The 57,671-nt window shown below is 37.6% G+C and carries 50 protein-coding genes, 1 pseudogene and 1 other annotated feature (1 of these 52 running past the window's edge); of the genes and pseudogenes, 2 read left to right on the top strand and 49 right to left on the bottom strand.

Annotated features, from left to right (window positions below; genetic code table 11):
* The 37 genes and pseudogenes from HMPREF1517_RS08760 to pepV form a co-directional block, all read right to left on the bottom strand.
* On the bottom strand, window positions 1-288 hold the beginning of the coding sequence (locus HMPREF1517_RS08760; RefSeq protein WP_037601303.1) for a patatin-like phospholipase family protein. The gene continues 564 nt to the left of window position 1, outside the view; 288 of the gene's 852 nt are visible here — the first part of the coding sequence; the start codon lies at window positions 286-288; the stop codon falls past the left edge of the window.
* The gene (locus HMPREF1517_RS08755; protein WP_037601302.1) at window positions 285-905 is read right to left on the bottom strand and encodes an SGNH/GDSL hydrolase family protein; all 621 of its coding nucleotides are present in this window, start codon (window positions 903-905) and stop codon (window positions 285-287) included. Before HMPREF1517_RS08755 ends, HMPREF1517_RS08760 begins: the two co-directional genes overlap by 4 nt.
* A 3-nt stretch (window positions 906-908) precedes the next feature.
* A complete protein-coding gene (locus tag HMPREF1517_RS08750; RefSeq protein ID WP_037601300.1) occupies window positions 909-2,486 on the bottom strand; it encodes an ABC1 kinase family protein in 1,578 nt (525 codons plus the stop codon).
* A 17-nt stretch (window positions 2,487-2,503) separates the two neighbouring features.
* Window positions 2,504-2,782, bottom strand: a complete 279-nt coding sequence (locus HMPREF1517_RS08745; RefSeq protein WP_037597772.1) for a phasin family protein — start codon at window positions 2,780-2,782, stop codon at window positions 2,504-2,506.
* A gap of 245 nt (window positions 2,783-3,027) precedes the next feature.
* Entirely contained in the window at window positions 3,028-4,464 is a 1,437-nt protein-coding gene (locus HMPREF1517_RS08740) for a glycoside hydrolase family 1 protein (RefSeq protein WP_037601297.1), read from the bottom strand.
* Window positions 4,465-4,590: 126 nt separating this feature from the next.
* Complete coding sequence (locus HMPREF1517_RS08735; protein ID WP_037601295.1) at window positions 4,591-5,727, bottom strand: AI-2E family transporter; 1,137 nt, start codon at window positions 5,725-5,727, stop codon at window positions 4,591-4,593.
* 77 nt (window positions 5,728-5,804) lie between these two features.
* On the bottom strand, window positions 5,805-6,401 hold the full coding sequence (locus HMPREF1517_RS08730; RefSeq protein ID WP_037601292.1) for a histidine phosphatase family protein: 597 nt from the start codon (window positions 6,399-6,401) through the stop codon (window positions 5,805-5,807).
* Window positions 6,398-7,006, bottom strand: coding sequence for a histidine phosphatase family protein (locus HMPREF1517_RS08725; RefSeq protein ID WP_037601290.1), 609 nt, complete (start codon window positions 7,004-7,006; stop codon window positions 6,398-6,400). The genes HMPREF1517_RS08730 and HMPREF1517_RS08725 overlap by 4 nt, the downstream gene beginning before the upstream one ends.
* On the bottom strand, window positions 7,003-7,605 hold the full coding sequence (locus HMPREF1517_RS08720) for a histidine phosphatase family protein (protein ID WP_037601288.1): 603 nt from the start codon (window positions 7,603-7,605) through the stop codon (window positions 7,003-7,005). Before HMPREF1517_RS08720 ends, HMPREF1517_RS08725 begins: the two co-directional genes overlap by 4 nt.
* Window positions 7,606-7,622: 17 nt before the next feature.
* On the bottom strand, window positions 7,623-8,444 hold the full coding sequence (locus tag HMPREF1517_RS08715; RefSeq protein ID WP_037601285.1) for a Cof-type HAD-IIB family hydrolase: 822 nt from the start codon (window positions 8,442-8,444) through the stop codon (window positions 7,623-7,625).
* A gap of 176 nt (window positions 8,445-8,620) precedes the next feature.
* Window positions 8,621-9,727 carry a glycosyltransferase family 4 protein gene (locus HMPREF1517_RS08710; protein WP_037601282.1) on the bottom strand — a complete coding sequence of 369 codons (1,107 nt, stop codon included), beginning with the start codon at window positions 9,725-9,727 and terminating at the stop codon, window positions 8,621-8,623.
* Window position 9,728: 1 nt separating this feature from the next.
* The gene (locus HMPREF1517_RS08705; RefSeq protein ID WP_037601279.1) at window positions 9,729-11,183 is read right to left on the bottom strand and encodes a flippase; all 1,455 of its coding nucleotides are present in this window, start codon (window positions 11,181-11,183) and stop codon (window positions 9,729-9,731) included.
* On the bottom strand, window positions 11,176-12,417 hold the full coding sequence (locus tag HMPREF1517_RS08700; protein ID WP_037601276.1) for a hypothetical protein: 1,242 nt from the start codon (window positions 12,415-12,417) through the stop codon (window positions 11,176-11,178). The genes HMPREF1517_RS08705 and HMPREF1517_RS08700 overlap by 8 nt, the downstream gene beginning before the upstream one ends.
* Window positions 12,414-13,343 (bottom strand): glycosyl transferase family 2, encoded by a 930-nt coding sequence (locus tag HMPREF1517_RS08695; RefSeq protein WP_037601273.1) that lies wholly within the window; start codon window positions 13,341-13,343, stop codon window positions 12,414-12,416. Before HMPREF1517_RS08695 ends, HMPREF1517_RS08700 begins: the two co-directional genes overlap by 4 nt.
* Window positions 13,344-13,358: 15 nt before the next feature.
* Complete coding sequence (locus HMPREF1517_RS08690) at window positions 13,359-14,471, bottom strand: glycosyltransferase (RefSeq protein ID WP_037601270.1); 1,113 nt, start codon at window positions 14,469-14,471, stop codon at window positions 13,359-13,361.
* A gap of 29 nt (window positions 14,472-14,500) precedes the next feature.
* The gene (locus HMPREF1517_RS08685; protein ID WP_037601267.1) at window positions 14,501-15,490 is read right to left on the bottom strand and encodes a stealth family protein; all 990 of its coding nucleotides are present in this window, start codon (window positions 15,488-15,490) and stop codon (window positions 14,501-14,503) included.
* 143 nt (window positions 15,491-15,633) lie between these two features.
* A complete protein-coding gene (locus HMPREF1517_RS08680) occupies window positions 15,634-16,608 on the bottom strand; it encodes a glycosyltransferase (protein WP_037601264.1) in 975 nt (324 codons plus the stop codon).
* Window positions 16,609-16,632: 24 nt separating this feature from the next.
* Window positions 16,633-17,273 (bottom strand): annotated as a pseudogene (locus HMPREF1517_RS10795) (DUF1919 domain-containing protein).
* A gap of 54 nt (window positions 17,274-17,327) precedes the next feature.
* Window positions 17,328-18,473, bottom strand: coding sequence for a glycosyltransferase family 4 protein (locus HMPREF1517_RS08665; protein ID WP_037601259.1), 1,146 nt, complete (start codon window positions 18,471-18,473; stop codon window positions 17,328-17,330).
* A 2-nt stretch (window positions 18,474-18,475) separates the two neighbouring features.
* Window positions 18,476-19,648, bottom strand: a complete 1,173-nt coding sequence (gene cps2T, locus HMPREF1517_RS08660; protein WP_037601256.1) for a beta 1-4 rhamnosyltransferase Cps2T — start codon at window positions 19,646-19,648, stop codon at window positions 18,476-18,478.
* Window positions 19,649-19,680: 32 nt separating this feature from the next.
* Window positions 19,681-21,048 carry a sugar transferase gene (locus tag HMPREF1517_RS08655; RefSeq protein ID WP_037601253.1) on the bottom strand — a complete coding sequence of 456 codons (1,368 nt, stop codon included), beginning with the start codon at window positions 21,046-21,048 and terminating at the stop codon, window positions 19,681-19,683.
* Window positions 21,049-21,104: 56 nt separating this feature from the next.
* Window positions 21,105-21,845: a tyrosine-protein kinase gene (locus HMPREF1517_RS08650; RefSeq protein ID WP_037601250.1), complete on the bottom strand. Its 741-nt coding sequence runs from the start codon at window positions 21,843-21,845 to the stop codon at window positions 21,105-21,107.
* Window positions 21,846-21,854: 9 nt separating this feature from the next.
* A complete protein-coding gene (locus tag HMPREF1517_RS08645) occupies window positions 21,855-22,547 on the bottom strand; it encodes a capsular polysaccharide biosynthesis protein (RefSeq protein ID WP_037601247.1) in 693 nt (230 codons plus the stop codon).
* Between the two features lie 8 nt (window positions 22,548-22,555).
* Window positions 22,556-23,287 (bottom strand): capsular polysaccharide biosynthesis protein Cps4B, encoded by a 732-nt coding sequence (gene cps4B, locus HMPREF1517_RS08640; protein ID WP_037601244.1) that lies wholly within the window; start codon window positions 23,285-23,287, stop codon window positions 22,556-22,558.
* Entirely contained in the window at window positions 23,288-24,748 is a 1,461-nt protein-coding gene (gene cpsA, locus HMPREF1517_RS08635; protein ID WP_037601241.1) for an LCP family glycopolymer transferase CpsA, read from the bottom strand.
* Window positions 24,749-25,088: 340 nt separating this feature from the next.
* Window positions 25,089-25,799, bottom strand: coding sequence for a purine-nucleoside phosphorylase (gene deoD / locus HMPREF1517_RS08630; RefSeq protein WP_014634439.1), 711 nt, complete (start codon window positions 25,797-25,799; stop codon window positions 25,089-25,091).
* A 396-nt stretch (window positions 25,800-26,195) separates the two neighbouring features.
* Window positions 26,196-26,909 (bottom strand): type 1 glutamine amidotransferase, encoded by a 714-nt coding sequence (locus HMPREF1517_RS08625; protein ID WP_037601325.1) that lies wholly within the window; start codon window positions 26,907-26,909, stop codon window positions 26,196-26,198.
* Window positions 26,906-28,153 (bottom strand): chloride channel protein, encoded by a 1,248-nt coding sequence (locus tag HMPREF1517_RS08620; RefSeq protein WP_037601234.1) that lies wholly within the window; start codon window positions 28,151-28,153, stop codon window positions 26,906-26,908. Before HMPREF1517_RS08620 ends, HMPREF1517_RS08625 begins: the two co-directional genes overlap by 4 nt.
* A 182-nt stretch (window positions 28,154-28,335) precedes the next feature.
* Complete coding sequence (locus HMPREF1517_RS08615; RefSeq protein ID WP_037601231.1) at window positions 28,336-29,049, bottom strand: LemA family protein; 714 nt, start codon at window positions 29,047-29,049, stop codon at window positions 28,336-28,338.
* Window positions 29,050-29,062: 13 nt separating this feature from the next.
* Entirely contained in the window at window positions 29,063-29,872 is an 810-nt protein-coding gene (locus tag HMPREF1517_RS08610; protein WP_037601228.1) for a purine-nucleoside phosphorylase, read from the bottom strand.
* 18 nt (window positions 29,873-29,890) lie between these two features.
* A complete protein-coding gene (locus HMPREF1517_RS08605) occupies window positions 29,891-30,436 on the bottom strand; it encodes a DUF1697 domain-containing protein (protein ID WP_037601226.1) in 546 nt (181 codons plus the stop codon).
* 1 nt (window position 30,437) lies between these two features.
* A complete protein-coding gene (locus tag HMPREF1517_RS08600; protein WP_037601223.1) occupies window positions 30,438-31,649 on the bottom strand; it encodes a phosphopentomutase in 1,212 nt (403 codons plus the stop codon).
* Window positions 31,650-31,770: 121 nt separating this feature from the next.
* The gene (gene rpiA, locus HMPREF1517_RS08595; protein ID WP_014634433.1) at window positions 31,771-32,451 is read right to left on the bottom strand and encodes a ribose-5-phosphate isomerase RpiA; all 681 of its coding nucleotides are present in this window, start codon (window positions 32,449-32,451) and stop codon (window positions 31,771-31,773) included.
* Window positions 32,452-32,610: 159 nt separating this feature from the next.
* Window positions 32,611-35,643 carry an LPXTG cell wall anchor domain-containing protein gene (locus HMPREF1517_RS08590; RefSeq protein WP_037601219.1) on the bottom strand — a complete coding sequence of 1,011 codons (3,033 nt, stop codon included), beginning with the start codon at window positions 35,641-35,643 and terminating at the stop codon, window positions 32,611-32,613.
* A 459-nt stretch (window positions 35,644-36,102) separates the two neighbouring features.
* A complete protein-coding gene (locus HMPREF1517_RS08585; protein WP_037601216.1) occupies window positions 36,103-39,891 on the bottom strand; it encodes a YSIRK signal domain/LPXTG anchor domain surface protein in 3,789 nt (1,262 codons plus the stop codon).
* A 374-nt stretch (window positions 39,892-40,265) separates the two neighbouring features.
* Window positions 40,266-40,850 carry a uracil-DNA glycosylase family protein gene (locus tag HMPREF1517_RS08580; RefSeq protein WP_037601215.1) on the bottom strand — a complete coding sequence of 195 codons (585 nt, stop codon included), beginning with the start codon at window positions 40,848-40,850 and terminating at the stop codon, window positions 40,266-40,268.
* Between the two features lie 40 nt (window positions 40,851-40,890).
* Window positions 40,891-42,297: a dipeptidase PepV gene (gene pepV / locus HMPREF1517_RS08575; protein ID WP_037601212.1), complete on the bottom strand. Its 1,407-nt coding sequence runs from the start codon at window positions 42,295-42,297 to the stop codon at window positions 40,891-40,893.
* 361 nt (window positions 42,298-42,658) lie between these two features.
* Here pepV and HMPREF1517_RS08570 point away from each other — a divergent pair, with 361 nt between their 5' ends.
* Complete coding sequence (locus HMPREF1517_RS08570; RefSeq protein ID WP_037601208.1) at window positions 42,659-42,844, top strand: 4-oxalocrotonate tautomerase; 186 nt, start codon at window positions 42,659-42,661, stop codon at window positions 42,842-42,844.
* Between the two features lie 71 nt (window positions 42,845-42,915).
* On the opposite strand, the gene HMPREF1517_RS10690 is transcribed toward HMPREF1517_RS08570, so the two are convergent.
* The 7 genes from HMPREF1517_RS10690 to HMPREF1517_RS08535 all read right to left on the bottom strand — a co-directional run bounded on the left by HMPREF1517_RS10690 (window position 42,916) and on the right by HMPREF1517_RS08535 (window position 46,742).
* Complete coding sequence (locus HMPREF1517_RS10690) at window positions 42,916-43,437, bottom strand: hypothetical protein (RefSeq protein WP_037601206.1); 522 nt, start codon at window positions 43,435-43,437, stop codon at window positions 42,916-42,918.
* Between the two features lie 85 nt (window positions 43,438-43,522).
* The gene (locus HMPREF1517_RS08560) at window positions 43,523-43,996 is read right to left on the bottom strand and encodes a GNAT family N-acetyltransferase (RefSeq protein ID WP_037601204.1); all 474 of its coding nucleotides are present in this window, start codon (window positions 43,994-43,996) and stop codon (window positions 43,523-43,525) included.
* A gap of 43 nt (window positions 43,997-44,039) precedes the next feature.
* Window positions 44,040-44,399: a 50S ribosomal protein L20 gene (gene rplT, locus HMPREF1517_RS08555; RefSeq protein WP_002885090.1), complete on the bottom strand. Its 360-nt coding sequence runs from the start codon at window positions 44,397-44,399 to the stop codon at window positions 44,040-44,042.
* A gap of 56 nt (window positions 44,400-44,455) precedes the next feature.
* Window positions 44,456-44,656 (bottom strand): 50S ribosomal protein L35, encoded by a 201-nt coding sequence (gene rpmI, locus HMPREF1517_RS08550; RefSeq protein ID WP_002885093.1) that lies wholly within the window; start codon window positions 44,654-44,656, stop codon window positions 44,456-44,458.
* A gap of 38 nt (window positions 44,657-44,694) precedes the next feature.
* Window positions 44,695-45,225 carry a translation initiation factor IF-3 gene (gene infC, locus HMPREF1517_RS08545; RefSeq protein WP_002885108.1) on the bottom strand — a complete coding sequence of 177 codons (531 nt, stop codon included), beginning with the start codon at window positions 45,223-45,225 and terminating at the stop codon, window positions 44,695-44,697.
* 13 nt (window positions 45,226-45,238) lie between these two features.
* Window positions 45,239-45,361, bottom strand: a sequence feature (ribosomal protein L20 leader region).
* A 23-nt stretch (window positions 45,362-45,384) separates the two neighbouring features.
* Window positions 45,385-46,065 carry a (d)CMP kinase gene (cmk, locus tag HMPREF1517_RS08540; protein ID WP_002885119.1) on the bottom strand — a complete coding sequence of 227 codons (681 nt, stop codon included), beginning with the start codon at window positions 46,063-46,065 and terminating at the stop codon, window positions 45,385-45,387.
* 20 nt (window positions 46,066-46,085) lie between these two features.
* Complete coding sequence (locus tag HMPREF1517_RS08535; protein ID WP_037601202.1) at window positions 46,086-46,742, bottom strand: SAG1386/EF1546 family surface-associated protein; 657 nt, start codon at window positions 46,740-46,742, stop codon at window positions 46,086-46,088.
* 45 nt (window positions 46,743-46,787) lie between these two features.
* Here HMPREF1517_RS08535 and HMPREF1517_RS10375 point away from each other — a divergent pair, with 45 nt between their 5' ends.
* A complete protein-coding gene (locus HMPREF1517_RS10375) occupies window positions 46,788-46,988 on the top strand; it encodes a ferredoxin (protein ID WP_084639288.1) in 201 nt (66 codons plus the stop codon).
* Here HMPREF1517_RS10375 and HMPREF1517_RS08530 read toward each other — a convergent pair.
* The 5 genes from HMPREF1517_RS08530 to lpdA all read right to left on the bottom strand — a co-directional run bounded on the left by HMPREF1517_RS08530 (window position 46,969) and on the right by lpdA (window position 57,637).
* Entirely contained in the window at window positions 46,969-47,472 is a 504-nt protein-coding gene (locus HMPREF1517_RS08530) for an EbsA family protein (protein ID WP_037601200.1), read from the bottom strand. The genes HMPREF1517_RS10375 and HMPREF1517_RS08530 overlap by 20 nt on opposite strands.
* A gap of 56 nt (window positions 47,473-47,528) precedes the next feature.
* Window positions 47,529-48,752: a peptidase T gene (pepT, locus tag HMPREF1517_RS08525; RefSeq protein WP_037601198.1), complete on the bottom strand. Its 1,224-nt coding sequence runs from the start codon at window positions 48,750-48,752 to the stop codon at window positions 47,529-47,531.
* Window positions 48,753-48,831: 79 nt separating this feature from the next.
* Window positions 48,832-51,768, bottom strand: coding sequence for a GBS Bsp-like repeat-containing protein (locus HMPREF1517_RS08520; protein WP_037601197.1), 2,937 nt, complete (start codon window positions 51,766-51,768; stop codon window positions 48,832-48,834).
* 294 nt (window positions 51,769-52,062) lie between these two features.
* Window positions 52,063-55,614 carry a GBS Bsp-like repeat-containing protein gene (locus HMPREF1517_RS08515; protein WP_037601194.1) on the bottom strand — a complete coding sequence of 1,184 codons (3,552 nt, stop codon included), beginning with the start codon at window positions 55,612-55,614 and terminating at the stop codon, window positions 52,063-52,065.
* Between the two features lie 265 nt (window positions 55,615-55,879).
* Window positions 55,880-57,637 (bottom strand): dihydrolipoyl dehydrogenase, encoded by a 1,758-nt coding sequence (gene lpdA, locus HMPREF1517_RS08510; protein WP_037601193.1) that lies wholly within the window; start codon window positions 57,635-57,637, stop codon window positions 55,880-55,882.
* Between the last annotated feature and the right edge of the window lie 34 nt (window positions 57,638-57,671).

Genomic DNA, 57,671 nt, shown 5'->3' with positions numbered 1-57,671 from the left:
AACGTCCAACTCCATGGGAACCTTATAATAGGAGAATTCCTTATTAACGAAGTTACCTGTTGTCAGCCATGACCAGAAACTCATATAGCGACGGTCTCCCATAAAACGCTTGTTGTAGCGAAGGGCTCTTTGGGGCTGGTTAGAAAGGTAATTAACACCAAAAAGTGCTCCAGCCGATACCGAAACAACGCCATCCACCTTAATTCCAGCTTCTAAAAAGGCATCTAATACACCAGCCGTATATAAGCCACGCATCCCCCCGCCTTCGAGGACTAAGCCAACTTTCATTCTAAAATCTCCTTTATGATTGGTTCTGTAAGGACTTGATAACCTTGTGGACTCAAGTGCAAACCATCCGTTGTATAGTTGTCATTTAACTGTCCCATGTCATCAGTAAGGTAATCAAAAAGATCAACATAGGTCACACCTGGGAGGACAGCTAATTGTTGATTTAGCTCACGTACAGTTGTATTATTTCGAATCTTAACCTTAGAAGCATACTGTGATTCTTCACTAACTGGAAAGACACTCAGCAAATAGATCTCAGTAAAGAGGGATTCCTGACGAACTGTCATGATAATATCGGAAATACGAGTGACAATATCTCGAATAGGGTAACCTCTTCCGATGTCGTTAATGCCAATCAAGAGCACCAATTTACTTGGTTCCAAATCTAAGACCTGCTCTTTAAGGTGTTCTAAAAGCCAAACCGAGTCTGTTCCTGCAATCCCACGGTTAACAAGGGGAAACTCTCGACCCAAATATTTTTTCAATGCAAAAAACTCCGTGATGGAGTCCCCTGCAAAAACGATTTGGCCTTTGTCTAACTTTTGATTTTCATTCACAAATTTGGCTAAACGCTCTTCTTGATAGGCTACAAGCTCAGGCCTAGTTGTTTCATTCATACTTTATCCTTTTTTCTTAAATATTATACGCACTACTGTGATTAAAGCTAGAAAAGTTCCAAGTCCAAGAAATAGCCAGGCAAGATTTTCAAAACCTGATTTATTAGCCAAAAGGGCACCTGAAAGTAGAAATCCCAATGTCAATAAGGCTAAAACCAGATTATTTAATACTTTCTCAAAAACTTTAATTCGACCCGAAAAGTTAATAAAATCATGGTTCACCACAATTCGTCCGTTTAAAATTTGCTCCAAGAGCTGATGCAGACGACGTGGAATGTTCTTCCCATTGCGAATCAGATAAAAGAGTTCAATCAAGATACTCTCTTTATTCAGGGCCTGCTTAAGCATGTCAGGTCCCATATTTTCTAGGAAGTAATCCTTGGCCAGGGTCATAAGATCCATATTTGGCGCTAACTCTCGGAAAATCCCCTCAATTTGAAGCGAAGCCTTCTCCAAAATGGTAATTTGAGAGGAGGCTTTAAGATGATTTTTCTGGAAAATAGCCATCAAATCCTGCAACAAATCTGTTATAGAGAGACTTCCCAAGTCAATACCAGAATAACGACCTAACATTTGCTCTACATCTTGACTTAGGACTGCACGATTAAGACCATTATCAAATTGTGTAACGGACAAGATGGCCTTGGTCATACCATCAACATCTTGTGCGGTAAAACTGTACAGGATGTCATTTAAGGACGCACGCATCCCCACTTCCAACTCACCCATAATTCCAAAATCAATGAAATAAATCTTGCCATCACATACTAACAGATTTCCAGGATGGGGGTCACCATGAAAATAGCCATCTTTGAAGACCTGCTTGATAAATGACAGCATAAGTTTCTTACCCACATCTTCTAAGTCATAGCCAGCCTCAATCAGCTGGCTGTAGTGATTAAGCGGAATCCCATTGATATACTCTTCAACTATGAGGTGAGGTGTCGTGAAGGTATCATAGACCTCGGGGACACCTAGACAAGCAACAGCCCTGTTATTGGCCTTAAAGCACTTCATGGCCTCTGCTTCATTCCTGAAATCTAGCTCCTTAATTAAGGTTTCACGCAGATTTTCCAAAACCTCCTGAACATCGACCATGGGGATAAAATGCTTTGGTATATGCCGTGCAAGCTTAATGAGAAGCTGAATATCTTCCTTTACGACCTCATCAATACCAGGTCTCTGGATTTTTACAATCACTTCCTGACCAAACAATAATCTAGCTCTATGGGTCTGAGCTACAGAACCAGAAGCTAAGGGCTCTTCCGAAAAATCAAGGAAACTGTCAGAAAGCTCATTAGGTAATTCTCGCCTAATGGCAGTCATGACTTCCTCTTTATTCAAGGGAGGAACTGAGCTCTGGAGCTTTGATAATTCTTTGATATAGTTTTCTGGCAAAAGGTCAGAGCGCGTGGATAGGATTTGACCAATTTTAACAAAACTAGGTCCTAATTGCTCAAAGGCTTGGCGTAGCTTGACAGGTGTTGTCTGTTGGTCTTGAGGAAGATGCTTTTCACGATAAGAAAGGAGACCAACTGACGAGAAAACCTTCAACACATGTCTCAATCGTTTACTAGCCATTTTAGACTCCTTACATTTTATTTATTTTGACTGAGCAAAGCGTCAAGTTTATCTTCAAGACGTTTCACATCATCCTTAGTCGCATACTCAACTGAAGATTTCTTAGCATCAAGTTTCGCTAAAAATTCTTGAGCTTCTTCCTTACTTTGACGTTTGAGCTCTTGTTCCAGTTCCTTACCTTCTTCAACAGTCAAACGCCCCTTTTCAACCAACTCTTTGACAAAGCTATCGGCCTTATCAACTGTCATAGCAGTCAACCCGATTCCAGCTAAGAGAACTTTTTTCAAATCATTCATTATCATTACCTCCATCTAAGTAGGAAAAGCAAAGAGATAGACTCGCTACTTCTTTGGAAAATATAAGAACGCTTTCACACTTTTATTTTACCACTTTTTCAGAAAATATGTGGAATAACATAAACAAAGTTATTGTGTATTGGAATACTTTATTTTTACTCGTAGAAACAGAAACCCAGATATATCAATGTTGTACTTTAATACTAAAAAGAATCTCAAATATTTTTGAGATTCTTAGTCATATTCTATTTGTAAAGGGCTTCACCATTACTTTCGATAACAGACTTATACCAAACAAATGATTTTTTCTTATAACGAGCCAAGCTACCACTACCATCATCATTGCGATCAACGTAGATAAAGCCATAACGTTTACTGAGTTCAGCCGTTGAAGCTGATACCAAATCAATTGGCCCCCATGTCGTATAGCCCCAAAGTTCTACACCGTCTTGAAGGGCTTCGCCAACTTGAATCAAGTGTTTTTGAAGGTAATCAATACGATAATCATCTTCAACTGTTGGACCATCAGGACTGTCAACGAGAACATCTTTGGCACCTAGACCATTTTCGACGATAAACAATGGCAACTGATATCGATCATAAAAGTCATTCAAAACTAGTCGAAGACCGATTGGATCAATAGCCCAACCCCATTCAGATTTTTCAAGGTAGGGATTTTCGACACCACCTAAGATGTTGCCTTTTCCAACCTTATAGTCTTGCGGATTGTGTGCTGTTGCCACAGACATATAATATGAGAATGAAATAAAATCAACGGTATTCTTCAAGATTTCTTCATCACCTGGAGATAATTGTATTTCAATATCATTCTCTTTGAAATAGCGTTTAATATAGTTTGGATATTTCCCACGCGCATGGATATCTGAGAAGAGATAGTTTTGATTTTCAAACTCGTGAACAGCCAACTGATCCAAAGGATTAGCTGTCATTCCATAAGCTGGCATGGCAAGAACCATACAACCAATCTTAAGGTCAGGGTTGATTTCATGACCAATCTTGGTTGCTGAAGCCGAAGCGACTAACTCATGATGAACTGCTTGGTAAAGATCATGTTTAGAGAGCTCTTCCATCGGAGTTGCAATCCCACCTGACATGAACGGTGCGTGTAAAACAGAGTTCACTTCATTAAAGGTCAACCAATATTTGACCTTATCTTTATAACGTGTGAAGACTGTACGAACATAATTCTCATAAAAACCAATTAATTTACGATTAGTCCATCCATTGTACTGACGTGCCAAGTTGAGTGGTGTTTCATAGTGGGACAAGGTTACAAGCGGTTCGATGCCATACTTGGCCAATTCATCAAAAACCTTATCATAGAAGGCTAGGCCAGCTTCATTTGGCTCAGCATCATCACCATTTGGGAAAATACGAGTCCATGCAATTGACATACGAAAGACCTTAAAGCCCATCTCTGCAAAAAGTGCTATGTCTTCTTTATAACGATGATAGAAATCTATACCTTCTAGTTTTAGATTATCTGGTGTTGGTTGGTCAGTAATCAAAGGATTCAAGGCCCCGGGTTCAAAGGGAACACCGCCTTTTGGCGTTACATCCTGTACGGACAAGCCTTTGCCATCTAGGTTGTAAGCACCCTCAAACTGGTTGGCAGCTGTTGCACCACCCCAGAGAAAATCTTTTGGAAATGTATATGTCATCTTTTATCTCCTTGCATTGTTCAATTTACTAATAGTATAACACTTAGAAAACGATTACACTTATACTATCTTATTGGAATCTGATACTATAGCACGAAAAAAAAAACAGACCGAAGTCTGTTTGAATTAGTCATTACTTTCAAGAGCATTTGCTGCTTTGGCTTCTTCTCGCCTAACAACATTATCTTTAACAATCTGATATAGGGTCGCGGCTACTGGCACAGAAACCAACATACCCAAGATACCACCCAAGGCAGAACCTATGGTGATTGCGAAGATAACCCAAATACCAGGGAGTCCGGTAGATCCACCGACCACATAAGGATAGATGAGATTCCCTTCAAACTGCTGCAAAATAACCACGTAGGCAACAAACAAAAGCGCCAAGGTTACAGAGTGCGTCATAATCAAGATGGTACCAATCGTCACACCAATATAAGCCCCCACAACTGGAATCATTGCTGAAAAACCAATCAGGATAGAGATAGTCGCTGCGTATGGGAAATTAAAGATAATCATCCCAATATAACACAAGGTCCCCAAAATACAAGCCTCAAGCGACTGATAGACGAAGAAATTACGGAATCGATTATTGAGAATAGCAACTACATAGTGGAAAGTCTTACCATAACGTCCTAAATAGACGTCTACCAAACGATTAACCTGATTCCCAAGTTTCTCTTTTCCAGCTAAGACATAACAAGAAAAGACAATACTGATAAAAAGATTAATCAAGGTTGATGGCAGACTCGTTAAAGAAGTCAAGAAACTGGTCAAACCATTCATGATTTGTTGAAGCAACTGAGCACTATAGCTATTGATTAGCTCTCTAACCTGTGTCACACCACCAAAATCTTGAATAATTTTTTGCAAGGATTTGTTTTTAAGCAACCAATTAATCAAGTTATTAATAGCTGAGCGGTCTTGACTAATTAAGGTGTTGATACTGTCAATCAAATCAGGAAGAACAGTGAACACGACCCAAGTAAAGACCAAACCAATGGTTCCCAATGCCGAGAGCAGAGCAATAGGACGCTTGATTTTAGCGATAAAACCAAATGGAATAAACTTGACCAGCAGCTTCTCATAAAAAGACATCAGGATATTTACCACAAAGGCAATCCCTGCTCCAACCAGGAAGGGCTGACTAGCAACGTAAATGGTGTTACAAATTGAAACAACTGTTTCCCAGTAAGTATAGATCAAGAAACAGCTGAAAAAGAGGACAGCCAACCAAATGAACTGATTTTTTGTAAATTTCATAGGCACTCCATAATTTAAAATACCCTTCCATTATACACTAAGAAAGGGTTTCTTACTATCTTTGATCATGAAAGCCACTAAAATTCCACGAACTCTTGATCCGTTAAAGGATCAATCAATTTGACAAAGTGAAAGTTAGATCCATCATAATCAAAGACTAAGATGGCGCAATTGCCTGGACAAGACTGAAAGGCACGCTCCGGCTCGACAGCATGAAGAAAAGTCATCAAGGCTCCTGCGTGACTAACAGCCAAAACAGATTGTTCAGGATGCCTTTCAACGATTTCCTTAGCACTCGCAACCACTCGTTCTACAAACTGATCTTGACTTTCCCCACCAAACTGAGCATAATGGTCACCGAAATGCCCCTGAATTTGAATTTTAGGATGAAGATACTCAGGTTGCCCCTCAAAGATACCGAAGTGCATCTCTTTAAGTCCCTTAACACGTTTATAATCAGTACGCCCAGTAGCCAATTCAAGCGTATCAGAAGCTCTTTCAGTAGTCGTGCAATAATACTGATCAAAACTCAAACCATGTTTTTCAAAATAGGCACGCACCTGACGAGCTTGGTCCTGACCTTTTTCAGTCAAAGGGGAATCACACCAACCTTGAATTCGATTGAGTGTGTTAAAAAGTGTTTGTCCATGTCGCATTAAATAGAATCGTGTCATTCTTCACCTCCATAGATATACTCTTCTTTTACTGGATTATAAACTGAGACCAGTTCAAATTGACCTTGATCATAAGTAAAGTGTAAAATACAACAATTTTTAAGACCACGAATATCTGGAACAGGATCTAAAACACGTCTACAAAATTGCAAAATAGATGGACCATGACTAACCAGCAAGGACTTAGAACCATCGGCTACACTCTCCATGATGGCCCTAATCGTCAACTCCATACGATCCCGGACCTGGGTCGTACTCTCGCCACCAAATTGAACGAAGTAATCACCATAGCCTTGTCCATCAGGTAAGGTTTTAGGAGTAAGATACTCTGGCTGCCCTTCAAAAGCACCAAAATCCTGTCCTTTAAGACCTTTAAGTCTTTCATAATCTGTTCGTCCAGTCACAATTTCTAGAGTATCGCTAGCTCTCTCAGAGGTTGACGTAAAGACATGATCAAAAATTGGCTCTTGCTTGGCTAGATATTGACCAGCTTTTTTAGCCTGTTCAATCCCGACTTCCGTCAAAGGGGCATCGCAGACCCCCTGAAGCCTATGCTGAACATTAAATCGTGTTTCTCCATGCCTCATTAAATAAAATTCTTTCATAATGTTACCTCTAAACCAGAAATCGGATCAATCACCTGAAGAAGCTCTAATTGTCCTTGGTTATAATCATAAACACAAATATTACAATTCCCAAAACGCACTCCTTCAGGAAAGGCTAAGTCCATGGTAATGATTAATCCCCATAAAGCCGCCCCATGACTGACAAATAGGATATTCTCAGCACCATCTTTAGTGTGTTCTTCTGCTTTTTCTAAAACAGTCTTTAAAACTCTCTGTCCAACCTTGCGAATATCTTCGCCACCATATGGGACCAAGAGATCTTCAAAGGATCGTGAACCTGGACGATGTTTGGGTAGGAGATGCTCTGGTTGAGCTTCAAAAGACCCAAAATTCATTTCTTTAATTCCCTTGATCTGGGTTACAGTGTACTCAGGCGCCACAATCTTTGCCGTGTCAGTTGCTCTCTCTTGCGTAGATGAATAGACAGCATCAAAAGAAATACCTTTCTTCGCAAAGTACTGCTTAGCTTGTTCTGCCTGACAGATTCCATTTTCAGTTAGGGGAGAGTCACACCATCCCTGAACACGCTTTTGTGTATTAAATAATGTCTCACCATGTCGCATTAAATATAATTTCATTTCTTTACCACCCTTTTTTAATATAAACCTAAATAGTCTTCTAAGATAGTCAAGACACCTTGATCCTTATGATGCGGTGCTACTTGGTCTGCCACTTGCAAAAGAGCAGGGCTGGCATTTTCCATCGCATAAGAATGACTAGCCATACGCAGGAGCTCAATATCATTGTCACCATCACCAAAAGCCATAACATTTGCCTCATTCAAGTCCCAATGGTTAAGAAGCTGCTTAAGCCCCCAAGCCTTGTGCATGCCTTTTTGAATGAAGTCAATAGCACCAAAACCACTTGGAACAGCGACAAGATTACCATCAAAATTACGATTAAAATCCTCTGAAACACGATTGGATTCTTCAGGACTCAGCAACATGGTAATTTTGATGAAATCATCCTCTAAATCCTCCAACCTATTCAAACGTTGAATGGATGCTTCCATGGCGGCTTGCTCTTCTTCTGTTATCATCTCTTTACCAAAATGTAATTTCGTTCCTGATAGCATATAAGCAGATTTAGCACCATTAAATATAGTCGGTTTATCTAACAAATCATAATTAAAATATCTTAGTAGTTTTTCAACATCATTAAATGCCATGAACTCTTGACACAGAAGCTTGCCATAGCTAACCACCTGACCACCGTTTTCAGCTACAAAATGCAGGCGGTCAAAAGTCTCCGCAAACATCGGTTTAAGGCGACTCATACTATTACCTGAGGCAACAACAAAGTGCATATCACGCGCAGCCATGGCATCCAAAATCTGACTAAAACGCTCCTTATCATAGCTCCCTTTATCGTCTAAAAATGTTCCATCCATATCTGATGCAATCACCTTAATGGTCATAAAGCACCTCCTTGACTAACTTATCCCTATTATAACCCTTTTGGAAAACGCTTACCAGTACCATACTAGGAAAAACTGATACTATTCTTGGATATAAAAAAAGATTCCATCGGAATCTCTTAAATAAAAATACAGAATAAATTGAATTCAAAACAGTAGCCATGTAGACGAGATAGCTACATCTTATCCAAATCCTGTTTCATTACCGAAATCATTCTTTTTGCAACTGTGTCCCACGAATATTCTACTTTATAATAATCTTGTTTCGTCTGAACATTTCTAAAGAAACTTTCATTTTTTATTAGATTATACATTTTATCAGCTAAAACCTGTGGATTTTCCTCTTCAGCAGGTATTAATAATCCAGTTTCATTATTTTGAATTAGATTTGGCATTTCCATTAAATTACGGCCAATACATGGTAAACCATAGCAAAGAGCTTCAACAAATACAATTCCAAATGCTTCAAATCGAGATGGTAAAACAAATACATCACAAATATTATAATAATATTGAACCTTATCAGCTGGTAGATTACCTAAAAAATAAACATTTGGATTGTTAAATTCCATCGGAGCATCTGAAGGACCTATAATGTACAACTCTGCCTCCGGCATGAGATTACTTTGCAAATAAACAAAAGCATTATAAACAAGATCTCCACCTTTACGTAAAAAATCTTTGCCAATAAATAAAAATTTATTGCGTTCCTTATGTGAGTGCTCAAGTAATAGGTTATCCGTATTTGTTCCCGCTCCCACATAATGAACTTTTTCAACTGGAAGCCCTTGTTGAGCAATCAGGTAATCTGAAAACCATTTACTCATAGTAAATATTCCAGTGGCTTGATTATAAAATATTTCCTGTTTTCTCATTCGGCTATCTAGAATATCATCCGGGACGTTTTGAAAACCACTATATTTGAACGATTGACTATTGTTTTGAGAACTATCTATCAAATAATGAAGATTCAAGTCTTGATAGATATAAACTGGATTATCAGGAAAAGATAAAGGAAACTCATCAAATGTAAGACATACATCCTTTGGAGAGAGATGAACTTGATTTTCAGCATATTTTATATACGTCATGTTCATATCGGATTTTCTAATACCTAAACGAACAAGCATTTTGTGCACATTCATTCTAAAAGTATAGAAAATATTCTGTTCCTCAACAATCTCGTATTTCCCTAAATATTTTTTTATATTAGTTATTGTCCCGGACCAATCCCAGGTCAGTTGTTCTTTGTTATGAATAATTCTTGGAATTACAATCTTCAAACTAACCCCTCCTAAATTTATGTTTAACCATATCTAAAATATGATCTAACAATGGATTTTTTAAAAGTTTGAGCTCTAATAAATAGACGATTATGCCAACTAAAGTAATGCTAAAAATTAAAAGAAGTGAATTAGTTACGAATAACTTAACCCCAAAACCAATGATTATTATAGAAAAGAAACCTAGCAAAGCTTGAATTAAGTTCTTTCTCCATATTACAAAATCAATGTATTTTCTACTTTCTCTTACAACCAGAAAGTTATATAAAACAATAAAAAACTCTGAAGCGATTGTTGCTGCTGCTGCACCATTCTGTTTAAATACGGGAATTAAAAGAAGACTAATTCCGATATTCACAATAATTCCATATAGCGCTCCTGTTAGGTTTACAGACTCACGTCCAATAGGAATATTAAGACCATAGGTTAATATTCCACCAAATATAGCTCCGATTAAGCTAATAGCTAATAATTGCAATGTTAAAGTAGCATCAATAAATTTAATTCCACCTAAAAATAAGATAATCTCCCTAGATAAAACAATAAGGCCTGCACTCATTGGAATTAAGATTAGAGTTACAACTGAAAGTATTTGGGTATAACTTTTTTTAAATTCATCAATTTTCTGTTCACCAAACAAATGTGACAACCTGGGTATTGTAACAGAATAGATGGAAGCCAATAAATTTTTTAAGATTGTATACACTCTAGCCGCAACAGCATATAATCCAACGTAATATGCACCCTTGAACCACTCTAATATTAGCATATCAGAATTAGCGTAGATACTAATCACTAGACCACCAGAAAACAAGACCATAATTGGCTTAAAATGCTTTACTAAATCAAGTCTCCAAACAAGAGAGAGTTTCAAATACTTTCTACAATAGATTAAATTTAAAATACAAGATATCCCTGAACCAATTACCGAGATAAATGTATATAGGTATAAATCGTTAGCTGTTTTAACAAGAACAAACATCAATATCAACGATAAGATTTGTATAATAATACTTCTAATCGTAATATAAAGGAAATCCTCAAAAAGAACGTTTATCCAATCCACTCCCAATGTTGTAAAAACAATAGTTAGACTTTGAATACAAATCAGAATTTGATATTCTCTACTTGGAATAAATAACCAGACAACTAATAATAACAACAGATAGGATACTACCGTCGATAAAATATTTATAGTAAAAATTTGATTACCTAAATGACTTAGCTTCTCAGAATTAGATCTAATACGACCTCCTTCCCTAATAGCATAAGTAGAAATTCCAAGGGCAGCAATTAAAGAAAAGTAACCTACAATAGAAGCTGTATAATTAATTTTCCCAAGGTTCTCTACTCCTAATATCCTACTGATATAGGGATAGGTGATTAAAGGGAATATAATTGAAAGTGCTGTTTTAAATAAATTTAAAGCAGCATTTACTCCCATCTTTTTAGTCATTTATTAAATCTCCATCTCTATTTAATTTTAAAGATTCTTTATTGACAATAACCAATGTCAACATTAGCGCAATAATCCGTGGCCTATCAAGATAAGACATGATAGTAAGACTCATCAAAAAACTAATCAATAGTCCTGATATTAATGCGTTAGAACTGATTCTCTTTATCCATGTCACAACTAATTTTATAGTCAAAAAGATATACCAAATAAATCCAGGGAGTCCCAAGGAACCTAGTGTTCCAAATAACCCGATATCATCATAATTAAAATATCCGTCGGGTCCTTTAATCAAATAATACAAAGAAGTTCCCTTATCAGGAGTATGTAACCCCAACCCAAATGGATAAGTGAAAATCTTATCTAAATAATATTCAATTGCACCTGTTCGAGCAAATGAGGAACCAGTATTATCTGAAATACTATCAGAAATTGAACCAAATCTATTAAAAATAATGAGAAGACCTGCCGTACCAAAAATCAGAGTACCTAATAATGATGAAACTGTTAGATTCTTCCTATTATAAATCAAGTACATTGATAAGATGGCTACTAGCACTGTTACTAAATAATATCTAGACTGATCGACATAAAAAATAGCACCTAACATCAATAATAAACTAATGATGTCCCAAAAAGATCTTCTAAATTGTTTTGCAATAATTTTCCATGCAACTAATATGACAAAAATCCGAACAAGCCCCTCAAAAACACTATAAATACGTAACGGTACAGTCAAATTATAAATATAGCTTAAAGGTATGATATCTTCAATTTTCAAAAATACTGTTGGTAAACCTTGATATTTATATACTTGTATAATAAACAGTATTGATACTATTGAAATTGTTATTTGACCTATTTTAACAAAAAGTGCATAGTTACTATCTTTTTGAAATACCTCACAAAGAGGAAAATAGAGAAGTAAGATTGAAAAAGGCAGGATATCCCACAATACTTGCGTAATTGAATAGCCAAATAAATACATGGACACAAGTGAACTTAAAATCAGAATTAGATAAAAAACCAGGATATAATTTCCAAAAATACCTACTTTAAGTTTTCCTTTATTGTGGATAAAATATACCAAAAATAATATTATGGCATAGAATGCAATACCCAATTTGTTACTAGCAGCTCCTCCTAGCAAACTTGGCCAACTTACTAGATAAAACCCTCTAAATTCAATTAAAAAGAATAGTAAAAATAGAAAAAGATATTTATTAAATTTCAATGTTTTTTCTCCCTGAAATACGTACCATCCAATATTTTTTTCAATCGATATATCTTTTTACATAAAAAGTAGGATATATCAGATATTTTTAAAGAAAGTGTAGAGGCCCCTCTATATTCTCTGTAATAATATTTTTTTGATACACGGCCAATTTTCTCTGACTCAGGATTATGTGCTCCTCTATGATAATGATAAATTGTCCATTCAGGATAGAAATAAGTCATATATCCCTTATTCCTCATTCTTTCACTTAAAATCATTTCTTCACAATAAAGAAAAATATTTTCATCAAATCCTAATACTGCTTCAAAAGCTTTTCTAGAAACAAACATAAAGCTACCACTAACCCATCCAGTCTCACCCTCAGGAGCAGTATAGTCAATATCTATCCATTTATGTATCTTACTATCAAACCACTGTCTATTGTAATCCTGAAGTATCATTTCTTCTACAAAATTCATCCGCTTACGAGGGCTTTGAATATCTCCTTGAGGAGTGAGAATTTTAGGACCAACTATACCTACTGGATTATCACTCGTTTCAATGATAGTTTTACATTCTTCCAACTGTAAGCCATTAGGAAACTCTAAATCATTGTTTGAAAAAACTAGATATGGTGTATCAAAGTTCTGAATTGCAAATTTGGCACCTAAATTATTGCCTTTAGAATATCCACCATTTTCATTGGAATCAATTATATAAATAGTCCTTTGTGATATTTCAAAAGAATAGACTTTTTTTCCATTAAAAGTAGAGGAAAGGAATTCAACTTTAGAATCTTGTAAGAATTGTTTTCCTAATTCTTCCGCACTGTTATCTACGATAATATAATGGACATCATTCCCTACATATATATCAATAAACTTTTTTATATAATCTACTGTGTCACTCATTGATTTGTAATCAGTAATAATTAATGAGTACATAGAATCTCCTTTGTATTACTTCGCCAGTTTCTGATAGATTGTTCGTAACTTTCTAGCGCTATCCTCTATATCAAATCCAGCTTCTTTTATTTTTTCTGCGGAACCATATGGAAGACGTTTATAACTCATAGAGATGATAAAATCCGACCACTTTTCAACACCATCAGATAATGATAATCTATAAAAGTTCGAATTAACCGAAGCTGACTCTGGAACAACAGAGCTCACCACACAAGGCAATCCAGATGTTTGTGCTTCAATATTCACAATTCCAAATCCTTCATAAAGAGAAGGTAACAAAAAAACATCCATTGCTTGTAAATATTGTGCCGGTTGCTCCTGTTTTCCAAGTAATAGAACCCTTCCTGATTTTATTTCTTCATCTAGCTTCTTTTCTATACTAGCTCGTTCCTCACCGTCACCAATCCATATAAAATAAAAATTAGGTGCCTTTGAAAAAAGAGTTTGTATTAGGCTAACCATAAACTCAGGATTTTTTTCATATGACAACCTTCCGATAGTACCTAAAACGATAGCCTCCATTGGAATATTTAGGTTTTCTCGCACGTTTTGCCTTAACTCTTCATTATATAAAAAATCATTGATTATAATACCATTTTTTATAATCGCCACATCAGACAAATCAGTATCGCCATACAAATAATCCGCTGCTTCAAGTGAGCAGGCCAACTTATAATCAACAAGAAAATTAACTATCTTTTTTGCCGATAACATTTTTAATCTGCCAATAAATCCCTCACCACGACTAGATGAAGTAGTGTGAGCATGAAGCACTATTTTAGCACCTGAAAGCTTTGACAGAATGATATTAAACAGTCCCTCGATAGCATCATCTGCGTTAATATGAACAATATCATATTTTTCTTTTTTTAAAATAGAGTAGATACTTCTTAGCCTTTTTATTTTACTTGATACTTCCTTGACATGTTGAACATGTCCCCCGTTTTCTTCAATTATTCGATGAAAACTAGGATTCTTCAATTTTCCAATTGCTAAAAAATCAACTTGAAAGTCATTCGTCAAGGGACGAGTCATATTATATGCTATTACAGATCTACCACCTGCTCCAAAATTATCTGCTCCCATTTGCAAAATTTTAGGTTTCATCTATTTACTCCAATAACTACACTGTAAAGTTATAATTCAAATTGAGACTTTTCTGGATAACGTTCAGACAATATCTTAGAAAATTTCTTTAAATCATTTTCAGTCATCGCCATATCATCATTAACACAAAGTAATTTTGTTCGTTTTTTTAATAATAATTTAGGAAGTTCTTCAATAGCTGTAATTGGGATTGATTTCCCAAAATCCTTACTAGATGGTAGAAACTCATTACTTTCAATTTGCCAGTAACACAATAGATAATGATTAATATCCGTATTATAGTCTCTAAATTTGTTTTTGGATGTTTGAATAAAAACATCTTCCTCTAAATTCCATAAATGAGCTAGAGTACTTTTTTTAATCGGAACTGGGATATGCTGATTATAGTATCCAGTTATCTTCCACGGAAGTAATAAGATATTTTTTAACATCAATTGACCATATTTAATATTAAAAAACTTAAATGGTGACTGTCTCAAGGCCTTTTTATTTGGAAAATGTCTATAAAGAACAAGTACATCATTAAAATAAATTTTTGAAAAAGAAGACCATGGAACTAAGGCTTCATAAACAGCTAATAACTTCGGTTTTTCGTTGACAAAAAAATCACTATATTTAACATCTTGAATTAGGTACATATCATCATTAAACAAAACAAAATTTTCAGATAAACCATCTATCCGATGTATATTCATCTCAATTGCAGAAGAATTAAATGTTGGAAGATATTCCTCTGGAATAAATTCTTCATGTTTAACCCATTTAAGTTTAGGATGATTTACATTTAACCATTTCGGTCTTTGACCGTTAGTAATAAGATAAATATTATTTACCCACGGTGCATGCCTCTCTACCATTCGAAACCAATAATTGAATGTTCCATAGTCACGATAACGATGCAAATTATCTTCATCATTATCGATTTGCTCAATGTAAGGTGTGTATTTATTTTTTTCTCTAATGAATTCCGGATCGTTTCCATCAACCCAAAGTACAACGAAATCAATTTTTTTTTCCATGTTAAATTACCTATAAAATATTTTTCCAAGCCAAGTTACTCAAATTAAGCCAACGTTTTGTATCCCATTATCAGAAGTAAATATTTTAGACTTCATTACCTAAAACTCTGAATAAAGAATGCAAATTAAACTCCTTAATCATATCAGAAAATGTTTTGAATACTAAAAGCCAGTTTTAATACTTTAAATCTAAAAAGTATATATTTTAACTTATTTGGTTGCTCTTTCATTTGAGAAAGAGAAACACCATGCTTAAGTAACTCTTGTTTCACTTGATCAGTAATGTCTATATATTTTTTATCTAATTTAGATTTATATAAACTTGCCAAGATATGAATCAAGCCATTCACATAATATAGCTGTGAAATTTGTAATTCTTCTTGATTCAATTGTGAACGAACAAAATCAGAATAGAAAATATCTTTGTAGAATCCAAACATATCACTAAATTTCTTCTCATTCCATGACTGCGTAATAGAATCAGGATTATCAATTAGATAATGATAGTACTTTTGATTTGTCGCGTAGACCTTCTTAGCTGAAAGAAAGAGCTTGTAATTTGTACCAAGATCCTCATAGTATTTTCCTTTAGGAAATAAGATGTTATTATCTATAAATAAAGATTTTCGATAGATTTTGTCATTAGCAAAACCAGTAATATAACTATGCTTCAGCATTTGCACAAAAGCATCTTTACCTTCAAAAGCTTGAGTCACTAATGAATCCGAAACAATAGCATCGTCTTCATCTTTAACGAACTCACGATTAAAAGAAATAATATCAAACTTCTGAGATTCTAGCACTTCTGCAAGCGCTAGAAAAGTATCTGTTTCAATCCAATCATCCGAATCAGGAAAATATACATACTCTCCCTTAGCATGTAAAATACCAGTATTACGAGCTTCAGAAAGCCCTCCATTTTTTTTATGAATCACTGAGATAAAGTCATAAACTTTAGCATAATCATCACAGATTTGAGGAGAACTATCAGTACTTCCGTCATCTACAAGTAAAATATCATAATTATGCCACTCTTGGACAAGAACGCTCTCTACACAACGTTTTAAATACTTTTCGACATTATAAACTGGAATGACAACAGTTAAAAGTGGTTTCATGGATTCTTCACCTAAATTTTTATTTTATGTTAAATCTTCACCACCCTTATTCAACCAGGTAACAGCATTAAAATAGCGGTGGTAAGTTTTTAAATCAATTCCAACATGTCCTTGCTTCTCAGCTGATTTAAAGTGGACCAATGAAGGTAGGTCACTGTAATTCTTCGAAGAGAAAATAACCTTACTCTTGTATGGAAGTTCTTCAAACTCTTTCATCAGCTCATAAGTGCAGGCATCATTATCATTAAACTTGAAATACAAATTATCCCAATGTATTCTTTCTAAACGACGATTCCATTTTTGAGTTGCTTCTTCTTCATCAGCATAATGCAGGAAATGAAGTTCAATATCATCAAGAAGTGCTAGAGGATAGGCATTATCAAAGTCTTTGATGTATTTCGATTCCTTATAACAAATGTCAAAGGAATATTACCACTCAAATAGTGTTTTAAATTCTTGAGCATCTTGATGTAATCAGGAGAAAAGATAAACATCCCTACAAATGGAGTTTGATAAGGCAAGCCCAATTCCTGATAGACTTTTCCAGCCCAACAATTATCACAAATGATAGTAAAATTTTTATTCTTAAGTCTTCGTCTAGGAATAAAATTAATAATTGGATAAACGATTAGTTTTAATTTATTTTTTAGTGTTTCGCTGTTCATACTAGTACTTCTTAGTACTTCTTAGTACTTCTTAGTACTTCTTAGTACTTCTTTTTATTTCTTATATAGTTCTGAGAAATTACGAATATAACTTTGTAATGAGAAGAGTTCTTTTTGGCGTTTGACAGAGGCCTTGCCAAATTGCTCTCTCTTCTCAGTGTTATCAGCTAATTCTTGGATGGCCTTAGACAATTCTGCAGGCTGATTTGGTGTGGCAAGAAGGCCGTTTTCGCCTTCTTTAACCATTTCACAGACACCACCATGACGGTAGCCGACTACAGGTTTGCCACAAGCCATTGATTCGAGAACTACAGTTGGTAGAGGATCTGGATTGGTACTTGGCAAGACAAAGATATCAAACATATTATAGAGCTCTGTCGTCTTGCTATAATAATCGATGCGCTTAATTTGTCCAGCTACTGGTGAGTCTGATATTGCCTTTTCCAACTCATCAACACGCCACTCTTCACCTTCAAAAGCACTCCCTGCCAGAAAGGCTATTGCTTTTGGATTAGCCTTTAAGATTGGAGTCACTGCTTCCAAGAAATCGCCTTGACCTTTCCAAGCATTCACTCGACCAACCATTCCGATAACCAAGGCATCCTGTGCAATACCAAACAGGTCACGAACTGCGCTGGCATCCATTTCATGATAGACGGCATTGTCAACACCATTATAGATGACCTGAACTTGGTCATTTTTTACAAAGCCAGACTGCTTCACGTGGTTGGCCACAGCATTTGAAACTGTCACAATCGTATCAGCATAACGCCCCATCAAAAAGTTGATGAAATCAGAGATTGCTTTTGGTTTGACGATAATTTCATGCACATGCCAAATCAAAGGTAATTTCAACTTACGTTTAAGATAAATCCCTTCAAGTACCGCAGTCGTATTATTGTGAATAAGAGTAATGCCATTTTCCTTAGCATATTTAGCAATTTGCTTTGAATAACGATTATAAGAGCCAAAATACTCAAGAATTCCCTTAGGATTAAAATACTTCCGGCGCAAGATTGGATAATCGATAACTTTTACCTTAGCACCAACCTTTTCCAATGCACCCACTAAGACGCCATCGTTGGGCAAGATGACATGAGCCTCAAAGGCTTCTTTATCCAATCCTTTAATAAGCTCCAACAAAACCTTATCAGCACCATACATTTCGGCACCAGCGTGAAGATATAAAATTTTCTGCATTTCTATCCTTTAAATACTTTCTCGTAGTCTGTAACAATTTTTTCCCAAGTAAAGGCTTCTTCGATACGTTTACTTGATTTTTGATTGAGGTCTGCGATAGCTTGTTCATCCAATTGTTCAGCTTGATTAATGACACTTGCTAATTGGTCTTTTTTCCAATAGAGAGCACCATCTTCACCAACTTCACGGTTAAAGCCAACATCCAACAAGAGATTGAGCTTAGTTGACTCAAGTGCCTCAAGAAGTGATGGATTGGTTCCACCTACCTCATGACCATGGAAATAAGCAAAGGCATTCTCACGAATGTACTTGAGCAATTCTTGGTCATAAACAGTTCCGACAAACTTCACACGAGGATCCTTGTCAAAACCAGTTTCCTGGCGCAACTTGTCGTAAAATTTGTTTTCTTCAACATTGGTAATGAGAACAAAATCCTTATCGGAGCTAGACGCCATAAAACCACGAATCATAGCCTCATAGTTATTTTCAGGCACAAAACGTCCTACAACAAGATAATAATTGTTTTCAATAACACCCTTTTCGAAGTACCATGTGCGTACCTTATCATCAACCTTAGTCAATCGAGATTTAGTTGTATCAGTTCCATAGGCAATATAGGTTGTTTGAGGACGATACTTCGCATAATCCTTTTGAATATAAGATTCAATGTTTTTACTATCACAAATCAAGAGATCAGCATGTTTAACCATGAGTTGCTCTGAAATTTTCCAATACTTACGAACTGGAAGACTCCACTTTGCACGAAGCCATTCATGACCATCCGGGTTAACCAAAAGCGTACCACCGATAGCCTTGATTTTCTTTTTAATACCTGAGATAAATGGACCAATTCGGCAGGCCAAAACATAAAAGATCGGTGCTTGATCATTATTTTCCTTAGCAATCTCAATGGCCTTATTAAGAGCTGCGATGTCATAAGCGATGGCACGTGCAGGTCCGATATTTGGGACGTCAATATTGTAGCATTTAGCACCGTTATGTTCGAAAGTATCTGCTGTAATTCCTGATTTAGCAGAATTTTCACGCATGCAAGCTACATAATATTGGATATCTTTGTCTTGTTGGAACTCTGTCAACTTCTCAACAAAGGTCTCAAATCCACCATATTTTGCGGGAATCCCCTTAGAACCAACAATATAAACTGATTTTGTCATTTAATCACCATTAAAAGAAATGGAGAAAGCCTTCACTTTGCTCCATCCTTCATTACCACTACTTTAATTGTTTTCAATAAGATTTTGATATCACGCCAGATTGTCCATCCGTCCATATAAGCAACGTCCAGTTTTACAACTTCATCAAAATCAGTAATTTCACTTCGACCGCTCACTTGCCAAAGACCAGTAATACCTGGTTTAAAGCTGAGGCGACGTTTTTGTTCCGGTGTATAAGATTCGTACTCATCCAATGTTGGTGGACGTGTTCCTACCAAGCTCATATCACCTTTGAGAACATTCCAAAATTGTGGAAGTTCATCAAGACTCGTTTTACGAATGAAATGTCCAATTTTGGTAATACGTGGATCATTTTCCATCTTAAACATACCACCAGACATTTGATTCTGTGCCATCAAATTCTTCTTGATTTCTTCCGCATCAACACGCATAGAACGGAATTTATAAAACTTGAAGATACGTCCATTCTCACCCACACGGTCTTGAGCAAAAATGGCTGGCCCACCATCCTTACGAATAAGAGGATAAAGGAAGATTCCAACAATACCACAGAGCACCAAACCAACTAAAGCTCCACAGATATCGAGGAAGCGTTTCGCCAAGATATCTCCATAGCTATAAAAATGCGTAGAAAACGTAACAACTTTGAAAGGACCCAATTGTTGAATACGTTTTTCACCTTGACTCATAAATTCAAGGGCATTCAAATTAATGGATACTGGAATCCCCATAAGTTCAAAAGGTGAGGCGTAATCCCAAATCTTGTATTGCTCACTTGGCAGATTAATCAAAACTTGGTCTACTACTGAGTGTGTCGCAAATTCAATCAAATTTTCAGGTTTAACACTCTTGATAAATGGATCAGTGAAATAAGGGTTATCCAAGACACAAACTGCTGTTATCCTACCATCCATATTGTCTTTCATACGAGACAAAACATTTTCTAGACGTGCCTGATCAGAAATCAAAAGAATATTCTTATTACTTTTACGTCGAGTATAAATAGATGAGCGGAAATACTTAAGAACAGTATTCGTTAGGTATAAGAGAGCACCTGAAATCAGAGTAACATAAAGAAGTCCACGACGAGAGATTGAAAAACTTCCATCTGCAAAAAATGATAGGAAAGTTGCAATTAGAGCAAATATGAAACAATATTTGATTGTTGCAATGAGTTCATCCAAGTAACCCCGATATTTTAGATTTTCATAATAACTACTAATATAGTAGGAAACTACATGAACGACACCTAAAAGGACGATGCTTCCTTGGGTAATTTCTGTATAAGGTATTTTACTAGCTACCATGGCTGAAAAAACAACCACAACCAACTGTATAATACCAATTTCAATGCGACGGATTTCTTGTTTTTCTTTCACTCTAAACCTCTTTTTAATCTGTTAAGATATAAGGAGCCGCATTATCCCCTTTAATGCTATCCTTTTCTACGACGATGCGCTCTTGAATGACCTTCTTTTTGGTCAGATTTTTTTCCATACTCACCATATGATCCGTAAGAACCATATGATCCATATTTATCAACTGTCATGTCGACTTTATTAAGGACGACTCCTAAGAATTGTGAGCCACTTTGTTCTAATTGTTCAACAGCCTTAGTTACAAAACGGCTTTTTATTCTCCCAGCTGCTGTAACCAAAAGACTAGCATCAGCCTGATGGGCAATAATAACAGCATCAATGACCAAACCAATTGGTGGCGTATCAATGATGACATAATCATAACGACTACGAGCAACTTCCATCAAATGTCTAAAATTGTCATTTTGCAAAAGACTTGTTGGATTAGGTGGAACAGGACCAGATGCAATGACATCCAAACCAGAAATATCAGTTTGACAAATCGTTTCATTTAGATCGGCATTTCCTGAAAGGAAATTTGAAAGACCTTTATAAGGCTCATTTGATTTAAATGTACCTGACAAAACAGAGTTACGAGTATCCGCATCAATGAGAAGTGTTCGGAGCCCAACACTAGCAAATGAAATCGCCAAGTTAACAGATGTCGTTGATTTTCCTTCACCAGCTTCAACTGAGCTAATAGTAATCACTTTCATCTGAGTACCTGAAAATTGAATATTTGTGCGAATGGCATTGTAATACTCTTCTGTTTGTTTGGCAAAGTTTGCTTTAGATTTTACTAATTTTAATTGAGGCATTTTTTCTCCTTAAATTTTATCTGTGTCAGGGACAATTCCTAGAAGTGTCATTCCAAGAGCATCTTCCACATCTTCTGGTCGGCGAATACGATCATCTAAGATTTCACGTACCAATACACCAACTACAGCAAGGAAACCTCCAAGCACAGCTCCAAGAAGCACATTACGCTTGATATTTGGTGAAGATGGAGACTCCGGCAATTTTGCTTCTTCAAGTGTAGTAACATCTTCAACTTTGGTCACGTTCTTGATTTTTTCTGAAGCAACTTCACGAACCTTGTTAGCAAGTGTTTGCGCATCTTGACCTGTTCTTGCATTAACAGAAATTGAGATAAGACGAGTATCAGCAGGGATATTAACTGAAATCATCTTAGCAAGTTCTCCTTCTGTCATATTCAATTTTTCATCTTTGATAACTTCTGACAAGACATCGTTTGATGTAATAATTTCTTTGTAGTCTTTTGTCAAAAATGTACCAGCCTGCAAATCTTGAGCAGAAAGGTTTTTGCCATCATTAGCTTGATTAACCACATAAATACGTGTAGACGATGTATATGTTGGCTGAATTAGGAAGTAAGTTCCCAAGAAGGCAAAGACAGCGACATAAAAGGCTGTAAATAAAATAAATACTTTTTTAGTCCAAAGTTTTTGCAAAAGTGCAAGTACATCGATTTCAACACGCTTCGTGTTTTCCTGAGTCATAGTTTCTCCTATATATATTGATTTTCAAGTAGTGTTTGTGGATTTTCAATAAAAAGGTTACGAGCACGTCTCGTTCCGTAAGTCTTTTCGATAATAGCGTAAGCATCTTTCATAAATGGTGGTCTTGGACCAAGATTATGCATGTCACTAGCAACCATATGAACCAAATTTTTCTCCAAGAAATAACGAACACGTTTTTTTCTTACTTTATCTTTATCTCCAAAGAGCTTTGGTTTTAGAACATGAGAGCTATTAACTTGAGTATAGCACCCCATATTGATGATTTCTCGAACACGGTCAGCATTTTCTTCGAGTGAATCATAGCGCTCAATATGAGCAACAATAGGCGTTACCCCCGCTCGCAAAACATTACTAAGCCCACTATGAATTTCTTTCCAAGATGTGCGAGCACTAAACTCAATCAAAGCAAATTGAGTGTTGTGCATACGCGGAATAAGATTCTTTTCAAGTTTCTCCACAATGTCTGAGGTGTAATAAAGTTCACCACCATAGTAAATAGTTAAGTCTGGATATAGTGCTTCTGCTTCTGCTTTTACCTTAGAAAAGTTGGCAAAAATTTTATCCTCTGGAGTCTCAAACATTCCCTTACGACGGTGAGATGTTGAAACAATCTTACGTACCCCTTGGGCGTAGCTTTCACCAATGAGGTCTAAACTTTCTTCTAAAGTTTTAGGACCATCATCAACATCAAAAATAATATGTGAGTGAACGTCAATCACTTATTTTTCCTCCATCAAATTTTTGATCGCTTGAGAGGCGCTTTCCACACTAGAATCATCCAGCTTCATCATGTAGAGACTAGAATTTGGCATAGCATAAGAGGTCAATTGTCCAGTTGAACCTGTACCTGTTACTGCTTGAGAAGTCACCGTAAATTTAGAACCAGAATCAAGTTGTGTATTGGCCAAAGCATTAATGGTATCTAGATACATATTCGTTTGAACAGAGTCTTGAAGATTGTTAACAATTGAAGTAAAGTTTGATACTGAATTTAGTGAAGCCAACTTGTTTACAATCGCAGAAATCACTTTCTCCTGGTTTTTACCACGGTCATTATCTCCGCCATCGAGACTATAGCGTTCACGAACAAATCCAAGTGCTTGCTCTGAATTCATTTGGATATCTCCAACTGGGAAATCAAACTTCCCATGAAGACTTGTGAAAGCTTGATCATTATGGACTGTCACACCACCAAGTTGGTCAATCAACTTAAGGAAAGATGTGAAGTTAATTCGGGCATAGTAATCAATCTTAATACCATAAAGATTTTCCAGAGTTTGTTCAGATGTTTCAACGCCATAAATACCTGCGTGGGTTAGTTTATCATACTGGTCTGCCCCACCACCAGGAATCTTAACGTATGCATCACGTGGAGTAGTCGTCAAGAGAATCTTATGTGTATTCATGTTTACTGTCATAATGATATTGACATCTGAACGTGACACTGTTGAAATCGAACCGTAGGTATCAATACCACTAATATAAATATTGAAGACTTTTGAATCTACTTGTTTTGCAGAGTTGTTATTCTTCTTTTTAATTTTATAAGTATAAATTGTTTTTAGATTTGAAGCATAGTTACTATCGACAGACTCTAATAGGCTAGCATAAGAGCCACTCAAGACCATAGCTTTAGATTTGCCAGACTTAAGATTATCATAAGCTTCTTGATATGACGCAACATCATCAACTTTAACATCAACTTTTTTATCTTTTTTGAGAGCTGACATCAAGGTCTCGATATTGTTCTTATCAACCTTAGTAGGTGCCTGTACGCTAGTAAGCTGGCTCACATCTTTGATGTCACTTTCCTTAGGAACCACGATGCTCATTTCCACTTCAGAAAATGCTGCCGTCTGATTCATACGGTTAGTGATGTCAATCATTTGTTTAAAACCAAAAATACCAACCAGAGAAACTAGCGAGAAGATAACCAGTACAACCGTTGTCACTAGTGGTGATCTCTTAGTCTTCTGAAGGAAGATGCTAATAGCAAGAACTACCAACAAACCAATGGTGATAATGATGTTCAAAAACCTAAAGGATAGGAAATTATAATTGAACATGGTGAATAATAAGACCAATGCTAAAATAGCATACAGAATGGTCAACCCAACGTTGACCATCCCACACGATCTATTACTCGTACGTTTTTGCTTACGATTCGTACGCGAACTCATATAAATTGCTCCTAAAAATTAAAATTAGACATTTCCCATTATTATTATAACATTACTATAACTTCATTTCAATTGTCATTCTTTTTAAAAAAGAAGAAACCGTTTTTCATTATGATATCAAGCATTTAATTTCTATCATTTTTCATTGTTTTGTAAGTTGTTTTTCACATTTTTAGCGGTTGTTTTTTAAATTGTCGGATATTTACTTATTCCTTAAAAGCATCTTTCTTACGAATATTTTTATTTTTTTATAGTAGTTTGAAAAATTTTAACCTATTGTCACTTCAAATAGATATTAGCTACAACAGAAAAGGACGACCAAATGGCGTCCTTTTACAAACTAGTCTGCAATTAGTGTTTCAAGACCAACTTTCATCATGTCGGTGAAAGTATTTTGACGTTCCTCAGCTGTTGTGTCCTCATCTGGATTAACCAAACTATCAGAAATAGTCATGATGGCAAGAGCATCTACTTGGTGTTGGGCTGCAAGGTAGTAAAGTGCTGCTGCTTCCATTTCTACAGCTTTCACACCCCATTTACCAAGCTCGATGTTCTTTTCACCATAGTTCGAATAGAAGACGTCAGAAGACAAGACATTACCAACATGTGTAGTCATACCAAGCTCTTTAGCAATGTGGTAAGCCTTATCTAAGAGATTGAAACTTGCAATTTGTGGGAAATCGTATTGTGGCCAATCGTTACGAATAATGTTAGAGTTTGTCGCTGCCGCTTGCGCTAGAACTAACTCACGAACGTGAACATCCTCATTCAATGAACCAGCAGTTCCCACACGGATCAATTTTTTAACCCCGTAGTCAACAATAAGCTCACGAGCATAGATAGAGATAGATGGCATCCCCATTCCAGTTCCCATTACTGAGACACGTTCACCTTTGTATGTTCCTGTGTAACCAAACATATTACGAACTTCATTGAAACATACAGCGTCTTCGAGGAAATTTTCGGCAATGAATTTCGCACGTAAAGGATCTCCGGGTAGGAGAATTTTATCAGCAATTTCACCTTGCTTAGCAGCAATATGGATAGACATAATATAAGATACCAAGGGCGTTAAAGAGGCAAAGTAAAAATAGGAAATCCGACAAAGATGCTTCGCATCGAGGAAGATTTATCTTTTTTACACAGCCTCTAGCCCGGGTTCAGTTTCAACCCGAACTACCCTTCCTTTCATTTTTTATATACAGGACAGGCGACAGAGAACAAAGTAATAATAGGAAACTGACGACGCATTATAAATGCTAGACAGTTTATCTTTTTACTTCGTTCTCCGCCCGTATTCAATTTAGTGAATACAGTTAACCCGTCCTTTCTATTTTTTGATGGTAAAAGAGCAACCTGAACACACTATCTACCATTCTTAATTTTTATTTTTAAATAATTTATCTACTATTATATAGTTGATAAATAATTACTTTTTTTAAGTGGATTAAGCTTGAGTCAATGAATCAAGAAAATCATATAACTTCTTGTTCATTTCTGAATAATCGTTGGTACGCAATTGTTCAGGTGTTTGAACAAAAGGTAACTCCTTATTTTGCTTACGCAAGTGTTCTTCGCCATCCGCAGCTATGAGCAAATCAATGGCTTGGGAATCAAACTCTAGGTGTGCTTGGAAGGCATAGTGTTTAGGACTAAAGCGAATAATTTGACGTGGACAACCTTGACTAGTAGCAAGAACAACTGCATTATCAGTCAATCCAGGCATATCACCATGCCAGTGGCCAGTATTGAGAGTTGTGCCAAAACCTTTGACATGCTCATCAGCTAATCCATCATCCGTAAGTGTTATTGGAAACACACCAATTTCGCGTTCTGGACTATGCTCATACTTACCACCATAGGCTACAGATAGAAGCTGAGCTCCCAAACATACACCAACAATATAGATATCAGCAGCAATTGCTTTTTGCATAAATGCAATCTCAGCGTTTGGGTCATAATAAGGAAAGGTCTGACGATCCTCATCAGGTGACTGAGGACCACCCATCACAATTAGAAAATCAATACCTTCAACGGTTTCAGGAAGGACCTCTTCCTCATATACCTTGGTTGATGTGATATTATGCCCACGGTCTTGAGCCCATTTTAAATAGGCTCCTGGAACTTCAAACGTTTCGTGTAAGATAAAATGAATATTCATTGTTTTTTCTTCCATTTATTATTAATTATCCTTGATAGTAGACTCGCTAAGATTAGAGGAACTGCTACCAGCCCTCCTTGACCAGTAAAACCTAGAACTAAGGCTATTCCCGTCAGAGGAGCATCCAAAGTTGTTACTAAAAATATGGTTGCACCAAGTAACATTCCTAGATTAGGATTTAGGGACAAACCAAAAGTCTCAAGACACCTTGTTAATAAGACACCCGATCCGACACCTAAAGTAAACGAAGGCGTCAGTGTCCCTCCATAAGTACCTGACCATAGCAACAAGCACACAATAAGCCCTTTGATTACTAGCAAAATCGGAAGGTATTCCGAAGTTCCTCCAGAAAACATCCATTGTGCTAGAACCTGACCATTTCCCATGATTATAGGATAGAAAGCTACAATACCACCTAATATTATAAAAGAGACGGGCATGGTCCAGAGAATATGTTTATCTGTTATACGACTTTTACTCGCCTTTTTAGCTAAAACTTTAAATATAAGAGCAAGCGGAGTTACAAACAGCGTCAAAACAAGAATCTGTATCAAACTAGTAGGATGTAAGCTTACTTTATCAACTAAATATATAGCTTTCCCACCAACAATTGGACGAGCACAATAAGCTGACAAATAGGTTGTCACAAGAATGATACCAATGTTTTTCAGTTTCCAAGCAACTCCCAAAGTTTCCAAAACAAACAGTGTACTGGCAAAGGGAACTTGGTAAACCGCAGCTAAACCTGCTCCTGCACCACATGCAATCATGAGTTGTCTTTCAGGAATTTCTAAACCCAGTTTTTTTGATAAACTGCCAGCACATAAGGCACCTAATTCTCGTGGAGCTGCTTCCTTGCCTACCGAAGCACCTGCTCCAACGATTGCTACTTGAACCAAAGCATGTAGACTTTGGCCAAGAAAATTTGGACTCTTCTTGCCAACGAGTTGCTTAGCCTTTCTAATGGAAAGAAGGGACACTCGACGCTGAAGGAAATACCAAAAGATACTAGCTAAGACACCAGCTACCACTATAACTACGAAGCGTCGATAAGCACTTATAGAGTTAAATTGTAACAAGAGATCTGACGTATCGTTACCAAAAGCAAGAAATTTTATAAAATCTAAAAGATAGTGGCAAAGAATACCAATCAGACCAGAAGCTATTCCGGTTGTCAAAACAGCCAAACTTAACCTAATCGACTTGGGGAGCCAAGTCAAACTCTTTCTCTCTTTATTACCCATATATTAGAGTATGGCTAAAATTGCTTTAACCAACTTTTCCTACTGTCTTTAGAGTAGGGTCAATCCCTTCTTTGTTTTTATCTCATAGTAAGGCAATCTCGTGTTGAATTAGAAAAACTAAAACTAGCTTTCATTCTTTGACCTTTTTAACTATATTCTAGTCTTAATGATTTTGTTCTATATTATAAGTAGTTTATCTCTGAATGACCTAAGGTTGTTCTTAACAAAGCAAGTGGCAAACTGTAAATTGTTTTATTATATTGCGACACCATTTCATTGTAGTATAATTTTTGATTAGCAACAAGTACTTCTGACTCTTTAATCTCAGCAATCAAATCCTTTATACTTTGATCAGCTGTAATATTTGTATCTCTTTCGATTTCCTCTATAATTTTATTCTTCGTTTCCTCTAGTTTAGTAGAGTATTCATGTTTAGAAAAATTGCCAGACTCACCGTAAGACTTCCGCTTAGATTCTGAATGATTAGCTTTGTTTTCATCGTTAGTCAAATTGTTGACAGACTTTTTTTCCTCTAACAATTCTGAAACATTTTTTCTAACAGACATTTTTAACTCATGGTCTACAATCTTATCAGTCAGTTCTCGCAGTTGTACAATCAATTTTTCCACATACTGCTCTTTAATTTCAATTGCACTGTATGATGATTTAATTGACTCCTTTAAGTTAACAACTTTATGGTATTGAAATAGAAACACTATTATGATATAGCTTAAAACTGCAAATACGATAGATGCTCCTTGAAATGGTTCATAATCTATCTCACTACCACTTGTATCTATAGCAGAAAATATAACCAACCAAACCATGGTTAGGAAAGCAATTATAAAAACTCCACGAATGATACGAAATAATGGATTATTCATTAAATTTGACATCAATTATTCCTTTTTAAAGTTCAGCCAAAATAGCTTTAAGCAAGCCTTTGAAATCCCCTTTAACACGTTCTGTCACTTCCACAACTTCTTCGTGATTGAGTTCTTCTTGGAAACCAGCCGCAAAGTTGGTAATACATGAAATACCAAGAACTTTCAAACCAGAATGTGCTGCAACAATAACTTCAGGGACAGTTGACATCCCAACAGCATCTGCACCAAGAGTCTTATAAGCACGAATTTCAGCTGGAGTTTCGTAAGTTGGACCAGTTACACCGATATAGACACCATCATCTAATTTAATGCCCAATTTGTCAGCAACTCGATGTGCAGTCTCACGGTATTCTGGAGTATACGATTTAGACATATCAGGGAAACGAGGACCAAAATCATCCAAGTTTTCACCAATCAATGGGTTTTGACCAGTCATGTTGATGTGGTCAGTGATGGCCATCAAAGTGCCTGGACCAAAGCCGATACCACCTGCTGCATTGGTTACAACAACTCCTTCGCATCCAAGAGCTTTCATAACACGTACAGGGAAAGTAACTACTTCAAGCGGATTTCCTTCATAAAAATGGAAACGTCCTTGAAGAGCTAAAACCTTACGTCCAGACAAAGTTCCATAAACAAGTTTTCCAGCATGACCGACAACCGTTGATTGTCCCCAGTTTGGAATATCCGCATAGTCAATGACAACTGCGTCTTCAACTTCTTCAGCCAACTCACCAAGTCCAGAACCCAAAATTAAACCAAACTCAGGTTTTTCAATTCCTTTGCTTTCCAAAAATGCTTGAGTAACTCTAATTTTTTCAAGTAGCGACATGTTAATTCTCCCTTAATTTTATTTCATTCTTAAAAACTGACCAATTTTTGAAAAAGTTCTTGCATTTCGAATGGTTATAGAAGGATAAAAAGGTGCTTTCAATAGCTTCTTATGATAAGCCGTTTGGTTATAGCTTGATTTATCAAATTTACCCCAGTAGATCCCAAGTTGACCAAGATGAATAATTTCATCTCCAAACTCTAAAGATTCAATAACATTCCTCATTTCGTTCTTATCAAGTCTTTCAGTGTATAAGAGGACATCTTTTCTATAGAAATCATCTTCCCACCACTTAGGTAAAGATGCCACTTCATTTTGGTAATCTTCTAGAGTAAAAAGAGAAAACACCTTAATAAATGGATAAGTCTTATTAAGAAATCTCTCTAAAACTAAGAGGAGTTCCACTTTCATCAAGGATGAATCGAAGAAAAAATTTCCACTATTTATATAGGAAGAAACATTTGACATCCCAAGTTCTTTTAACTCATGACAAAACTCTTCCATGACTACCTTGTGACGACCACCAACGTTTATCCCACGAACCAAAAATGCATAGCGCTTCATTTTAGACAAGTTTATCCAAGAAGCTTTCACCAATCATGGCTTTATCTACACCAAAGTTTTCAGCGACAGTTGCTGAGATATCAGAGAAATGACCTACTGGAATAAGTCCATTTCCTTTGAATGATGGGCTATAAGCCAAGAAAGGAATATATTCACGAGTATGGTCTGTACCTGCATAAGTTGGATCATTTCCGTGGTCTGCTGTAATCATCAAGAGATCATCTTCACGCATAGCAGCAATGATTTCAGGCAAACGTTGATCAAATTCGTGCAAACAATCACGATATCCATGTGGATCACGACGGTGTCCATAAAGGGCATCGAAGTCTACCAAATTTGTGAATGAGAAGCCATGTTTGAAATCTTCAGAAGTCATAGCTTTAATCAAATTATCAATACCATGGCTATTTGATTTGTTGTGGCCCATATCGTGGTTAATACCAGCTCCGTTGAAAATATCATTGATTTTACCAACGACATAAGTATCAATACCAGCTTCATTCAATTTATCCAAAACAGTTGGTGCAAATGGTGAAACAGCCAAATCTCGACGATTAGATGTACGAGTGAAGTTTCCAGGCTCACCAACGTAAGGACGAGCAATGATACGCCCTAGAAGAGCTGGACGCTCAAGGGTAATTGAACGCGCATATTCACAAATACGATACAACTCATCCAATGGAATAATGTCTTCGTGTGCAGCAATTTGAAGAACTGGGTCAGCTGAAGTGTAAATAATCAATTCACCAGTTTCCATTTGACGAGGTCCAAAGTCTTCAATAACAGCTGTACCTGAGTATGGTTTATTAGCTTCACGAATGACTTTACGACCTGAGAATTCCTCAATTTTAGTGAGAATTTCTTCTGGGAATCCATTCCAGAAGGTATCAAAAGGTTCAGTAATATTGAGACCCATGATTTCCCAGTGACCAGTCATCGTATCCTTACCAAGAGAAACTTCCTGCAATTTTGTTGCATAACCAGTTGGGTTACTTTCTGCTGGTACTGTTTTCAAAGGTGTTTCACGAGGAATATTTCCTAGACCAAGCTTAGCCATATTTGGCACATTCAATCCTACTGATTTAGAGATATGACCAAGGGTATCTGAAGCACCATCTGGCACACCTGCATTGACAAAGTCATTGGCATCTGGAGCAGCACCAATTCCTACTGAATCAAGAACGACTAAATGCATTCGGTTAAATTTGGACATAACAACACCACAAAGAGATAAAATCTTTTCGAAATTACCTCTTGCCTTTCTATATTATTTAATAGTTTGACAAAAATTAATTAGTTTTCCTCATTAAAAGTGAGGGGAAATCAAAATTGGACTAGGCCTTGACTTCAACGACCTTAACACCGTCTTTTCCTGCAACGATGACTTTGTTAACCATACCATTGAACAATCCATGATCGACAACACCTGTCATAGCTTTTAGTTCTTCACCAAGAGCTACTGGATTTTCAATCTTACCTAAATCAAGATCGATGATATAGTTCTTCATATCTGTAACAAAGCGATTACCTTCCTCCGTAAGTCGGAATGATGGCTTATAGCCCTTCGACTCAAAGACACGATAGAGACGATCAGCACCATATTGAACCACTTCAACTGGTAATTTGAAAGCACCTAATTGATTAACCATTTTTGACTCATCAACTACCCAGATATATTCTTTAGTAGGTGTAGCGACGATTTTTTCCATCAAAAGGGCACCACCGCCACCTTTAATCCCATTGAGTTGAGGGTCTACTTCGTCGGCGCCATCAACAGTAACATCAATACTGTCAATATCATCCACTGCCTTCAAAGGAATACCTAAGCCTTCAGCTTGTTTAGTGGTTTGACTTGATGTCGTTACTCCAACAACACTAAGGCCTTCTTCCTTAATACGACGGCCAATTTCCTCCACGAAGAAATAAGCTGTTGACCCTGTACCGAGTCCAACAACCATTCCATCTTCAACGTATTTGGCAGCGGTTACGCCAGCGATTTTCTTAAGTTCTTCCATGCTCGTCTCCTTGCATCTTTCTATAATAGTCGTTCAGAATAATTATAACATGTTTCAACAGTAAATAGAAATGATACGAGGGAGTAAAACCTAGCAAAAATAAAAACTAGATTCTAAATAGAATCTAGTTTTGATGGGGAACTAATTTAATAGCACCACTTAATCTTCTTTACGACGTTTGAAGAATCCTACAAAGGCTGCAAAAATCATTGAAAGAAGTCCAATAAATCCAGCATTGCTAGTGTGCTCACCAGTTTGTGGCAACTCAGCTTGAGGCACTACAGGAACTTCAGTATCTGGAGTTGGTGTAGTTGGCGGTGTCACTGGAGTTGGAGGAGTAACAGGTGTTGGTGGTGTTTGTGGAGTCGGTGGTGTTGGTGGTACCACGTGAGACTCTCTCTCAACGACATAGTTCTTGTGCCATACAACCCTTGGTTTTTCAGGAGTTTTAGGTTCTACTGGTTTAGCAGGAACTTCAACTACTTTTGGTGTTGGTGGTGTTGGTGCCGTTGGACCTGTTGGTGGTGTTGGTGCTTGTGGTTTACCAGGTACTTCAACTACCTCTGGAGTTGGTGGCGTTGGTGCCACTGGCTCTTTTGGTGGTGTTGGTGGTGTTGGTGCTTGTGGATTGATACCAACTGTTTTAATAACTGGTTTAACCGGTGCTGTTGGTGGTGTTGGTGCCTTAGGTTCTTCAGGTTTTTCACCTGGATTCTTAGGCAAACCAAGATTAGAGTTGATTGCGAACCAGTATACTGTTGGTGCACCATCAGCATTTGCACCTTCAGCAGTAAATACCAAGTGACCATTTGTCATCTTGATACCTGCACCTCCATAATAGAGGTAAGGTGAATCAGCGTTATCCCAACCTGTCAATTCAGACGTTGTCTCACCATTAAAGACTGCACCATGATCAATGTATTGGTTATCATTGACTGATGTTACTTCTTTAGTAGCAGCATCATAAGTAACTGATGATTTTGGAATAGCGATGAATTGGTTATCACCAATATTTACATATTCTTGGTGACGTGTTGATTGGTATTTTTTCTTAGGTGTGAATGTAATCAAACCAGTTTCAGCAGAAACGCTGTACGAACCAATAACATCATCTTTATCACCAAATGTATAATCTTGGTTACCAAGAGCGTGTCCATTACCACTACCTGAAGCATTAAGAGTTGTTACATCAGATGGAATTTCACGTGAGACAACCCATTCTGAACCATTCCAGTCAGTGATAGGAACAACTACCTTAAGTGGGTTCTCATCAGAAATATTAACAGTAGCGCCACCGAAATCAGCGTATCCAGATTTAGTAACAACTTCACCGTTTTGGATTGCCAAAGTAGAGCCATCTGCGTAAGGATTATATGTACCGCGGACAGTATTACCATTAACGTCTTTCGCTTCTACTGTAAGTGGACGTGGGCGCTCAGATGTTTCAACATAAGCTGCACCATTCCAGTGGTTTAGTGAGTTAAGTGCTACGATAGCATTACGCTCACTAAGGTTGAACATTTTACCATCTTTATCGTAAAACTCAACATCTACTGCTACTTTAACTGGTTTGTCTTGATCAGTTGATGCACCAACTGTCATAGTTACTGTTGGATCCTTACTGATTTTTGCGATACCTTTTCCGTCATTTGATGGAAGGCTAACAATTTCGTAGCGGTAAACAACACGTTTGATTGCTGATGCTTCATTCTCAACAATCATGCTTGATTGGTTCAAACCATCATAAGTAACAACAAATTTGTCACCTTCTTTAACTTGAACCCACTCGTCTTCAGTATTTGTCCAAGGGCTATTTGAAACAATGTCAGATGCTTGTAACTTGTTAGAGTCATATTGGAAAACATTGCTTGTGTTAAGACGCTCTTGTGCTTCTTTTGTCAAGTAGTTGCTTACCCCTTCAACTTTGTGTGTTGCATCGTTTTCACGTTGGAAGGTCAATTCTTGAACAACTTCAGCATCTTTAAGGTTACGATATACAGGATCATTCATGTATTTATCGTAAGCTGTTTTAGCTTCTTGGTATTGTTTAAGTGCTGTTTGGTAGACAGCTAATTTGTTTTGATACTCAAGGTACTCTTGGTCATATTTAGCTTTTTGCTCATTGTAGACAACCAAGGCTGCTTCGTATTTAGCTTTAGCATCTGCATTGTATTTTTCAATAGCTTGTTTTGTTTCAAGATCTGCTTCATAAGCTGTTTTCTTAGCGTTATAAAGTTCAAGATTCTTGTCATATGCTGCTTTTTCTACATCATATTTAGCTTTTGCTTCATTATATGCTGCTAGCTCAGTTTGATATTTAGCTTCAGCTTCAGCGTTACGTTTTTCAGTAACAACTTTTTCAGCTACTTTATTATCATAATTAGCTTTTTCAGCATTGTATTTGGCTTTATCGCTATTGTACTGTGCAAGAGCTGCTTCATAATCAGCTTTTGCTTGGTTATAAGTTGCCAATTCTGCTTGGTATTTAGCTGCAGACAAGGCATTTTCTTTATCAGCTGCTTCTTTTTCTGCTACCTTAGCATCATAAGTAACTTTCTTAGTCTTGTACTCTGAAAGAGCTGAGTCATAAGCTTGCTTAGCAATTTGGTATTGCTCTGAAGCTTTATCATAAGCTGTTTTTTCAGTATCATATTTAGCCTGAGCTTCAGCATTTGTTTTATCAGCAAGTGCTTTCTCAGCTAATTTGGCATCGTAGTTTGCTTTTGCTTTATCATAGTCAGCTTTATCTGACTTGTATTGTTTTTTAGCCGCTTTATAATCTGAAACGACTGTATTGATTTTCTCTGCTTGTGCTTTATTATCTGCAGCAGCTGCTTCAACAGTTTCTTTAGTTTGAGCAGGTTCTTCCTTAACCTCAACCCCTTCGTTAGTTGCAGCTGTTTTTGCAGCTTCTAAGCTTGTATTTGTTACTTCACTCGTTGTAACAGTTGTGTTGCCTTCTTCAGTAACGTTAACAACCTTCTTCTCAGTTGAATCTGCTACGGCAGAAGTGCTTTCTTCAACAGCATCTGTTGCTTCAACTGCTGGTGTTGCTGAATCTGTAGTTGTTGCTACTTCATCAGCGCTTGCATTTGAAGCTCCTACTGCAAGAACTGCAGTCCCCAAAAGAACAGAAGCCGCACCAAGGCTAGACTTTCTGAGTGAATAACGTTGTAATTCCTTTTTCCCCATTTAAATTACGTCCTTCTATATTTAGTTATGTTCATATTCTAACAAAAGAAAGGACCATGTCAATTTGAGATATCTCATAAAAACATCCATTCCTTTAAATTCGATTAGATTCTTAAATTCAAATACTTTTTAATATCAAATTATTTGATAGACAAAACCCTATAATTAATAGCATTTTCGATACAAATAGGAGGTTTAATTTTATAATATCTAGTCCAATTTGCTTTAATGTTTTTTTATTGAAAAAATCATGAAAAACAAGCGATAATAAGCTTTCATTTTGATTTTCATTGTGATATTTAGCTTTCGGATAGCTATCTACCTAGATTCTCTCCTTTATCTTTCTATATTAGTTTTAACATTCAAGCTTATTTTAAAAGACAAACATCTATCAATAAGTAACTAAAAAAGACTAGACGTCTTGCATAACAAAACAACCTAATCTTTTATTTTATCTTATTAATGTTTACGTTTGCGAGCTGACCATAGACCTGTAAGTGCCATTGTAAGCAAGCCTACACCAGTTACAGATGCTAATTTTTGGTTAGAATCACCTGTTTCTGGCAATTGTCCACTATTATTTCTTTCTGTTTCTTGCTTAGCAATCACAGAAGAAGTTGGTGTTACATTTGGTCCTGTAGGTGTTCCAGGAGTTGTTGGTTTTTGAGGAGTTGTTGGTGGCGTTGGCACTGGACGAGTTACTCGCTCAACAAGATAATTTTTATGCCATTTCACCTTAGGAGCTACAAGTTCTTTAGGTGAAACAGGTTTATTAGGAACATTAACTGTAACCATAGTTGGTGGTGTTGGAGCTTTAGGCTCTGTTGGTGGTGTTGGTTTCGTTGGCTCACCAGGTACCTCTACAACTACTGGTGTAGGTGGTGTTGGTGCCTTAGGTTCTACTGGAGGCGTAATCTTACGTGGCTCTGCTGGCACTTCAACTAATGCTGGAGTTGGTGGCGTTGGTGCCTTAGGCTCTGTTGGTGCCTTAGGTTCCTCACTATCAACTGTAACCACAGTGTAGTTAGGTTCTGTCGGTGGTGTTGGCGCTTTAGGCTCTTCTGGTTTGCCTGGTTCCGCAGGAACTTCAACTACTGTAGGAGTTGGTGGTGTTGGTGCCTTAGGTTCTTTTGGAGCTGTTGGCTCCTCAGCATCAACTGTCACTACTGTATAGTTAGGTGCTGTTGGTGCTGTAGGGCCAGTTGGTGGTGTTGGTTCTGTTGGTACTGCTGGAAGAACTTCCAATGTAATCGTTGGTGGTGTTGGTGCCTTTGGTTCTTCAGGAGCCGTTGGCTCTTTTGGCGCTTCACCTGGATTTTTTGGAATACCAACATTTGAGTTAATCGCAAACCAGTAAACCGTTGGTTGACCAGCAGCATTAGCTCCATTGGCCGTAAATACCAAGTGACCATCAGCCATCTTCAATCCTGCTCCACCATAATAGAGGTATGGAGAAGATGGATTGTCCCAACCTTCAAGAGTCGTTGAAGATTCACCATTAAAGATTGATCCATGTTCAATGTATTGGTTATCTTTAAATGATGTTACCTCTTTTGTAGCAGAGTCATAAGAAACACTCGAATTTGGAATTGGAATATATTTATTGTTTCCAACATTTGCAGACTCTTGGTGCTCCACATTTTCAAACTTTTTCTTAGGAGTAAAGATGATACGTCCAGAAGTTGGATCAATCGTATAAGAACCGATCACATCATCTTTACCATCTAGAGCGAACTCATCTGTTCCAATAGAGTGACCGTTCCCAGCACCTGAAACATTGACTGAAGTTGCGTCAATCACAGTATCTTCACTGACTGTAAATTCACTACCATTCCACGTTGCTTTTTGTGCCACAATCTTGATCGGATTTTCAGCAGAGATAGTGACATCCGCAGTACCAAAGTCAGCTGTTCCATTTTTAACAAGAACCGCATTGTTTTCAATGCTCATTGATGAACCATCTGCATAAGGATCCCATGTTCCACGAACAGTCTTACCATCTTTATCTTTGGCTTCTACTGTAAGAGCACGAGGTTTATCCCCACTATCTACGTAAGAAGCTCCTGTCCAGTGGTTGAGAGAGTTCAAAGCTACAATAGCATTGTGTTGTGTCAAATCAAACTTATTGCCATTACCATCATAGAATTCAATATCAACAGCAACTTTAACGGGTTTATTTTGGTCTGTTGAAGCACCGACTGTTAATGTTACAGTTGGATCCGAGCTAACGGCTGCAATTCCCTTACCATCATTTGATGGAAGACTCAAAATCTCATAGCGGTAAATCACGCGCTTGATTGGATGCATATCCGTATTTTCACGCATGCTTGACTGATTCAAGTTATCATAAGTAACAACAAATTTATCGCCTTCTTTAACTTGAATGTATTCAGTCTCATTATTAGCCCAAGGACTAGTTGCTACAATATCTGAAGTTTCCAATTTATTGGAATCATACTGATGTACATTGCTTGTATTCAAACGAGATTGAGCATCACGAGTGAGATAAGCACTGATACCATTGATGGTATGAATGGCTCCACCTTCACGTTGGAAAGTCAAATCTTGAACAGTTTCTACATCTTTTAGATCTTGGAAACCATTATCATTCATGTACTTATCATAGGCTGCTTTAGCATCTTTGTACTGTGCCAAAGCTGTTTGATATTCAGCAAGTTTTGTTTGGTAGGTAGCAAAATCTTTGCCATATTGCTCTAGGTCTACATTGTATTTGGCAAGCTCAACTTCATACTTAGCTTTAGCAGCATCTTCTTCTGCTTTAATAGCAACAAGTTTATCATAAGCTACTTTATCTTTATCGTATTGCGCTTTCTTAGCTTGATATTCTTGTAAATCTTTGTCATATTGCGCTTTAGCTGTATTGTAAACAGCCATTTCCGCATCGTACTTAGCTTTTGCTTCTGCATTGGCCTTATCAGCAGCTGCTTTTTCGGCTACTTTGGCATCGTAGGCAACTTTAGCTGTATTATAAGCCGCTAAATCAGTTTGATATTTTTCATAAGCTGTATTGTAAGCAGCAAGATCTTTCTCATATTGCTCTTGAGCAGCCTTATCCGTAATTTCTGCTTGCGTTTTCTCAGCTACTTTAGCATCATAGGCTGCTTTTTTAGTGTTGTATTCAGCTAGAGCTGCATCATACAGAGCCTTATTTGCCTTATATTCAGACAAAGCTGCGTTGTATGTGACCATTTCTGCATCATACTTAGATTTAGCTTTTGCATTAGCTGCATCAGCGGCTACTTTTTCTGCTACTTTAGCATCATAGGCTGCTTTAGCAGTCTTGTAGGCAGCCAAATCGGTTTGATATTTTTCGTAAGCGACATTATAAGTAGCTAAATCTTTCTCATACTGCTCTTGAGCAGCCTTGTTTTCAATTTCTGTACGAACTTTTTCAGCTACTTTAGCATCATAAGCTTTCTTCTCAGTATCATATTTTGCCTTGTCTTTGGTATACTGAGCCATAGCAGCTTCATAGTTCTTTTTAGCAGTTTCATAAACAGCCAACTGTACCTTGTAATCGGCTTCTGACTTAGCATTAGCTGCATCAGCAGCTGCTTTTTCTGCTACTTTAGAATCATAAGTCAATTTTTGAGTATTATACTCTTCCAATGCTGCGTCATAGGCTTTTTTATCAGCTTGATATTTAGCTAATCCTTTTTCATAAGCAGCTTGATCAGTATCATACTGTGCTTTAGAAGCAGCGTTTGCTTTATCAGCTGCTGCTTTTTCAGCCACTTTAGCATCGTACTCAGCCTTAGCTTTTTCATACTCAGCTACATCTTTTTTGTGGTCTTCTTTTGCTTTCTCATAATCATAAACAACTGTATTAATCTCTTTTGATTGAGCTTGATTGTTAGCAATAGCCCCCTCTAGGGATGTATGCGTTTGAGGTGCAGTTTCTTCAACTTCTACCCCTTCTTTTACCGCAGAAGCTTTAGCATCCTCAAGGCTATCAGTTGTTACAACACTTGTTGTTACAGTGGTATTTCCTTCTTCTTTGACAGAAACAACTTGCTTCTCTGAATGGTCAACAGTTGTTGCCGGATCGGCAGCAAAATCTGTTAGCACAGAAGCACTAAGTGGCTTATCAGTAACAGCTGAAGTTGAAACCTCATCTGCATGTACACCAGTTGCACCCATCGCAAGAATGGTTGTACCCAAAAGAACAGAAGCAGCCCCAAAGCTATACTTTCTGATTGAAAAACGTTGTGAATCTTTTCTTCCCATATCACAAATTTCCTTCTATATTTTCTTAACACCTAAAGTCTAACACTTTTAAATTTTCTGTCAACAGAATTGTCTTAATTTTCTCAAAAATTTTACACTCATTTTCAATTTATAAGTATTGTTTAATTGATTCTTTAATTTAAAAGGATAGATAGCTTAATTTTATATGTTACTTCTTCTGAAAATTAGAATTAAGTGGCTATAAATAAGTATAATATTATATTTTTTATTAATTATTTTTTCCGAATAATTTATTAAACCATCAAAAAAAGCCCCAAAGGGCCAAAATCTTTACAATATTTGGGTATGTTCTGATAGTTGCTTCATTGATTTGAAACAATACCTAATGACAATCCGACTACAGATAGCTGAAATCATTGACTTAAGATTTTTTTGACCAAGGTCTTCAAATCTGGAACTACTTCTTCCATAAACCATGGATTTTTTGCTTGCCAAATATTATTTCTAGGAGAGGGATGAACGAGAGGAAAAAACTCTGGGAGATAATCTTTATAATGCTTAACTGTATCCGTTAATTTTGCCGATGATTTTTGATGTAAATAGTAACGCTGTGCATAGTTACCTACTAATATCGTCAATTGAATATCAGGAGCTAAAGCAAGAACTTTCTCATGCCACTTATCTGCAAATCCTTTGCGAGGAGGTAAATCACCTGATTTTCCATGACCTGGGAAATAAAAATCCATTGGCACAATAGCAAACATGCCAGATTCATAAAATTCTTCGCGTGAAACCCCCATCCAATCCCTGAGATTATCACCGCTAGGATCATTCCAATAAAGGCCGGACTCTTGCGCACGAATACCAGGAGCTTGTCCTACGATATTAATTCGTGCCGTTTTTGGAATGGTAAACAAGGGTTTTATACCTTGTTCCGTAAAGGCTTTATTTTGTTCATCGGACATGATTGCTTGTGTTAATTCTTCAAGTGTTTCCATATTTTCCTCCTCAAAAAAGAGACAAAACTGTCTCTCTTTTTTATTTGATTAACTCATAGATAGCTTCTGCATAAATGGCAGCTGCACGGTACAAGTCTTCAACCTCAGTAAACTCATTTGCTTGGTGCATCGTGTTGACATAACCAGGGAACATAGCTCCATAGGCAACACCACGTTTGAGGAGACGTCCAAATGTTCCACCACCAATAATTTGTTCATGACCTTTAAGTCCTGTTTGTTTCTCATAGACTGAAAGAAGAGTCTCTACCATAGGATCATCAACTGGTACATAGTGTGGCACATGACCATGTTCTGAGAGACTAACCGCCTTAGGACCTTCGAGTTTTTCAAGATTAGCCTTAATAGCGTCCGTATCAACCCCTTGAGGATAGCGGAAATTCAGAGCAATTGTATTATCTTCTGATTCCTTAGAGAAGTTAAATACACCAGCATTCATGGTCAATTCACCCATCTTAGGATCTGTATAGGCAAGACCTGTCTTTTCAGCGAAGAAATCCTTATGAAGTGTTTCAGCAATTAAATCCAAATACGTTTTAGCATTACCTTGGAAATCAAATTGACTAAGGAAGAGTGCCAAGTAGGTTGCCCCATTAATACCATTTTGAGGCATCATACCATGAGCTGATTTCCCATGAATAGTCACATGGAAAACACCTGCTTCTTCGGTCACTTGACCAGTTACTTCTTGTTCCGAAACAAAGTCGGCTAATTTGGCCTCAAGTTCTTTCAAAGTGATAGGTCCAGTAAAATCTGCACTTGCTGATTCAGGAACCATATTTTCACGCAAACCACCATTAAAGGACACAAGACTAAAGTCCCCATCATTTTGACCTTCAAAATGGAGATAGGCTGTAATATTACCTTTTTCACCATTGATAATTGGGAATTCTGCATCAGGTGAAAAACCAAAATCAGGATCTTTCAATCCATTATGAGCGAAGTAATATTCCATATCGCCCCAACCAGATTCTTCATCAGTACCAACAATGAAGCGCACACGCTTAGATACTGGAAGCTCGAGTTCTTTAATAATCTTCAAGGCATAGTAACAAGCCATTGTTGGGCCTTTATCATCTGATGACCCACGAGCATAAAGTTTCCCGTCTTTGATTACAGGTTCATAAGGATCTGTATCCCAACCGCTACCAGCTGGAACCACATCCAAGTGGGCAAAGATACCCAAAACTTCATCACCTTGACCAAATTCAAAGTCACCTGCATAATTATCAATATTACGAGTTTTATAGCCATCACGTTCTGCTAAAGCAAGAAAATGTTCCAAAGCTTTTACTGGTCCAGGACCAAATGGGTGCTTATCATCAACCTTACTGTCATCACGTTCTGACTTAATGCGCAAAAGACCAAAAAGGTCCTCCATCAAAGCATCTTTGCGCTTATCAACTTCGGCACGAAAATCAATTGTCATAATTTACTCCTTACTGTCTCTAGTTAGCATTATTTTACCATTTTTAGTAAGAGTTTTCATCCCTTATAAACAAAGCCAATAAAAAATGCAATCACTTACCTATCATTACAAGACGCCATACGATTTTGAATAGCATGTGAAACAATCCCTAAATCAGGAATGATCGCATCAAAAGTAATGCTATTGCTTTCGACTAGGAACGCTTTCTCTTAGCTACCTGCCTCTTTTTATTTTAGGCTTTACTATTGAAATCACTCACATTGTAGCATTGAGATATTATCATTTCAAGAATTTCCAAAAACTTTAGAATATTCTCTTAATTAATGCTATAATAGGACTATCAAAACTAAGGAGATGCATTATGCCATTTGTAAAAATTGATCTCTTTGAAGGTCGTACTGAAGAACAAAAAATCGAACTTGCTCGCGAAGTTACTGAGGTTGTATCACGGGTTGCAAAAGCACCTAAAGAAGCTATTCATGTTTTCATTAACGATATGCCAGAGGGAACTTACTTCCCACATGGTGAAATGAAAAAGAAAAACTAATCATCATTAAGCAGTCACATCCGTGGCTGCTTTTAATATAAAAAAACTGGAGTTTCTCTCCAGTTCTATACTTAAATTATAGTTGGTAATTCGTCATCGTCTTCAAAATTCTCTACAACTTCTTCACCAGGCAATGGTTTTTGCAGTTTTCCCAAGATAAAGCGTGAGATTGGCCCAACTACTAGAAAATTTAGGGGTAAGGCCATGATAACATTTGTCAACCAAGTACGGCCATAGGATGAGAGCGTCACCGACTGACCGTTGTACACTAATCCATAGAGCGACATAAAGGTTACCATGAATAGCGCCATGGTTCCAGAAATCACTAAAATCTTCGCCCATCGTTTATCATGGGCTTTTACTTTATGTAAAATTGCAAATGCAATTGTCTTGGCTAGTGGTCCCACCAAAAGCATATCCAGTAAGAAAGCAACTACAAATCCAGGAAGATAACCTTGGAAAAAGTGACCCCAAGCAAAGGGAACAACTCCAGTCCAATCAAGGATGAGAAGATTCCAGAGACTCATCCCACAGACCATCATTCCACACATTAAAATCGTAAAAAACAAAGCTTCTTTAAAATTACGAGGCATTAAAAATCTCCATTTCTAAAAGTTCTCTTTCAGCATATCAAAAATTTTTATTCCTCGTAAGTTAAATTTCTCTCATGAAAACGTATTATTTTAGGATAGTTTCCATTTCTGTATATCTCGGTTTCATACCTAAACGTTCGTAAAAACGTACAGCTCCCTCATTATCATTCCATACGTGAAGTGTCAGATTATAACAACCTAACTCCTTAGCATAGTCCAAGGCAAATTGATAAAGCTTCTCTCCCAATTTTTGACCTCGAGCCTCCTTATCAACGCATAAATCATCAATAAAAAGAGTCTTAACAGCCTTTAGTAGACCATTATTATCAGATACTTCTTTAATCATTAAGAATAGATGACCTAAGATACGGCCTTCTTCATCCTCATATACAAAAATAGGTTTATTTGAATCATTAATCACTGCTTCTAAGTCTGCATCTGTAAATTTACTGCCCTCTGACTTAAAAACATCAGGACGTGCATAATGATGCACTAGAAGAATCTGCCCCAATAACTCCTGTAATCTTGGAATATCTTCTGCTCTTGCTAAACGAATCATAATTACCTCCATAAAAAAAGATGGGTAAAACCCATCTTAATTCTTATTTACCAAGTTTTGCTTTAGCTGCATCTGCAAGAGCTGTGAAAGCTGCTGCATCGTTAACTGCCAAATCAGCAAGCATTTTGCGGTTAACTTCGATTTCAGCCAATTTCAAACCGTGCATCAATTGTGAGTATGACAAACCGTTCAAACGAGCTGCCGCATTGATACGTGTGATCCAAAGTTTACGGAAATCACGTTTCTTTTGACGACGGTCACGGTATGCATAGTAGTAAGAGTTCATTACTTGTTCTTTTGCAGTACGGAACAAGATGTGTTTTGCACCATAGTAACCTTTAGCAAGTTTCAATACACGTTTACGACGTTTGCGTGATACAACGCCACCTTTAACACGAGCCATTTATATATTCCTCCGAATTAATTCTAGTTTAGTTAATTTGTAATGCTTTTAGCGAATTAACGCATTTGTGAAAGCATTGATTTGATACGTTTAAAGTCACCTGAATGTACCATTGACGCTTTACGAAGGTGACGACGTTGTTTTTTAGTTTTACCGTGGAAACGGTGAGATGTGAAGGCACGGAAGCGTTTCAATCCACCTGAACCTGTACGTTTGAAACGTTTAGCTGATGCGCGGTGTGTTTTTTGTTTTGGCATTTTAAAATTCTCCTCTTAAAATAGTGTTAGTTTGACAATTATTTTTTGTCAGGAATTGGTGCAAGTTGCATGAACATTTGACGTCCATCCATCTTCGCTCTTTGCTCAATAATCGCAATATCTTGCGTTTTTTCAGCAAATTCCGCCAAGACCTTAGCTCCGATTTCTTTGTGAGTAATCATACGACCTTTGAATCGGATAGAAACTTTAACCTTGTTTCCTTTTTCAAGGAACTTACGGCCGTTACGAAGTTTAGTTTCAAAGTCACCTTTATCAATAACTGGACTCAAACGAACTTCCTTAACAGTAACAACGCTTTGTTTCTTACGTTGTTCTTTTTGTTTCTTTTGATACTCAAATTTGAACTTACCATAGTCCATAATCTTCGCAACAGGTGGCGTAGCTTGTGGTTGGATGAGAACCAAGTCAACATTTGCATCATCTGCAATAGCTTGCGCTTCTGACAATGGTTTAATTCCCAATTGTTCACCATCAAGACCAACAAGACGAACTTCGCGAACGCGAATTTCATCGTTAATGAATAGATCTTTCTTAGCTATGATCTTCACCTCTTTATTTTTTTAGAGAAAAACAAAGCGGACTTGATATACAAGCCCGCACACATAATATCCCTTAAGGGATTTGACATGTTGGGCCAGACAACCTAAGTCGCAAGGCGAGAAGTTCTCACTTCTGCTTTTCTCATTGTTTATAGTATAACAAGTGAGTCATCCTTTGTCAATAATTTTTTTTGCTTTTTCTTGAATAAATTCTACAACACCATCAATAGATACACCTGTAGTATCAAAAGTGATAGCATCTTCCGCTGGTTTAAGAGGCGACACCTTACGATGACTATCTTTATAGTCTCTTTCAGCAATTTCTTTTTTTAGAGTCTCAAGGTCAGCAGGAATCCCTTTTTCAATATTTTCCTTATAACGACGTTCTGCACGTTCATCAACAGAAGCAATCAAGAAAATCTTAAGTTCTGCATCAGGTAAAACCACAGTACCAATATCACGACCATCCATGATAATAGCACCATCTTGAGCAATACGTTGTTGTTGCGCAACCAGTTCTTGGCGCACTTCAGGAATGGCTGCTACCCAAGAAACATTATTTGTGACTTGGTTATCACGAATGGGGTGTGTAATATCAACATCACCAACATAAACTTGCTGACTACCATCTGCTGCTTTTCCGAATGAAATCGGATGTTGAGATAGTTGCTCCAAAATTTCGGGTACATTTTCCTCAGTCAAACCATTCTGCAAGGCCAAATAGGTTGCAGATCGATACATAGCACCTGTATCAAGATAAGTATAGCCAAGATTTTTTGCAATAATCTTGGCTACTGTACTTTTTCCACTTGACGCAGGACCATCAATAGCAATTCTAATATCTTTCATGATGTTCCTTTGCTTTTAAATTATTGAACGTTAACGACATCACCTGGGTTAGCATACCAGTATCCGTTTGTCATGTGATCAGGGTTAAGACGTTCCAACTCATCTACAGAGATACCTGCACGTGCTGCGATTGAGCCAGCACCTTCACCAGATTGTACAACGATTGATGAACCATCTGCTGCTGCCGTAGCGCTTGATGGTGTTGTCTCAGCTGACTCAGTTGCATCTTCTTTTTCAACATGTTTAGAAGAGCTTGACGCTTTAGTTGAAGATGATTTCTCTTTTGAAGATTTTTCTGTAGTAGATTTTTCACTATCTTCATCTTTATTTGAATCTTTCTTGCTAGATGAAGATTTAACAACCTTGCTAGTTGAAGATGAATAGAATCCAGATGACTCCTTAGATTCTGCAGTTTTGTTTCCACCTACATTTGAAGTATAGAATACAAAGAACAAAATACATACAACAATGACAAAGAACAAGCCAAGCAAGACTGTCAAGAATGATGAATTAATGAAGCCACCACCTTTTTCGTGCTTGTCATCTGAAGGAGTGTTATCCTCTTCTTCAAGATCTTCATAATCCTCAAACTCATCTTCATCATCTAGAAAATCAGCATCAACTACTTCTTCCAACTCTTCGTCAGAAACCTTATCTTCCCATGGTTTTTTACTCATGATATTCTCCTTGTAAAAACAATAAATCTATTTTAAAATAATACTATGAAAGTATCATTAATTCCAGAAAAATGTATCGCATGTGGTTTGTGCCAAACCTACTCTCCTGTCTTCGATTACGATGACGAAGGAATCGTTAAGTTCAGAGATAGCGACCAACTCAATCAAATTATTGAAAATAGTCCTGAGACTTTGACCGCTGTCAAATCTTGTCCTACGAAAGCCCTTATTTGCTGCGAAGTTTAAGCTTCAGGGCTTTTTTTGATTCCTCATAAAAGGCAAAATAATCAAAGTTAGTCATATGATCCAATAGCTCTACCTCACCTTTGAAATCGGGATGCAATGCTAGAGCATCTAAGAAATATTTTTTAGGCCACTTCCTCATATAAAATTGACGTTTCTTGCCATTTTTAAAGATGAGACATAGACCAGTTTTGATAACTTCTACCTTTTCGATGTCACTAATCTTTACCTTGCGTGGTTTAAAAATGTTAAATGAAACAATTCGTAGAATCCCATGGTCTTCAATAATGAAGTAACGATGAAAGCCTAAACCAAACAGGGCTACAAAAATTGTAAAAAGCATCAAAATATGAGAGGGCACCGAGTACAACTCGAACAATAGGGCCGCCGCAATAAAGATTGGCGTGATGGCTAAAGACCAGTAAATAATCAGCCAAGATAATTCGGGTTGCCAATGGTAACGATACTTGCCGAAAATTTTTATCATCTCAGCACCTCCATTACTTCTAATTTTACCATAAAATCAGTATTTAGCAAGCTCAATTAAGGTTTACTGACAATTCCAAGAATAACATCTACAGCCTTTTCCATCGTCTGCAAGGAAACAAACTCATAACGACCATGCATATTTTCGCCACCAGCAAATAAGTTTGGAGTTGGAATGCCCATGAATGAAATTTTAGACCCGTCAGTTCCACCACGAATTGGTTCGATGACTGGCGTAATATCTAAGTCTTCCATGACTTCTTTTGCTAACTCTACAGGTGTCATGTCTTTTTCAATAACCTGACGCATGTTATAGTATTGATCCTTAAGTACTAATTCAACTCGTGTCTGACCATAAGCTTGATTCATTTGATCAGCAATCTCTTGGAAGGTTGCTTTACGATTTTCAAAAGACTCTGTTTCAAAATCACGGATGATATAAGAAGATTTTGCTTCCTCAACAGTACCTGTCATGGTTTGAAGATGGTTGAAACCTTGATAGCCATCTGTTAACTCAGGGCGTTCTTCTGCTGGTAACTGATTATGAAAATCAATTGCCAACTGCAGGGCATTGACCATTTGGTCTTTGGCTGTTCCAGGGTGGACATTGCGTCCGTGGAAGGTAAGTTCTGCTCCTGCTGCAGAGAAGGTTTCATACTGTAATTCACCCAAAGGTCCACCGTCAACTGTGTAGGCAAAATCGACATCAAAATCTTCGACATCAAATTTATCTGCACCGATTCCAATTTCTTCATCAGGACCAAAGCCTACACGAATCTCACAATGTTTGATTTCAGGATGAGCCTTCAAATAAGCCAAAGCCGTCATAATCTCAGCAATACCAGACTTATCATCAGCTCCAAGAAGGGTGGTCCCATCTGTCGTAATAAGTGTCTGACCGACATAATTCTTAAGATTTGGAAAATCAGCAGGGTCTAGGTTATAACCTGAATTTCCAAGAGGAATGATACCCCCATCATAAGAGTCAATAACTTGTGGTGACACTCCTTCTGCATTAAAATCAGCGGTATCCATATGAGAGATGAAACCAATCTTACGTGTTAACTTGTCATCGTTAGCCGGAAGGGTTGCCACTAGGTAACCATTACTTTCCAAATAATGAATATTACTTAAACCTAGTTCTTCTAATTCTGGTTTTAAAACCTTCAAGGCAAAATCCACCTGGCTTTGTGTCGTTGGCGTTCTTGTCGCATTTTCATCACTACGTGTATTGATTTTGACGTAACGTAAAAAACGCTCTAAGAGTAAATCGTAGGCCATAAGCACTCCTTTTGTTGTATTTAGTATTTACCTCAATTATAGCATAAAAACCCATCATAATGATGGGTTAACATATAACTTAAACTTTAGATTCTTTTTCGTAGTAAGACTTAATCCCTGCCACAATTGCGTTAGCTAAAGTCTCCTGATAAGCAGAGGTATTCAATCGAGCTGCTTCTTGAGGATTTGACAAGAAACCTAATTCAAGAAGGACTGCTGGAGCTGTTGTCTCACGCAAGACCGCAAAGGTTTGACGCTTCACGCCCTGATTCTGTGCTCCAGTCGCATTAATCAGGCTAGACTGGATAGCATTGGCCAAGGTGTCACTCATGCTCAATCGAGTTGGATTAGCATGGTAGGTTGCATTAATACGTGATGGATATTCTGCATAAGGTTGGTAATAATAAGTCTCAATCCCCTGTGCTGCAGAACTTCCTGAAGCATTGATGTGAATACTTACGAAGATATCTGATTCAGAGGCATTAGCTACACGTGAACGGTCCGTCAAGTCAACATAGGTATCGCTGGTACGTGTGGTTACAACTTGATAACCTTCTGCTTCTAGTTTAGCTTTCACGCGGCTTTGGATAGCCAAGGTCAAGCTCTTTTCAGAAATACCAAAGTAAGAAGCTCCTGGATCATAGCCACCATGCCCAGCATCGAGATAGACAACCTTATTTAAAACATCGTAGTTTCCTCTTGATGCCGAACCGATTTTCTTAGGGGCTACCACATCAGCTGAAGTTGCTCCAAAGCCGATATTCTTACCTGAAGCGTCAACAATATAGCCATGAACGATGTACTTGCCTGAATTCCACTTGTGTTGGCTAGCTGAAATAGTCACTTTATAAGAACCATCATCCTGTTTTGTAGCATTATGCCAAACAAGATCATCCTGACCATTTTGCTCAGACCAGACGGGGATAAGGACACCTGAAATACCACTTGGATTTGTCAGATTGGTGATAAGAACATCAAAGGTTCCACGATTTTTATCATTATTGGCAATAGTTAAGGTTCCTTGAGTCTTAGTAATATCAAGTGTCACTTGTTTGCCACCTAGGCCAATGTATTTACCATCATTGTCAACCAAATAGACATGGGAATTATAAAGGCCGCTATCACCTTTATGATTGCTTGAACGAACAGTTACCTTATAGTCTCCATTAGCTTGTTTGGCTGCCTTGTACCAAATGATATCATCTTGACCGTTCTTTTCTGACCAGGTTGGAACTAGGACTTCTTTGAAGCCACGCGGCGCAATCAAGTTTGAGATAACAAGATCATAGCTACCAGTAGCATTGTTGAGACCAGTGATGGCAAGGTCAGCTTTGGGATCTGACAAAGTAACTTTTGTTTGTGTTCCCCCCACACCGATTTGTGAGCCATCGTTTTGGATATAGTAAAGATGAACATTGTAAAGACCAGTTACGTTTTTGTGGTTGGCTACTTGAACAGTAAACTTGTAATTGCCATCTGTTTGACGTGTGGCTTCATACCAACGAATATCATCTTGACCATCAGTCTCAGACCAGATAGGTACCTGAACCGTACGCACACCTTTAGGGCTATAGACATCGCTGATGACCACATCAAAAGTTCCAGAACCATTGTTATTTAAGATAGAAATACTACCACTTGGCTTAGTTTCATTGACCTCAACCACAGTCTCAGTCAAATACTGGCGGTTACCAGTATTATCTATGAGATAAGCATCCGCTCTGTATTTCCCAGTTGAATATTTGTGTTCTGAAGCCTTAATCGTCACACGGTAGCTGCCATCTGCTTGCTTACTTGCCTTATGCCAAACCAAATCATCCTGGCCATTAATAAGACTCCATGACGGTACCATGATTTCTTTAAGACCATTAGGTGCAACAATATTGCGAACCACTGCATCAAAAGTTCCTGTCGTAGCATTGTTATTTTCAATCGTTAGGCTGGCACTTGGACGAGATTGGCTAACTTCCACCACTTTTTCAGTCAAGTAGAAACGCTTGTTAAAATTATCTACAATATAAGCATCGGCACGGTATTTACCGGTTGAATTTTTGTGGTCACTTGCCTTAATGGTAGCACGGTAAGAACCATCCGCTTGTTTCGTAGCCTTATGCCAAATCAAATCATCTTGACCACCAAGTAGACTCCATGACGGTACTAAGATTTCTTTCACACCTGTAGGAGCTATGATGTTTTTCACCACAGCATCAAAAGTGCCTGTAGTTGCATTATTATTTTCAATAGTTAGGGTTGCGCTTGGACGAGAGTAAGTTACAGAGACTACTTTCTCAGAAATATAATGTCTCTTATTTGTTCGGTCAACAACATAGGCATCTGCACGGTAATTGCCGGCTTCCCCCTTGTGATCAACCGCCTTAATCGTTACACGATAAGAGCCGTCCATTTGCTTAGCTGCCTTATGCCAAATCAAATCATCTTGACCATTAGCTAGACTCCAAGATGGGATAAGAACCTCTTTAACACCCAATGGTGCAACAATATTGCGGATAACCGCATCAAAGGTACCAGTTACCTTGTTGTTATTCTCAATTGAGAAGCTAGCCTTAGGTTTTAGAACATCAGTATCATGAGAATGAGTCAACTTAGCAGGTTCAGCTACGGTCTTGCTTGAAACCTCAGAAGCAGTCGGTACCGTCGCATTTTCTGAACTCGCTACTGTGTTAGCCTGAACTACAGATTCAGAGGCAAAGACTCTTGATTCAGATGCTGCAATCGTTGTTGAGCTTGCTTGACTAACTTGTGGAGCACTTGAGTTTGCTACTTCACTTGTGGCTGTAGGTGTTTCCGCAACAGTTGAACTTGGTCTTACTGATGGTAACTCTTGTGCAAGAACTGCCCCACCACCAAAAATTTCTGCTGCTGTCGCAGGTTGATACTGGTTCCCTTCAGTAACCGTAGGCATTTGCGTAGCTACCTCATCAGCACTGGCTACCTGAGTAGTCACCGCCATGAGAACAGCTGCACTGGCATAGTAGATAAAATCTTTTGTTCGCATTTAACTTTCCTTTGACACTTTTTAATACGTCACCCATTTTACCATAGAAAATGTCTTACGAATAGAGCAAAAGTGATAATTCTCTAAAAAAACTATAAAAATGATAAAAAAATAAGTAATTTCCATGCTAAAAGTATCAACATTATCCAAATAAAGAACCTAAAAACCTATAAATATAAGATTTCATACGTGTATATAATATTCTGAAAATGGATAACTACAAAATATGACTATCAAAAATTTACACTAAAAAAGCCCTTAGAAGTTTCCTTCTAAAGACCTTTCATTAATAGATTAAGCAAAGATTGAGAAGAATGGTGCACCAAGCTTAGTATCCATTGCGTCTCGACTCTGAACACCATGAATGTAATCCAATGAATACCAGCCATTGTTATTGGCATTAAATGGATCACGAACATAAGTTTTACCATTATCATAGCCATGAAGCACGATTTCGTGCGTGTAAGGATAATTGATAAATTGGCTTGCTCCTACTGCCGCCAGAACATGTTGACCTGACATCAAAGCTGAAGCAATGTTAGCAATGCTTGAAAGCACGTTGCTCTTCAGACCCCAATTTTTACTTGCTAATACAATACCATCCGCGTCTGTACCAGCAACTGATGTTTTATTGAATGAATTTGTATTGTAGTACAAATAATCCGCAACTGTCGTTGGTGCAATGACAGTTCCCAAGATATCTGTAAAGGTCATGGCAAGTGATGTTGGAACACAGCCTGACTGGTCCATATTGCTGACACCATACCACTTAGAAGCCCAACGAGGGTCACGTTGAGAATAATAAGTTGTCTGAGGCTCAACACGACGATTACGTGGAGCAAGAGCTGTCTCACCAAGGTTGAATCCATCTACAGTATTGTCTACATAGTCTACATAAACATGAGTCGTATAGTTACCGATGAGATTCTTATGATTAACAGTCGATACATTGATTTCAGTATGTGTTCCAGTAGGTGCTGTATTGTACCAAGAAAGGTTTCCTTGGTTGCTTTCTGACCATACAGCTACACGAATATTCTTAATCTGACGTCCTTGTGGCGCTTGATCAACAACAACTGTAAAACTACCTGCTTCTGAATTAACATTAGTGATATAGGTTTGCGTTTTAGTCTTAGCATTACGAAACTCAAGAGTTGTCGTTGTGCCACCAACACCAACTTGTGACCCATCATTTAAAATGTAGTACAAATGAATATTGTACAAGCCTGTTGAATTTTTGTGGTTAGTAGCTTGAACATTTACCGCATAAGTGCCATTAGCTTGACGTGTTGCTTCATACCAGCGAATATCATCTTGTCCTTCTTTTTCAGACCAAATAGGTACTTGAACAGTACGAACACCTTTAGGACTATAAACATCACTGATAATGACATCAAAAGTACCAGTATCTTTATTGTTATTAACTACTGAAATGGTACCTACTGGTTTATTATGTTTTACATCTACAATGGTTTCAGTGACATAATGACGTTGGTTGGCATTATCTACGATGTAAACGTCAGCACGGTAATTTCCTAGTGAATTCTTATGCTCACTTGCCTTAATAGTAACACGGTAGCTACCATCAGATTGGCGACTAGCTTTGTGCCAAACCAGATCATCTTGTCCGTTAACTAGACTCCATGATGGAACTAAGACTTCCTTAACCCCATTTGGTGCTACGATATTGCGAATAACAGCGTCAAAAGTACCTAAATCAGCATTATTATTTTCAATAAATAGGCTTGCACTAGGGCGAGTTTGAGTAACTTCTACCACTTTTTCAGTGAGATAGAAACGTTTGTTAGAGTCATCTACAATATAGGCATCAGCACGGTATTTACCTGTTGAATTCTTATGATCCGTTGCTTTGATAGTCACTCGGTAAGAACCATCGGCTTGACGAGTTGCCTTATGCCAGATAAGGTCGTCTTGACCACCAGCTAAACTCCATGAAGGAACAAGAACTTCTTTCAAACCTGTAGGAGCAACAATGTTACGAACAACTGCATCAAAAGTGCCTGCTGCAGTATTGTTGTTTTCAATCGTAAGGACACCACTTGGTCGAGCATAATCAACAGCCACTACTTTTTCAGCAATATAATGGCGATTGTTAGAGTTATCCTCGATATAAGCATCGGCACGGTAATTTCCTTTAGTGCCCTTATGCTCACTTGCCTTAATGGTTACACGATAGCTGCCATCAGTTTGCTTAGTCGCCTTATGCCAAATAAGGTCGTCTTGGCCATTTTCAAGACTCCATGATGGCACCAAAACTTCTTTAACACCTAGTGGTGCTGAGATATTAGTGATAACGGCATCAAAAGTTCCAGCCTTAGCATTATTGTTTTCAATAGCAAAACTTGCTTTAGGTTTCAACTGCTCAGGTGTCTTACCAATGAAAACTTGAGTAGTTGTTCCACCAACACCCGTCAATTGACCATCTTTTTGAACATAATAAAGGTGGATATTATAAAGCCCTGTCGAGTTTTTATGAGCTGAAGCCTTAACGTTTACTGTATAAGTTCCATTATTTTGACGGTTAGCCGTATACCAGATAATGTCATCTTGACCATTAATTTCTGACCAAATTGGAACAGAGACCGTTTCAACACCATTTGGTGCTTTGACATTAGAGATGACTACATCAAAGCTACCAACAGTTGGATTATTGTTGACAATAGAAATGGTTCCACTCAAATTGCCTTGAGTTGCATCAACCTCAGCACTAGCATTAGCTGTGAAACGTCCTGTATAATCCACGCTGTGGTCGAAGACATGTTTACTTGGCAAGAGATTAGCCGTAGCTGAAAACTGCCATGCACCAGTTTTGGCATTATAGCGCATGTTTTTGGCACTCGTTGCTGTAAGAGTTGATGATGGGTACTGTGCAACCCAGAAATTTTCAATCCCAAATTGAGAGGTTGAGACAGGTCCACGGTAGCCTAGATTATTCTCATCCAACCAGCTAGCACTTGTGTAGAACATCAAGTTGTTGTAGCCATGCTTATGCATTTCGTTAACCCATGCTTGAGTGTTACGGTTGATATTTGGAAGCATCTTAGAGTCTTCGAAATCATTAACCATAACAGTACTCTTTGGAAGGTTAAGGTTTTGTGCAGCTTGAATGTAGAAACGAGCCTCTGCACGTGCTTCTTCCTCTGTTGTGTATCGAGAAAAATGATAGGTAGATACTTGAAGACCGGCAATTTGAGCATTACGAACTTGTGATGGTGCTTTAGGGTTGTTGTACCAAGTATCCTCAGTCAACTTGACAACGACACCACCAACACCTTGGCGTGCAAGAGCACGATAGTCATCTACACTGATTTCACCATTATGGCTGCTGACATCGATAAAAGTCTTCGGTTGCACCTTAAGGGTTGGCGAAGGAACATCCGTAGAATTCGTTAATTTAGCAGGTGTTGCTACAGTGCTATTTGACATTTCTGAACTTGTCGCACTTGTAGAAGCAGTTCCACTTTCTGAACTTACTACAGAAGTCGCAACTGAATTTGATGTTGCAGTAAAAGTAGAGTTAGCTACCGAAGTTGATGCCGTTGCCGTTGCAGCCTCGGAACTCTGTGAAGCAGGAGACGTAGATACCGCTGGAGCACTAGCTTTTGCCACTTCACTCGAAGCTGCGGGTGCTGAAACCGTTGAACTAGGAGTTACAGGTAAGGCTGCTTCTCCACCAAAAATCTCAGCCGCTGTTGCAGGTTGATACTGATTTCCTTCAGTAATAGAAGGCGTTTGTGTCGCCACTTCGTCTGCTTGAGCAACCTGAGTAGTTACAGCCAAGAGAACAGCCGCACTGGCATAGTATATAAAATCTTTCGTTCGCATTTAACTTTCCTTTTGCATTTGTAATACTTGAACCATTTTACCACAGAAAAACTCTCGTGGAAAGGTTATTATTAAAAAATTTCTAAATAAAATAGAAATATTATAAAATTATAAATAAACTTTCTCTTTTGATAGAAAACTCTTTAACTTATTATTCGTATGTTTCTACAAAACTATTGAAAATCCGTAACGATTTTTTCAAATAAATACAAATGAAAATGTATGAAAAAATTCCCGAACCTTTGTCCGAGAATTTAATTTATCCTTATTTACGCTTTGGTGGGTTATGGATTGCTTCTCCAAGTACGTCAGCAAAGGCTTCGTACATGTTTTCAGAGAAGGTTGGGTGACCGTGGATAGATTGCAAGAGCTCATCTACAGTCAATTCATTTTCCATAATTGTTGACGCTTCGTTAATCAATTCAGCTGCAGCCGGTCCAATGATATGAACACCAAGGATTTCATGGTACTTCGTATCTGCAACGACTTTAACAAAACCTTGAGCTTCGTTTGAAGCAATAGCACGTCCATTACCAGCAAAGCTTGATTTACCAATGAGGACATCACCATATTTAGCGCGTGCATCTTCTTCAGTAAGACCACACATTGCGACTTCTGGGTGTGTGTAAACAGCTGCAGGTGTGTAGTCAAGGTGAGCCTTACGAACGTTACCATGCATAGCATTTTCAGCTGCAACTTCACCCATACGGTAAGCAGCGTGAGCAAGCATCTTAGTTCCGTTTACATCACCCGGTGCATAGATACCAGGGATTGATGTTTCTTGATAAGCATTCACTTTGATACGACCACGGTCTAATTCAAGGTTAAGATTTTCAAGACCATCCAACTGAGGAACACGACCGATTGAAAGAAGGGCGCGATCAGCTACAATCTCTTCACCATTATTGAGTTTAAGGGTCAATTGGTTGTTAGCTTCTACAATCTCAGAAACTCCGACAGATGTCATGATCTTCATACCCTTCTTAGCAAGGATTTTTTGAAGTTCAAGTGACACTTCTTTATCCATAGCAGGAATAATGCGGTCAGCCATCTCAACAACAGTTACTTCTACACCGTATGAAGCATAAACAAGACCAAGTTCGATACCAACGACACCACCACCCATAACAGCAAGTGATTTAGGTAATTCACGCAAGTCAAGGATATCATCTGATGTCATCACAAGTTGTGACTCAATTCCAGGGATATTGATACGTGAAACTTTTGATCCAGTCGCAAGGATAATATTACGTCCCTTGATTGTTTCTGAACCAATAGTAACTGTCTTATCTGGGTTAACTTGACCAAGACCATTGAAAATAGTAACCTTGTTAGCCTTCAAAAGACCTTGAACACCACCAGTAAGTGTCTTAACAACAGAGTTCTTAAAGTCAACAGTCTTATCCATATCGATAGTGTAGTTTGTTGACGCTAGGTTGATACCACGACCTGCAGCAATCTTAAGCCCATCAAGGATTTCTGCATTTTTAAGGTAGGTCTTAGTTGGAATACATCCTTTATTCAAACATGTTCCACCAAATTCAGATTTTTCAATGATAGCAACCTTACCACCAAGTTGTGCCCCACGAATGGCAGAATAGTAACCAGCAGGACCACCACCGACAACAATAATATCGTACTCATTGTCAGCAAGCGGTGCTTTTTCTGCAGTAGCTGCAGGAGCAGCTGGGGCAGGAGCTTTAGGAACTTCAAGACCAGCAGATTCTAATTGAGCAGTTGCTTCTGCAACAGGTGCACTGGCTGCATTATCAGCCACAACTTCACCCTCTGCTCCAATATAACCAATAACCTCAGTAACTGGTACTGTTTCACCAGCCTGACGGGTAATCTTCAAAAGAACACCAGAATCTTCTGCTTCAAGTTCCATGTTCGTTTTATCTGACATGATTTCAAGAAGGATATCTCCCTCATTAACCACATCACCCTCTTGTTTCTTCCACTCGATGATTTCGCCTTCCTGCATGTCCACACCGAGCTTAGGCATAATAATCTCAAAAGCCATATTTTATGATACTAAGAACGCTAAAATGCGACAG

The sequence above is a fragment of the Streptococcus sp. ACS2 genome (assembly GCF_000525585.1).
Classification (GTDB): domain Bacteria; phylum Bacillota; class Bacilli; order Lactobacillales; family Streptococcaceae; genus Streptococcus.
Note: the sequence above shows the minus strand (reverse complement) of the source record. Positions and strands in the feature narration are given on the sequence as shown.

Bases quoted from the DNA above. Each gene is read 5' to 3' on its own strand.
- HMPREF1517_RS08755 (WP_037601302.1), bottom strand. From the start codon at position 905: ATGAATGAAACAACTAGGCCTGAGCTTGTAGCCTATCAAGAAGAGCGT.
- HMPREF1517_RS08750 (WP_037601300.1), bottom strand. From the start codon at position 2,486: ATGGCTAGTAAACGATTGAGACATGTGTTGAAGGTTTTCTCGTCAGTT.
- HMPREF1517_RS08745 (WP_037597772.1), bottom strand. From the start codon at position 2,782: ATGAATGATTTGAAAAAAGTTCTCTTAGCTGGAATCGGGTTGACTGCT.
- HMPREF1517_RS08740 (WP_037601297.1), bottom strand. From the start codon at position 4,464: ATGACATATACATTTCCAAAAGATTTTCTCTGGGGTGGTGCAACAGCT.
- HMPREF1517_RS08735 (WP_037601295.1), bottom strand. From the start codon at position 5,727: ATGAAATTTACAAAAAATCAGTTCATTTGGTTGGCTGTCCTCTTTTTC.
- HMPREF1517_RS08730 (WP_037601292.1), bottom strand. From the start codon at position 6,401: ATGACACGATTCTATTTAATGCGACATGGACAAACACTTTTTAACACA.
- HMPREF1517_RS08725 (WP_037601290.1), bottom strand. From the start codon at position 7,006: ATGAAAGAATTTTATTTAATGAGGCATGGAGAAACACGATTTAATGTT.
- HMPREF1517_RS08720 (WP_037601288.1), bottom strand. From the start codon at position 7,605: ATGAAATTATATTTAATGCGACATGGTGAGACATTATTTAATACACAA.
- HMPREF1517_RS08715 (WP_037601285.1), bottom strand. From the start codon at position 8,444: ATGACCATTAAGGTGATTGCATCAGATATGGATGGAACATTTTTAGAC.
- HMPREF1517_RS08705 (WP_037601279.1), bottom strand. From the start codon at position 11,183: ATGACTAAAAAGATGGGAGTAAATGCTGCTTTAAATTTATTTAAAACA.
- HMPREF1517_RS08695 (WP_037601273.1), bottom strand. From the start codon at position 13,343: ATGTACTCATTAATTATTACTGATTACAAATCAATGAGTGACACAGTA.
- HMPREF1517_RS08690 (WP_037601270.1), bottom strand. From the start codon at position 14,471: ATGAAACCTAAAATTTTGCAAATGGGAGCAGATAATTTTGGAGCAGGT.
- HMPREF1517_RS08685 (WP_037601267.1), bottom strand. From the start codon at position 15,490: ATGGAAAAAAAAATTGATTTCGTTGTACTTTGGGTTGATGGAAACGAT.
- HMPREF1517_RS08680 (WP_037601264.1), bottom strand. From the start codon at position 16,608: ATGAAACCACTTTTAACTGTTGTCATTCCAGTTTATAATGTCGAAAAG.
- HMPREF1517_RS08665 (WP_037601259.1), bottom strand. From the start codon at position 18,473: ATGCAGAAAATTTTATATCTTCACGCTGGTGCCGAAATGTATGGTGCT.
- cps2T (WP_037601256.1), bottom strand. From the start codon at position 19,648: ATGACAAAATCAGTTTATATTGTTGGTTCTAAGGGGATTCCCGCAAAA.
- HMPREF1517_RS08650 (WP_037601250.1), bottom strand. From the start codon at position 21,845: ATGCCTCAATTAAAATTAGTAAAATCTAAAGCAAACTTTGCCAAACAA.
- HMPREF1517_RS08645 (WP_037601247.1), bottom strand. From the start codon at position 22,547: ATGACTCAGGAAAACACGAAGCGTGTTGAAATCGATGTACTTGCACTT.
- cpsA (WP_037601241.1), bottom strand. From the start codon at position 24,748: ATGAGTTCGCGTACGAATCGTAAGCAAAAACGTACGAGTAATAGATCG.
- deoD (WP_014634439.1), bottom strand. From the start codon at position 25,799: ATGTCTATCCATATTGCTGCTAAGCAAGGTGAAATTGCTGATAAAATT.
- HMPREF1517_RS08625 (WP_037601325.1), bottom strand. From the start codon at position 26,909: ATGAATATTCATTTTATCTTACACGAAACGTTTGAAGTTCCAGGAGCC.
- HMPREF1517_RS08620 (WP_037601234.1), bottom strand. From the start codon at position 28,153: ATGGGTAATAAAGAGAGAAAGAGTTTGACTTGGCTCCCCAAGTCGATT.
- HMPREF1517_RS08615 (WP_037601231.1), bottom strand. From the start codon at position 29,049: ATGTCAAATTTAATGAATAATCCATTATTTCGTATCATTCGTGGAGTT.
- HMPREF1517_RS08610 (WP_037601228.1), bottom strand. From the start codon at position 29,872: ATGTCGCTACTTGAAAAAATTAGAGTTACTCAAGCATTTTTGGAAAGC.
- HMPREF1517_RS08605 (WP_037601226.1), bottom strand. From the start codon at position 30,436: ATGAAGCGCTATGCATTTTTGGTTCGTGGGATAAACGTTGGTGGTCGT.
- HMPREF1517_RS08600 (WP_037601223.1), bottom strand. From the start codon at position 31,649: ATGTCCAAATTTAACCGAATGCATTTAGTCGTTCTTGATTCAGTAGGA.
- rpiA (WP_014634433.1), bottom strand. From the start codon at position 32,451: ATGGAAGAACTTAAGAAAATCGCTGGCGTAACCGCTGCCAAATACGTT.
- HMPREF1517_RS08590 (WP_037601219.1), bottom strand. From the start codon at position 35,643: ATGGGGAAAAAGGAATTACAACGTTATTCACTCAGAAAGTCTAGCCTT.
- HMPREF1517_RS08585 (WP_037601216.1), bottom strand. From the start codon at position 39,891: ATGGGAAGAAAAGATTCACAACGTTTTTCAATCAGAAAGTATAGCTTT.
- HMPREF1517_RS08580 (WP_037601215.1), bottom strand. From the start codon at position 40,850: ATGGAAACACTTGAAGAATTAACACAAGCAATCATGTCCGATGAACAA.
- pepV (WP_037601212.1), bottom strand. From the start codon at position 42,297: ATGACAATTGATTTTCGTGCCGAAGTTGATAAGCGCAAAGATGCTTTG.
- HMPREF1517_RS08570 (WP_037601208.1), top strand. From the start codon at position 42,659: ATGCCATTTGTAAAAATTGATCTCTTTGAAGGTCGTACTGAAGAACAA.
- HMPREF1517_RS10690 (WP_037601206.1), bottom strand. From the start codon at position 43,437: ATGCCTCGTAATTTTAAAGAAGCTTTGTTTTTTACGATTTTAATGTGT.
- HMPREF1517_RS08560 (WP_037601204.1), bottom strand. From the start codon at position 43,996: ATGATTCGTTTAGCAAGAGCAGAAGATATTCCAAGATTACAGGAGTTA.
- rplT (WP_002885090.1), bottom strand. From the start codon at position 44,399: ATGGCTCGTGTTAAAGGTGGCGTTGTATCACGCAAACGTCGTAAACGT.
- rpmI (WP_002885093.1), bottom strand. From the start codon at position 44,656: ATGCCAAAACAAAAAACACACCGCGCATCAGCTAAACGTTTCAAACGT.
- cmk (WP_002885119.1), bottom strand. From the start codon at position 46,065: ATGAAAGATATTAGAATTGCTATTGATGGTCCTGCGTCAAGTGGAAAA.
- HMPREF1517_RS08535 (WP_037601202.1), bottom strand. From the start codon at position 46,742: ATGAGTAAAAAACCATGGGAAGATAAGGTTTCTGACGAAGAGTTGGAA.
- HMPREF1517_RS10375 (WP_084639288.1), top strand. From the start codon at position 46,788: ATGAAAGTATCATTAATTCCAGAAAAATGTATCGCATGTGGTTTGTGC.
- HMPREF1517_RS08530 (WP_037601200.1), bottom strand. From the start codon at position 47,472: ATGATAAAAATTTTCGGCAAGTATCGTTACCATTGGCAACCCGAATTA.
- pepT (WP_037601198.1), bottom strand. From the start codon at position 48,752: ATGGCCTACGATTTACTCTTAGAGCGTTTTTTACGTTACGTCAAAATC.
- HMPREF1517_RS08520 (WP_037601197.1), bottom strand. From the start codon at position 51,768: ATGCGAACAAAAGATTTTATCTACTATGCCAGTGCAGCTGTTCTCATG.
- HMPREF1517_RS08515 (WP_037601194.1), bottom strand. From the start codon at position 55,614: ATGCGAACGAAAGATTTTATATACTATGCCAGTGCGGCTGTTCTCTTG.
- lpdA (WP_037601193.1), bottom strand. From the start codon at position 57,637: ATGGCTTTTGAGATTATTATGCCTAAGCTCGGTGTGGACATGCAGGAA.